Below are 56,440 nucleotides of genomic sequence, written 5' to 3' on the forward strand. Positions count from 1 at the left end.
CGACCGCCTCTTCCGTCGCACGGATCCAGTCGGCCGGATCCTGTTCCGACCAGCCCGGATGCGGGCGCGAGACATCGATGGCGGCCGTGGCCGAGCCGATGACGCGCTGGTTCGCATCGATCAGCATGGCTTTGACGCCGGACGTGCCGAGATCGAGACCGAGATACATGCTGGTAGTCCTCCTCATGCTGCCTGTCAGGGCAGGTTGTCTTTCAAGAAAATGTCGATGCGGATGCGCTCCTGCGCCTCCACCACGGTTGATCCATCGGCCGCCGCCTTCAGCACCCGGATCGTGCTGCGCACTTCATGGCCGGCATCCTGATTGAGCACCGCGTCGATCAGATCAGAGACAAGTGCCGCGCGTGTGACATCGGTCAGCTCATGCAGGATGACAACCGGCCGGGTCTTCGCCGGCAACCGCTCGATGGCGCGGATGAGGCCGCGATTGCCGGCGCCGAAACTGTAGATGCCGGCCAGATCGCCGTGGATCGAAAGCGCCTCGCCCATCAGGTCTTCCGTCCTTGTCGGATCGTCGCGGCCTTCCACGGGCGCGAGGATTGCGCGTTCGGCAAAGCGTTCCGCCATGACGGCGGCAAAGCCATCCAGCCGTTCGCGGTGGTCGCGCACCATCAGCGAACCGGACAGTGGCAGCACGGGGCCCGTGCGCCCCTGCAGGAAGCGGCCGGTGAGCATGCCGGCGGTGCGGCCGGCGGCAATGTTGTCGATCCCCGCGTAATGCGTGCGGGACGCCTCGCCGAGATCCGAGACGAGCGTGACGACGGGGATGCCGGCCGCCACCAGCCGTTGTGCGACGGCGCGCACCGGCGGCGCATCGATTGCGACGAAGGCGACGCCATCCGGCCGTGCGTCCGCCACCGCCTCGAGCGCGGCGACAAGCGCCGGCACGTCAAAGGCCGGTACATCGATAATGCTCAGCGCCATGCGCTCGGCCGCGGCACGCCTTGCGGCCGCCGCCACCTCGCCGCGCAGGCTGATCATGAAGGAATTATCGTTGGCCGGCAGGATGAAGGTGAAGGTGTAGACGCGGCCCTTGGCGAGGTTGGCAGCGGCCACGTCGCGCACGAAACCGAGCGCTGCCACGGCCTCTTCCACACGCTGCCGGGTGACTGCGCGCACGCCGCTTCGACCGTTCAGCACACGGTCCACGGTTGCAAGGCTGACGCCTGCATGGGCAGCAATATCGTGAACCGTCGGCTTCATGTGTCCTCCCGGCAGAACACATAGACGCGAATTTGAGGTACGTAAATCAAAAAATCGCCATCCGTGCGGATAGCATGTGAAAAGGGCCGCCCCTTACGTGACGGCCCCTCTCAGGCGGTGGATCTCGTGTGGAGGCTCAGTGCCCGGCGCCGGGAGGTGGCGCGGCCTTTGGCCTGGAAATCATCATGACCAGCAGGATGAGGCTGGCAAACAGGCCCGTCAGCCCCATGAACACATCCATGAAGGACATGATGGTGGCCTGCTGGGTTACGATGCCGGACAGCTTGGAGAGAGCGGCAGTCGAACCGTCGATGCCAAAGGCATTGTAGTTCGCCCCGACACTTTCCAGCCAGTTGAGGGCAGCCGGATTGCCGTAATTTACATGTTCGGACAGACGCGCATAATGCTCGTCGGACCGCTGGGTCAGCAAGGTGTTGATGATGGCAAGGCCGACGGCGCCGCCAAGGTTTCGGGTGAGGTTATAAAGACCCGATGCATTCTGGATGCGCTGCGGCGGCAGCGTGCCGAGCGCCACGTTGTTGATCGGCACCATGCACAGCATCATCGAGCATCCACGCAGGATCTGCGGCAGGAAAAGCTCGTAGAAATCCCAGTCCGCAGTCAGCCCTGTCATCAGATAGGTGCCTGACGCAAAGCCGAAGAAGCCGATAGCCATCATCAGGCGCGGATCGAGCTTTCCCGAAAGCATGCCGGCGACGGGCGCCGTGAAAAACATGGCAAGGCCCGAGACGAACATGGTCTCGCCGATCATCAGCGCGTCGTAGCCACGAATACGCGCCAGATACAGCGGGTAGAGATAGGTCAGTCCGTAAAGGCCGACGCCCATGACGAAGGAAAACAGCGAGCCGAAGGCAAAATTGCGGTTGGTGAAGGCCTTCAGATCCACCACCGGGAAATCCACCTTGAAGGCGCGCCAGAAGAAGACGACCGCGCCGATGACCATGGCGACCGTTCCAAGAACGATATGCTCGTCGCTGAACCAGTCCTTGCTGTTGCCCTCTTCCAACACGTATTCGAGCGAGCCGAGAAACACCGCCATGGAGATAAGGCCCCACCAGTCGAAGCGCTTCATCAGTTCATGATTGGGCTTGTCGAAATCGATGAAGGTCCAGGCCATCAGCGTGACGATGATGCCGGGCACGATGTTGACGAGGAACAGCCAGTGCCAGGAAAAGGCATTGCTGAGATAGCCGCCGACCGTCGGCCCGATCGTCGGCGCAAGCGTCGCGATGAGGCCGATGATGGGCGAGACGACGGCGCGCTTAGAGGGTGGGAAGATGGTGAAGGCCGCCGCAAACACCGAGGGGATCATGCCGCCGCCGATAAAACCCTGTATGGCGCGGTAGATGATCATCTGGTCGATATTGGTGGCGGTGGCGCAGAGCGCGCTCGACAGCGTGAAGCCCGCCGCACAGACGGTAAACAGCACCCGCGTCGAGAGGATGCGGGCAAGCGTGCCCGACAGCGGGATCATGATGACCTCCGCGATGAGGTAGGAGGTCTGCACCCAGGCCACTTCGTCGGAACCGGCCGACAGGCCGGCCTGGATTTCCGACAGCGAAGCGGAGACGATCTGGATATCCAGGATGGACATGAACATGCCGACCACCATGGCGAAGAAGGCAATGATCTTCCTCTTGTCCATGGGCGGATCGACGGGCCGGGCACCGGCCGGGGCACCCGCAGTCGCTGTTGTGGCGGCCATGTTGGTTCTCCTTTGCCGGAGCCTCAGCCGTTAGTTGGCCGCCGCGTGGGCGGAGGGAGCGGTGCGGGTATCCACATCGGCAACGACGCTGAGGCCAGCGCGCAGGCGACGTTCGTTCAACACATCCTGCGGCACGGCGATGCGAACCGGCACGCGCTGGACGACCTTGGTGAAGTTGCCCGTGGCATTTTCCGGCGGCAGCAGCGAGAAGACGGCGCCGGAGGCCGGCGCAATCGACTGGACCGTGCCTTCAATCGTGTCTTCATCGAAAGCATCGACGTGAACGCGGACCTTCGACCCGACCGCGATATGGCCGATCTGCGTTTCCTTGAAATTCGCATCGATATAGAGGGCATCGAGCGGAACCAGCGAGGCGAGCCGCTTGCCACTGGAGACGAGGTCACCCGTCTGCACCGACAGATTGCCGATGGTGCCGGCATAAGGCGCCTTCAGCACGGTGAAATCGAGGTCGCGCTTGGCCTGCTCGACTGCAAGCTCCTGCAGGCGCACCGTGTTGACGGCTTCGGTGCGCTGGGCCCGCAGGAGATCGACATTGGCGGCCGCCGAGGTGACGGCTGCCTGGCCTGCGGCCATATTGGCCTGCGCCTGCTCGAGCGCAATCTGCGCATTGTCGAGATCGGCTGCGGTGCCGACGGATTTGGAGGCCAGTTCCGTCTGGCGCTTCTGGGTAATCTCGGCACCGCGCAGCGCCGCCTGCAGCGCGCTCAATTGTGCCTGCGACTGCTTGAGGCTCGCCTCGCCGACTGTAATCTGCGCATCCATGCGCGCGACCGCCAGATTGGCGCTTTCGACATTGGCCTGCGCCTGCTCGAGCGCAATGCGGTAATCGCCCTGATCGAGCGTGACGAGCGGATCGCCGGCCTTCACCGTCTGGTTTTCGACGACGTTGACCTTTTCGACATAGCCGGACACCTTTGGCGAAATCACTGCGATATCGCCGGACACATAAGCGTCGTCGGTGGAAACCAGAAAACGGCCGTCCGTCCACCAGTTGTAACCGTACCAGCCGCCGGCGCCGATGAGCGCCACCGCGAGGATCGGCAGGACAAAGCTCTTCTTTTTCTTCCCAGGCGCGCCCTCACCGGTCTTTGCAGCACCCTGGTCGGCACCGGCCGGCTTCTTTTCACCAATCGGTGCTTCGGTGCGCGCATCCGCCTGTCCAGCGGCATCTGCGCCCTTTGAAACAACACGAAGAGGACCGGATTGAGGAGATGCAGTCATCGGGAGCACCATGGAGGAAGGAGAACGAACGGATCGAACCGATCGGTTCAATTGTGGTTGACATAGAGTGATCCTTAGCACATATCAAGTGCAATCGAACCATCTGGTTCGAAAAGTTTTAAAACCGGGATCACGAATGCCTGAAGACAGCTGCGTTCCCTGCGACGCCCAAACCCCGACCGGCCGATTTGCCGCTGGCGAGGACCCCGTCAAGCGCGAACAGATCCTTGACGGCGCCAAGCGCATCTTCATGTCGACCGGTTTCGACGCGGCCAGCATGAACGACATTACGCGCGAGGCAGGCGTATCGAAAAGCACGATCTATGTCTACTTCGCCAACAAGGACGAATTGTTCGCCGCTCTCATGGAGCGCGAAAAGGCACGCCTTGCCCAATCCCTGCAGGATATCCTGACGGGCGTCGATGACGTGGAGGATGGCCTGTTTCGCTTCGGCGTCGGCTTTGCCACGCACGTCACCAGCAACGACACCATCTCGGCCATGCGCACGATGATCGGGGTTGCTCCGCGCATGCCGAACCTCTCGCAACGGTTTTTCCGCGACGAGACGCTGAACGTACGCACGGTTCTGGAGAATTTCATCGAGCGGCAGGTGGAGCGTGGCGCGCTTGCAACCGATGACATTTCGCTTGCCGCCCGCCAGTTCATAGAACTGTGCACGGGATCGTTCCTGAAGCTGCGTCTGTTCGGCAGCATGCGCACCCCTCCCCCTGAGGACGAGATCGAGCATATCGTGAGTGCCGGCGTGACGCTGTTCATGGCCGGCTACGGGGCAAAAAAATCTGCTTTCGCGACGGAATAAAAAAGCGGCTCGCCCGTATACCCCTTGCGCGCGTTCGGGTGTGCGCGGGCGCCAGAAGCCCGCATCCCTCCTAAGGCGCTGACAGTGTATTAATTTCGCACTGCAGAGACCGGCTCTTCCGCAATGGCCCAATGACGGTGGCTTGATTCATCAGGCATCCCGGCTACATTTCGAAAAGCCAGCACTCCTGCGGCGCCAAGGGGCTTTCACCTATGCAGAACCTGATGTTACTGGTCCAGGATCCCGCCGCCTGGGTCGCGCTCGTCACCCTGGTGGTGATGGAGATCGTGCTCGGTATCGACAACCTGATCTTCATCTCCATCCTCACCAACAAGCTGCCGCCGGAAAACCGCGAAAAGGCCCGCAAGATCGGCATCGGCCTTGCCCTCGTCATGCGGCTTGGCCTTCTGGGCACCGTCGCCTGGATCGTGCAGCTGACGACGCCGGTCTTCGAAGTCTTCGGCCAGGGCTTTTCCTGGAAGGACATCATCCTGATCGCCGGCGGCCTCTTCCTCGTCTGGAAAGCCACCAAGGAGATCCACCACAGCGTCGATCCGGTCGATCACAAGGAAGACATGGTGTCCGGCAAGGTCGCCACCAGCTTTGCCTCCGCCATCGGCCAGATCCTGCTGCTCGACCTCGTCTTCTCCATCGACAGCATCATCACGGCCGTCGGCATGACGCCGCATGTGCCGATCATGGTGATTGCGGTGATCGCGGCCGTGACCGTGATGCTGGTGGCAGCAACACCGCTTGCCAATTTCATCGAGCGAAACCCGACCATCGTCATGCTGGCGCTCGCCTTCCTGCTGATGATCGGCACCACGCTTATTGCCGAAGGCATGGGCTTTCATGTGCCCAAGGGCTATGTCTATGCCGCCATGGCGTTTTCGGCACTGGTCGAGGTCTTGAACATGTTCTCGCGCAATGCCCGCAAGCGCAGGCAGGGCGGATCCGGCACCGATACCGTTCACTGACGCGCCTCCGGCTGCGCAGAATGACCGCCGCGAGGTCTTGGAACTTTCGGGGTTCCGCCGCATTTGAGGTGGCACCCCAAACCCCTTTCGCGGCGGCCTCTTCCGGTCCCGCCACTCCTGGAGCGGCATGACCACCCAACAGATCCTCGCCTTTCTCGTCATCGCCGCCATGATGGGGGCCTTCATCTGGGATCGCTTTCGCTATGACGTCGTCGCCTGCTGCTCGCTGGTGGCGGCGGTGCTTCTGGGCGTCGTGCCCGCCCATGATGCCTTTTCCGGCTTTTCCGACGATATCGTCATCATTGTCGGCAGTGCGCTGGTCGTCAGTGCCGGCGTCGCCCGCTCGGGCGTCGTGGAAATGGCAATCAAGAAGTTCTTCCCCAACCTGACATCCGTGCGCGCGCAGATCGCGCTTCTGATGATCGTCGTGGCATTGCTGTCGGCCTTCATCAAGAACATCGGCGCGCTGGCGATCATGATCCCGGTCGCCTTCCAGTTTTCGCGCCGCGCCGGCGTTTCTCCCTCGCGGTATCTGATGCCCATGGCCTTTTCCGCGCTTCTCGGCGGCCTGATGACGCAGATCGGCACGTCACCCAATATCGTGGTCTCGCGGCTTCGCGGCGAAATGACCGGCGCGCCCTTTACGATGTTCGACTTCACGCCCGTTGGCGGCCTGCTGGCGCTCGTCGGCATCACCTTCCTGCTGTTCTTCTACTGGCTGGTGCCGGAGCGCACCAAGCAGACAGCCTCGATCGAGGATGCGGTGGAAATTTCCAATTACGCGTCGGAGGCGGTGGTCACGGAACAGTCGACGGTTCTGGGCAAGCCGCTCGGCGACCTGTTGAAGCTTGGCGACAACGAGGTGGTGGCAATCGCCGTCTTGCGCGGCGCAGCCCGCATGTCGCCCTTGCCGGACCTCATCCTGCGGGAGAACGATTCCGTTCTACTGGAGGGGCGCTCGTCGGCTCTGGAACGGGCCACGTCCAGCGCCCGGCTCAAACTGTCCGGCAAGGTGCTGCGCGAAAGCGGCCAGCCGCTGCAGGATCTCGTCTCCATCGAATGCGTGATTTCGCGCCAGTCGGCGCTTGCCGGCGTCTCGGCGGCCAATCTGGCGCTCTCCTATACGCGCGGCGTCAATCTGCTGGCCGTCAGCCGGCGCGGCGAGCGTCTGCGGGAGCGCCTGCGCGACCTCGTGCTGCGCGAAGGGGACGTGATCGTGCTGCAGGGCGGGCGCAAAACGCTGCCGACCGTGCTGCAGGATCTTTCGCTGCTGCCGCTGGCGCAGCAGGAGATCATGCTGGGCACGCAAAGGCGGGCGCTGATCCCGATCGCCATCCTGGCGCTTGCCATGATCACCACGGCGTTGGGCTATGCGCCGGTGGCCGTTGCCTTCTTTGCCGCAGCGCTTGGCATGGCGGTGTTCCGCGCCGTGCCGCTCACCGACATCTACAAATCGGTCGACGGCCCGATCCTCGTGATGCTCGGCGCGCTGATCCCGGTGTCGGATTCCCTTCGCACCTCCGGCGGAAGCGAACTGATTGCGCACTGGCTCGGCACCGCCGCCCACAGCCTGCCGCCCTGGGGCGCGCTGACGCTGATTCTCGTCACGGCCATGGCTGTGACGCCCTTCCTCAACAATGCCGCGACCGTGCTGGTGATGGGACCGATTGCCGTGAGCTTTGCCACCACGCTCAACTTCCGCCCGGAAGCGTTTCTGATGGCAGTTGCGATCGGGGCCGGCTCGGATTTCCTCACCCCCGTCGGGCACCAGTGCAACACGCTGGTGATGGGACCGGGGGGCTACCGGTTTTCCGATTACCCGCGCCTTGGCCTGCCGCTGTCGCTTTTGATCGTGCTGGTCTCGGTGCCGGCGCTGATGTGGGTATGGCCGGTGACCTGACGGATTGCCGCATAAATCTTGACGCTTCCCGCAGAATATGCGCTAAGGCCTGCCAATCCCGAAATCCAGATTGCGCCCCTCGTGGCGCTTTTCCAGTTCGAGCAGGCACCCATGACCACTTCCGGCGTCCGCGTCCGTATCGCACCTTCCCCGACCGGCGAGCCGCATGTCGGCACAGTCTATATCGCGCTTTTCAACTATCTTTTCGCCAAGAAGATGGGCGGCGAGTTCATTCTGCGCATCGAGGACACCGATGCCTCGCGCTCGACGCCGGAATATGAGCAGAAAGTGCTGGACGCGCTGCGCTGGGCAGGCCTTGACTGGAAGGAAGGCCCCGATGTCGGCGGCCCCTACGGTCCCTATCGCCAGTCCGACCGCAAGGACATGTACTGGCCCTACGCGCAGGAACTTCTCGACAAGGGCCATGCCTTCCGCTGTTTCTGCACGCCGGAGCGCCTGGACAAGATGCGCGAAGAGCAGCGTGCCGCCGGCAAGGCACCCGGCTATGACGGCCTTTGCCTGCGCTATTCCGCCGAAGAAGTCACCGCCAAGATGGACGCCGGCGAAACCTCCGTCGTGCGCATGAAGATCCCGACGGAAGGGGCTTGCGAGTTCAACGACGGCGTCTATGGCGACGTGTCGATCCCGTGGAATTCCGTCGACATGCAGGTGCTGATCAAGGCCGACGGCATGCCGACCTATCACATGGCTAACGTCATCGACGACCATCTGATGAAGATCACCCATGTGGCGCGCGGCGAAGAGTGGCTGGCGTCCGTGCCGAAGCACATCCTGCTGTACCGCTATTTCGGCTGGCAGGAGCCGAAGTTCATGCACCTGTCGCTGATGCGCAATGCCGACAAGTCAAAACTGTCGAAGCGCAAGAACCCGACCTCGATCTCCTATTACTCGGCGCTGGGCTACCTGCCGGAAGCGCTGATGAACTTCCTTGGCCTGTTCTTCGTGCAGATCGCCGAAGGCGAAGAACTGCTGACCATGGAGGAACTGGCGGACAAATTCGATCCGGAAGCGCTCTCCAAGGCCGGCGCCATCTTCGACATCCAGAAGCTCGACTGGCTGAACGGTCGTTGGCTGCGCGAAAAGCTGTCGCCGGAGGAATTCATTGCCCGCAGCTTCGAATGGGCCTCTGAAAACCAGCGGCTGACGGAAGGCCTGAAGCTTGCCCAGAGCCGCATTTCCAAGCTCGGCGAATTGCCGAACCTGGCCGGCTTCCTGCTCGCCAGCGACGTCGGCCTGACGCCCGCCTCGTTTGCGGGCCTCAAGACCTCGCCCGCCGAGACGCTGGAGATCATCAACACCGTTCAGGCCGATTTCGAAAAAATGCCGGAATGGACGGTGGAAAGCATCGACCAGGAACTGCGCGCCGTGGCCGACAAGCTCGGCAAGAAGCTGCGCGTCGTCACCCCGCCGCTGTTTGTTGCCATGTCCGGTTCGCAGCGCTCGCTGCCACTGTTTGACTCAATGGCGCTGCTCGGCCGCTCCGTGGTGCGCCAGCGGCTCAAAATTGCCGCAACCGTGGTGGCATCCCTGGTGGGTGCAGAGAAGTAAGGGCGAAGAGGCGGGTCTCCATCCGAGACCACGTTGGCGTCTTCCTCCGTCATCCTCGGGCTTGACCCGAGGATCCAGGACCAGATGCGAAAACGTCAGATCCTGGAAGACCCCTCAAGCCGATGAATGGATCCTCGGGTCAAGCCCGAGGATGACGAAATACAGGGCCGCTCGGAGCACCATCACCAGGCAGCCGCGCCGGCAAACAGACAACACGGCCCCAAAAGGCGATAACCGATGACCGAACAGAAGACCGAAACCGCCCTCTCCTCCGACGCCACGCAAGTGCGCCGCCAGAAACTGGCGCTGCTGCGCGAAAAGATCGGCGACGTCTATCCGGCGCATTTCCACCGGACGCTGACCAATGCGGAGCTTTCGGAAAAATACGAAAGCCTCGAAGCGGACGTGGAAACGCAGGACGTCGTGACCGTTGCGGGCCGCGTCTATTCCTCGCGCAATTCCGGCATGTTCATGGACATTCGCGATGCCTCGGGCAAGGTGCAGATCTTCTCCCACAAGGACACGACGCCGGAAGCCGCCCGCGAGATGCTGGCGATGATCGACATCGGCGACATCATCGGCGTGACAGGCATCGTGCGCCGCACCAAGCGCGGCGAGCTGACGATCAACGCGCATGAAATCACCATGCTGACGAAGTCGCTGCTGCCGATGCCGGAAAAGTGGCATGGCGTCTCCGACATCGAACTGCGCTACCGCAAGCGCCACCTCGATATCCTCAGCAATGACGAGAGCAAACTGCGCTTCCAGCAGCGCTCGAAGATCGTTTCCGGCTTCCGGCACTTCCTGGAAGGCGAAGGTTTCCTCGAAGTGGAAACCCCGATGCTGCAGACGGTCTATGGCGGTGCGACCGCCGATCCGTTCAAGACCTTCCACAACACGCTGAAGATGGACATGTACCTGCGCATCGCGCCGGAACTGTTCTTGAAGCGCACACTGGTGTCGGGTCTCTCCGACAAGGTGTTCGAGATCAACCGCAACTTCCGCAACGAAGGCGTTTCCACCCGGCACAATCCTGAGTTCACCATGATGGAGTGCTACTGGGCCTATGCCGACTACGAGGACATGATGGGCCTGGTCGAACGCCTGTTCGAAACACTGGCGCTGTCGATCCACGGCACGACGGATGTCGCCTTTGCCGACAAGACGCTCTCCTTCAAGGGCCCGTTCAAGCGCGTGCCCATGCCGGATGCCGTCAAGGAAGCAACGGGCATCGACTTCCTCTCGATCAAGACGGATGAAGAAGCCCGCGCCGCCGCCAAGGCCGCCGGCTTTGCGGTCGAAAAGGACTGGACCTGGGGCGAGTGCCTCGCCTTCATCTTCGAGGAAAAGGTCGAGGGCACGCTGATCCAGCCGTCTCACGTCACGCATTTCCCGAAGGACATTTCTCCCTTCGCAAAGGAAGTACCGGGCGAGCCGCGTCTGGTCGAACGCTTCGAGACCTATTGCAATGCCTGGGAAGTCGGCAACGCCTTTTCCGAACTCAACGATCCAGAAGAACAGCGCCGCCGCATGGAAGAGCAGCTGGAACAGGCGCATGCCCGTGGCGAGAAGGACAAGCAGCTCGACGACGAGTTCCTTGATGCCATCGACCAGGGCATGCCGCCGGCCGGTGGCCTTGGCATCGGCGTCGACCGCCTGATCATGCTGCTCACCAATTCGCCCTCAATCCGCGACATCATTCTCTTCCCGGCCCGCCGCAACAAGGCGGACTGATCAGAACCGCACGCACTGATGATCACGGCTCGCCATTGGCGGGCCGTTTTGCTGTCCAGCATTTGGACAAGAAATAACAGAGACGGGATCATTGGGCGACGGTGGGCGCTTTCGGTGCGGGCGCGGCATCGTTGGTCACCGATGCCGGTTCAGCCGCGTGCGATCCGTCCGCGTGTGGCGCGGCCACCTTCATCGGGTCGATGCCATCCTGCGCCGGCGCGGACGCAACGGATGGTGCCGCAGCCTCTTCCCCCTGTAGCGGTGTTCCTGCCGGCGCATGAGCGGCCGGCTCGACAACCGGCTTTGGTGCGTCACTGCCAAAGATCATGGCCTTGGCGCGCGCAAAGAGGCCAGGTGCTTCTGCGGCGGCGGTCTGCTCGGGCGCGGAAGGCGCGGCTTTTGCCGCATCGGCTGCGTGCGCCGCCCCTGGTTCCGCAGGCCCGCTGCCTGCACCATGGGACTGCGTATCGGCGGCGGCGGTCTGCGGTGCGGGACTGCCAAACACCATGCTTTTCAGCGAACTGATCAGGCCGCCGCCTTCGGGCTTTTCAGCCGGTGCACCGCCTTCCCCGCCATGACCGCCTCCGGCTGCGGGTTTGTCGCCGTCTCCGGCAACCGGCGTGCCACCATGGCCTTCGGCAGGCTTTTCTGCACCACCGCCATGGCCGGCATCACCACCACCATGGGCATCGGCGGCGGCGTCGTGGCCGCCTCCCTTGGCTTTCTTCTTGCCCTTCGGCGCACCGTGACCATCGTCCTTGTGCTGCGTTTCGATGACAGGTGACACGCAATCGGCCTTGTCGGTCAGGCTGGCTGCAATCTTTTCGATATCACCCAGCGTCGGCTCGATGCGCGTTCCGAAATACTCGCCCTTGGCCGAGGCCGGGCCTTCGAAATAGAAGGCCGAGTAGACGGGTTCTGGAACATCCGCGTCCTTGGATGGCGTCGGAATATAAACCACCTGTGCCCCGATGGCACGACCGCGCATGCCCGCCCTCAGCGTCGGCCCCGATTTGTCCAGCACGCTGATCTGGACGAGATCCGCCTTTTCCGCCGCCTGCACGGACTTTGCCACGCGAAGCGCGGTCTTCAATCGCGCCGGTCCGTCGCCCCGGTCGGTGAAGACATATTTGCGCACCCAGTAGTGACCATCGCGTTTGATCTTCACCAGTTGCAGCGTGGTGCATTGCAGCCCGTTCACTTCCAGGTAGGAGGGGCCGAGAAGTCTGTCGGAACCGATGTAGAGCGCCAAGGCTCCGCTGCCGCCGCCGAGAAGAACGACGCCGCCGAGAACCAGGCAAAGGGTGCGTGACAGTCGTATCTTCACGCCTTTCACGCCTGGACCTCCGGCATGCTCAAATCCCCTCAACGCAAAACACAGGCCCTGAAGGCCGAGTGGACATCCTCTCTCATTACTCTTGAAGAAGCTTTAAGCCCCCATGCCAATCTCAACGGCCGCGATGCTTCATTCCGCGACAGGGCGCGGCGTTAAGGCGAAAGTCACGAAGTTGCGAATGATTTGCAATAGCATTGACATCGGTAAAAGCGAGGCTAAGTTAGATTGCAAATGAGTTGCATTAGAGGATGACATCCGTGCTACTGCGCATGCTCGCTGCCGGTTTTATAACCGTTTTTAGCCTTGCCCCGGCTGTTTCAAGCGCGGCGGAAAAGCCGAAGGTGGTCACCACCTTCACGATTATCGCCGACATGGCCAAGAACGTGGCGGGCGACACCGCCGACGTCGAAAGCATTACCAAACCCGGCGCCGAGATTCACAATTACCAGCCCACCCCCCGCGACATCCTGCGTGCGCGCAATGCAACCCTTGTGCTGCGCAACGGGCTGAACCTCGAACAGTGGTTTGAAAAATTCCTGGTCAACATGGGCGATGTGCCAAGCGTCACGGTATCGGAGGGCGTGGTGCCGATGGCGATTGCCGGCGGCGCCTATCAAGGCAAGCCCAACCCGCATGCCTGGATGTCTCCGGATAACGCCCTGATCTATGTGGAAAACATCCGCAAGGCGCTCGCTAAAGTCGATCCCGCCCATGCCGATCTCTATGCCGCCAATGCAAAGGCCTATTCCGACAAGATCCGCGCGGCCGTCCAGCCGATCCGCGACACGCTGAACAGTCTGCCTGAAAACAAGCGTTTTCTCGTGACGAGCGAAGGCGCCTTTTCCTACCTCGCCCGGGATTTCGGCCTGAAGGAACTGTATCTCTGGCCGGTCAATGCCGACAGCCAGGGAACGCCGCAGCAGGTGAAAGCGGTGATCGATGCCATGCGGGCCGACAGGATCGGCGTGATCTTTTCCGAAAGCACCGTCTCGCCCGATCCGGCAAAGCAGGTGGCGCGGGAAACAGGGGCGACCTATGGCGGGGTGCTCTATGTCGATAGTCTCAGCGATCCGGATGGCCCCGTTCCGACCTACCTGGATCTTCTGAAAGTCACCACCGGCACGATTGCGAAAGGTCTTGCGCAATGATGATGGGAAAGGTGAAGCCGCCGGCCTTCGGCATAAAGGTCGATAACGTCACCGTCTCCTACCGCAATGGGCATACGGCGCTGCGCCAGGCCAGTTTCACGGTTCCCAAAGGCACCATCACGGCCCTTGTCGGCGTCAACGGCGCCGGCAAATCCACCCTCTTCAAGGCCATCATGGGCTTTGTGCCGCTCTCTGCCGGCACTGTCGACATCCTGGGCATGAGTGCGGCCCAGGCGCTGCGCAAAAACCTTGTCGCCTACGTGCCGCAAGCCGAAGAGGTGGACTGGAATTTTCCGGTTCTCGTCGAGGACGTGGTGATGATGGGCCGCTACGGCCACATGAATTTCCTGCGCATCCCCTCGCGCCGCGACCACGAGATGGTGAGTGAGGCGCTGGAACGGGTCAACATGACGGAGTTTCGCAAGCGCCAGATCGGCGAACTCTCCGGCGGCCAGCGCAAGCGGGTGTTTCTCGCCCGCGCCCTTGCCCAGGAAGGCCAGGTCATCCTGCTCGACGAACCGTTCACCGGCGTCGATGTCGGCACCGAGGAACAGATCATCGCGCTATTGAAATCCCTGCGCGACGAAGGCCGCGTCATGCTGGTCTCTACCCACAATCTCGGCAGCGTGCCGGATTTCTGCGACCGCACCGTCTTCGTCAAGGGCACCGTGATCGCCTATGGCAAGACGCAGGACACGTTCAACGAGGAGAACCTCGAAAAGGCCTTCGGCGGCGTGCTGCGCCACTTCGTCCTCGGCGGCCGCGACCTGCATGACGACGAGGACGCCCGCCATGTCCGCGTCATCACCGACGATGAACGCCCCTATGTGACCTATGGCAATGGCACCCGCAGGACGGCGACCCGGGCACCGCAGGAGGCTACGGATGCTCCAGACGCTTCTTGAGCCCTTCACCTATGGCTATATGCTGAATGCCATCTGGGTGAGCGCGCTGGTAGGTGGCGTCTGCGGCTTTCTCTCGGCTTATCTAATGCTGAAAGGCTGGTCGCTGATCGGGGATGCGCTGTCCCATGCCATCGTGCCGGGCGTTGCCGGCGCCTATATGCTGGGCCTGCCCTTCGCGCTCGGGGCCTTCCTCTCCGGCGGACTTGCAGCGATTGCCATGCTGTTTCTCAACCAGCGCACCAAGCTGAAAGAAGATGCCATTATCGGGCTGATCTTCACCGCCTTCTTCGGGCTTGGCCTGTTCATGGTGTCGCTGTCGCCGACATCGGTCAACATCCAGACCATCGTGCTGGGCAATATCCTCGCCATCACGCCGGAAGATACGGTTCAGTTGGTGCTGATCGGCGGCATCAGCCTCGTCATCCTGCTGTTGAAATGGAAGGACCTGATGGTGGCCTTCTTCGATGAAAATCATGCGCGCACCATCGGCCTTCGCCCCGATTTCCTGAAAGCACTGTTCTTCACGCTGCTGGCCGCCTCCACGGTTGCCGCCCTGCAAACGGTCGGCGCTTTCCTGGTCGTTGCCATGGTGGTAACGCCGGGTGCCACCGCCTATCTGATCACCGACCGGTTCCAGCGCCTGATCGTGATGGCGGCCGGCATCGGTGCTGCCACCAGCTTTGTCGGCGCCTATGCGAGCTATTTCCTCAACGGCGCCACCGGCGGCATCATCGTGGTGCTGCAGACGCTGATCTTTCTGGCCGCCTTCGTCTTTGCGCCCAAGCACGGCCTGATCGCGGCGCGCCGCCGCCGCGCCCATGCCCTGGAGGAGCCGGCATGAGCGAGACCCTGCAACTGGCCATCCTGCCGTTCCAGCTGCCCTTCATGCAGAATGCCTTTATCGTCACCATGATGATTGCCGTGCCGATGGCCATGCTGTCCTGTCTGCTGGTGCTGAAGGGCTGGTCGCTGATGGGCGATGCGGTTTCCCACGCGGTGCTGCCGGGCGTGGTGGTCGCCTATATGCTGTCGCTGCCGCTGTCGCTCGGGGCTTTCGCCGCCGGCCTCGTCTGTGCGCTGTCGACCGGCTACCTCAAGGACAACAGCCGCATCAAGGAGGATACGGTGCTCGGCATCGTGTTTTCAGGCATGTTCGGGCTGGGCCTCGTGATGTTCGTTGCCGTCAAGAGCGACGTGCATCTCGACCATATCCTGTTCGGCGACATGCTGGGCATCGCACCCGCCGACCTACTGGAGACCGGTCTCATTGCCCTTGGCTGCACGATTTTTCTCGGCGTGTTGCGCAAGGACCTTCTGGTGCATGCTTTCGATCCGCAGCATGCGCAGGCCATCGGCCTGCCGGTAAAACTGCTGCATTACGGCCTGCTGACGGTACTGTCCCTGACGGTGGTCGGGGCGCTGACGGCCGTCGGCATCATTCTGTCGGTTGCCATTCTGGTGGCACCCGGTGCGATCGCCTTCCTGCTGACGCGGCGCTTCCACACGATGATGCTGGTGGCTGTTGCCATCGCCCTGACTGCGTCCTTCCTCGGCATTTATCTGAGCTTCTTCATCGACAGCGCCCCGGCACCGACCATCGTGCTGCTGATGAGCGCTGTCTTTATCGCCGCCTTTATCCGCACCTCGATCCGCGCCCGACGGAGTGTGGCGACCTCCTGACCCCAATGCAAAACGGCCCGCCATCAAGGCGAGCCGCTTGTCATCGGTCAAAGCGATACTGCGATCAGGCCGCAGCCAGTTCCTTCTTCACCATGGCGCGAAGGCTGATCAGATCCTTGTTGAAGGAGCGGATGCCTTCCGACAGCTTTTCAGTTGCCATCGCATCCTCGTTCAGCATCCAGCGGAACTTCTTCTCGTCGATCGGGAAGAAGGCGTCCTCGGTGATGTTGTCGGGGGACAGCTTGCGCTCCAGCGTGCCTTCGGCCTTGTCCAGTTCATCGAGCAGTGCCGGGCTGATCGTCAGGCGGTCGCAACCGGCCAGCGCTTCGATTTCGCCGGCATTGCGGAAGGAGGCACCCATGACGATGGTCTCGATGCCGTTCGCCTTGTAGTAATTGTAGATCTGGCGCACCGAGATGACGCCTGGATCGGTTTCGGAGGTGTAATCCTCGCCGGTCGACTTCTTGTACCAGTCGAGGATACGCCCGACGAAGGGCGAGATGAGGAAGGCCTTGGCATCCGCGCAGGCAATCGCCTGGGCCTTGGAGAAGAGCAGCGTCAGGTTGCAGTCAATGCCTTCCGTCTGCAGCACTTCGGCAGCCTTGATACCTTCCCAGGTGGAGGCGAGCTTGATCAGGATGCGATCGCGCTCGATGCCGCGCTCCTTGTAGGCGGCAATGATGCCATGTGCCTTCTTGATCGACGCTTCGGTATCGAAGGAGAGATCCGCATCGACTTCGGTCGAGACGCGGCCCGGCACCAGCTTGGAGAGCGCGGCACCCACGGAAATGGCCAGGCGATCGGCAACGGCCGAAATCACCGCTTCCTCATTGCCGCCCTGCTTCTTGCCCCAAGAGACGGCTTCCTTGACATCGTCGGCAAACATCGACGTGCCAAGCGCCTTGAGCACGATGGTCGGGTTGGTGGTGCAATCCACCGGCTTCAGACGCGCCACAGCCTCGATATCGCCGGTATCAGCGACAACCGTGGTCATGGAACGGAGTTGTTCGAGCTTGGACGCCATCCGGAATATCCTTGACTTGTTGCATTGGAATTGAGGGAAAAACTGCACCCCTCTCTATCCTTAGTATCTGCGGTCCACAGCGCAAAAGTCAAGACATTTGCCCAGTCGATTTGACATTTGTTTCATCACAATCGATAGTCCTGTCTCCTCAGGACGCAAAAGGATCCGCATACCCGTGGCGAAACTCAGACGCGACACGCATATCGCCTATTCGGAAGCCGCGTCGCTTCGGTTGCGCGCCGCCTGGCTCTATTACAACCAGGGACTGACCCAGAAGGACGTGGCGGAAAAGCTCGGCGTCAGCCGCTCCACCGTCATCCGCCTGCTGGACGAGGCGCTCAAACGTTCGGAAGTGCAGATCTGGATCAGCGAAGGCATCGATGATTGCGTCGATCTCGCCGTGAAGCTGGAAAAGGCCTATGGGCTGGATGAGGCCGTGGTGGTGCCCTCCCCCGACAGCGACGATGCGGGCGCCATTGCCAAGGCTGTCGGCTTGGCGCTCGGGCAGTTCCTTACCGAAGTGATGACCGACAACATGACCATCGGCGTCGGCTGGGGCCGCACCATGACGGCATCGCTTTCCGGCTTTCGCCCGCCAAGGCGCGAAAACTGCAAGGTCGTCTCCCTGCTCGGCGGCATCGTTGCCGTCCACCAGACAAACCCGATCGATTACACCTGGCGGCTGGCAAGCCAGCTTGGCGCAGAATGTTACATGTTTCTGGCGCCGCTTCTCGTCGATTCCGTTGCCACCAAGCGGGCGCTGATCGAGGAATGCGGGTTGAAGACGCTCTACGATCTGGCGGAAAACCTCGATCTCGCCATCGTCTCCTGCGGCGATATCGGCCCGCACTCCACGTCCCTGTCGGAGGGCTTCATCAGTCACGACACCCTGCAGGAACTGGTGGATGCCGGCTGCGTCTGCGACACCATGTTCAACTTCCTCGATGCCGAGGGCCACACCATCGAACACCCGATCCACGAGCGGGTGATGTCGGTCGATCTCGACACGCTGAAGAAGGCCCGTCACATCGTGCTCTCCTCGGGCGGTGCCCACCGTGCAAAAGCCATCCGCGCCACCATCCGCCGCATCGGCTGCAACACGCTGATTACCGACGAGGCGGCGGCACGGGAGCTATTGGGGTTGGCTGGGGAGTGAACGACAACGGCGTTCAGATATCGTCTGGCCAATCCCGTGCCGCGTGCTGCACGAACAGCACTTCGACCTGATCCTCCCGCACACGGTAGGCGACGATATAGGGCAGGTTCGGCAGGACCAGTTCGCGCGTCCCCTCGATCTCTCCGCGGCGACCGATGAACGGATTGGCCGACAGGAGCCGAACGGTTCTGCGGTGGATATCCTTGACGACCCGGGCTGCAGCCGACGGATTATGCTGGGCGATGTAGTCGCCGATGGCGGTGAGTTCCCCAATGGATCGGCGAGTCCAGAGGACCTGCATGCGATCAGACCTGATCGTATCTGGCCAAGAGCGCGTCGATGTCAGCCGGCGAGGCAAATTCGCCCTTGTCCGCATCCGCAATTCCGGCCTGAACACCCGCAATCCATTTTTCCTGCCACGCAAGGGAGCGGCCGTGGGAAAGTGCATCCTCGACAATCCGGCTGCGCGTCAGGCTCGTCCGTTCGGCCAGCTGGTCGATGCGGCGCGAGATGTCATCGGGAAGGTCGATCGAGGTTTTCATGCGGTCAGTCTCTCACACCCGGCTGTGCGGCACAAAGAAAATTTGCCCCTCACGCCTTGCCCGCTTCCCAGCCGAGAATGGCGCGCTTGCGGGTGAGCCCCCAGTGATAGCCGGTGAGCGCTCCGCTTTTGCCGAGCGCCCGGTGGCAGGGCACGACGAAGGAGATGGGATTGCGGCCGATGGCAGCGCCCACCGCACGGCTCGCCGTCGGCTGGCCGATGTCGCGGGCGACGTCGGAATAGGTGACGGCCTTGCCGAAGGGAATTTTCAAAAGGCTCTGCCAAACGCGCACCTGAAAGTCCGAGCCGATCAGGACGACCCGCAAGGGTTCTTCCGCGCACCAGCGGGAAGGATCAAAGGCACGGGCGATGTAGGGCGCGGTTGCGGCCTTGTCCTCGACATAAACGGCATTCGGCCAGCGTTTGGCCATGTCCTCGAAGCAGGCAGCCTTGCCCCCTTCGTTATCGGCAAAGGCTAGACCCGCAAGTCCGCGCTCGGTTGCCATCACCAGCGCCAAACCGAAGGGCGACGGGTGGAAGCCGTAGGAAATCGTCAGACCTCCGCCCTTGGCCTTCCATTCGCCGGGGCTCATCGCCTCGTGGGTGACAAAAAGATCATGCAGACGGCCCGGACCGGACAGGCCCACTTCATAGGAGGCTTCCAGAAGCGGCAATTGCTCGTGCCCCAAAAGCCGCTTGGCGTGATCGAGTGTCACCGCCTGCAGAAAAGTTTTCGGCGACAGGCCCGCCCAACGGGTGAAAACCTTCTGAAGCTGGGTCGGCGAGCGGTCGAGGTCAGCGGCGATCCTCTCGAGCGACGGCTGGTCGCGGTAATCGAGCGTGATACGTTCGATGACCTGCTTGACCACGGCATAATCCTCACCCTCTGGTGTGATGTCGGTGGCGGGTACGGGCGAAAAGGCGTTCATCGGAAAAGTCCTCATGTCGAGGATGAATTCACCACGGGCGGGCGGAAGACGCCACCCGATTCTTGCGTCACTCTGCCCTCAGATCCGCTGCTTGACCGTGGCAAGCGCCCCGCGGAACGCTTTGGCAAAACTTTCCCGATCATCCGGGTTGAGAAAGGAGCCCACATCGGTCAGGCGCCCCTCGCCGGTCACGTGCATGGAGGTGATGCCGTATTCCTGATGCCGGCGCACACGAAAGCGGGCCCAGAACGGGTTGAAGCGATGTTCCACCATGCGCCCTGCCGGCGAGAATTTTCGGATGGAGACATTGGTGCGCGACACCGTGACTTCCTCGCGGGCGCGGCCGGCGCGGTAGTTCAGCCAGAAGGCGCCGTAGAGGAGGAAGAAATCCAGCCCGAAGAACAGACCGATCGGCCAGGCGCCGGTTGCCATGAAGAACAGGCCATGCAGCAGGCAGACGGCACCGCTCACGGCAAGCAAGATGCGAAAGCCCTTGCGCCCGAGCGAGCGATAGGGTGTCAGCTCGGCTGCAAAAACCGGGTTATCCTCCAGCCTGTCCACGTTGCCTTCCATCCCGTGCCTTGTCATAGAAGCTAGATGGCAATCTCGAAGTCACAATCCCATATGCAAACTTCACAAAAGTCAAATGGCGCGGCGAGAAGCCGCAGGCATGCCCGCACCGCCTACAGCAAGGCGGAGATCGAGGAGATCTTCCGCCGTTTCAGCATCCAACGGCCGGAGCCAAAAGGCGAACTGGAGCATGTGAACCCGTTCACGCTGGTGGTGGCGGTGGCGCTGTCGGCGCAGGCCACCGATATCGGCGTCAACCGCGCCACAAGAAAGCTCTTCGAGATCGCCGATACGCCGGAAAAAATGCTGGCGCTCGGCGAAGAGGGCGTGATCCAGCATATCAAGACGATCGGGCTCTACCGCAACAAGGCCAAGAACGTCATCGCGCTGTCGCGCCTGTTGATCGAGGAATTCGGCAGCGAGGTTCCGAGAACCCGGGAAGAGCTGATGCGGCTGCCGGGCGTCGGGCGCAAGACGGCCAATGTGGTGATGTCGATGGCCTTCGGCATTCCGACGCTTGCCGTCGATACCCATGTGTTTCGCCTTGCCAACCGACTGAAGCTGGCGCCGGGCAGCACGCCGGATGCGGTGGAGGAAAACCTGCTCCGGATCATTCCGAAGCAATACCTGTTTCACGCCCATCACTGGCTGATCCTGCACGGGCGCTACACCTGCAAGGCCCGCAAGCCGGAATGCGAGGCGTGCGTGATTGCCGATCTCTGTCGCTATCCGGCCAAGACCTGCGACGTGCCGGTGCCGCTTGCCGAACTACCCGCGCAGATGCTGGGCGCGGATGCCCTCCGCAACAGCGAATGACGGATCACGCGCGCTCAAGGCCTTGTGCAGATGCACCATCATGCCGGCGGCAAACAGCGGCGTCAGCAGGTTGACGATCGGGATCGCCAGAAAGCCTGCGATCAGGAGGCCTGCCAGGAACACCGTGCCCTGATGCTTGCGGCGAAACGCCTTGGCCTCAACCGGCGGGCGAAAGCGCATGGCGGCAAATTCGAAGAATTCGCGGCCCAGCAGGTAACCGTTCACCAGAAAGAAGGCGACGAGATTGATGCCCGGCAGGAAGAGCAGAAACAGCGCGATGATGTTGCCGAGGATGACCACCCCGAGAAACTGCACCGATTCGACCATGGCCCGCCCGAGCGGCAGTTCCGTGCCGGGCGGATCGTTCGGATAGTCGCGCTTTTCCACCACTTCCGCCACATCATCGAGAAACAGGCCGGCAATCAGCGCGGTCACCGGTGCGATCAACAGCGCAAGGCCAAGCGCCAGCCCGATGCCGGCGAGGATCGCAAAGATGAAGGTGAGCCAGCCCGCCCAGTCCGGCACGCTCGGCAGAAGATCGGCAAAGTAGGGCCAGACATAGCCGATGAAGATGCCACGCAGCGCAAACCAAAGGCCGATCAGCACCAGGATCGTCAGCCCCAGAACTTTCCAGAAGGCCGAGCGCGTTTCCGGCGCAAAAAGGTTCAAGAGGGACAGTCGCGCGGATTGAAAGATCATGCGTGGCGGGCTCCGTTGAGGACCTGAATGTAGGTGCACGCTGGGCCGCGAACAATAAGCAGCCGGTCAGCTGATGGCTTCGAGTTCGGCGCGGTGGCGATGCATGGCAAGGAACCGGCGGTAATCACGGTCGTAATCGGCGCGCACCGCGGCATTGGGCTCACGGATTTCGCCGCCGCGGTCCATGGCAAGTCCGGCATCGGCAAGCGAAGGGTAAAGCCCTGCTGCAACCGCCGCGGCCATCGCAGAGCCTGCGAGAACTGCATCCGGGGCAGCCGGCACGCGCACGGGATGCCCGGTGATATCGGCATAAAGTTCGATCAGCAGCGGGTTCTGCACATGCCCTCCGGCCACATGCAGCATGTCGAAGCCGTGACCGAACGTCTCCATGGTTTCCAGGATATGGCGGATGCCGAGCACCAGCGCCACGCAGGTACGCCAGTAGATGCGGCAAAGTCCGTCGAAGGAGGCATCGAGCGTCAACCCGCTCACGACGCCGGTCGCGCGCGGATCGGCAAGCGGAGACCGGTTGCCATGAAAATCCGGCAGGATGTCGATCCCCTCGCCGAGACGATGGCCCTCGGTGGCCCGCAGGACGGCAATGCGGTCGATGATGCGTTGGTGAAGGCCTGGCGTCGGTTCGCCGCCCGCCGCATGCATGCGCACCATATGATCGAGAAGCGCGCCGGTGGCCGACTGGCTTCCCTCGACCAGCCAGTGACCGGCAAGCAGTGCCTCGTAATAGGGTCCCCAGAGACTATGCCCCGGCAGCGGCTGGCGCGACAGCGCAACCAGACAGCTCGACGTTCCCCCAATCAGCGCCAGATTGCGCTCCATGTCGGGATGCCCCGCAACAGCGCCCAGAGCCCCAAGTGCACCGGCATAGGCATCGATCTGGCCGGCGGCCACGACGCACTCGACATCCAGCCCGAGGCCATCGGCAGCTTCTGGCCGGAGACGGCCGACGGCATCGCCGACGGCAAGCGTGTCCTTCGGCAGAGAGGCTCTCTCGATCAGATCTTCAAGGCCCGCAGCTTTGAGGAAATCGGCATGCCAGCCCGGTTCTTCATGCGAGAGGTAGTTCCACTTGGCCGTGAGCGTGGAGCGCGAGCGCGCATTGGAGCCGGTTGCGCGCCAAGTGAGAAAATCGGCAAGATCAAAGACATAGCCGGCCCGCTGCCAGCTGTCGGGCAGATGCGTCTTCAACCACATCAACTTGGGGATCTGCATTTCCGGCGAGAGCGAGCCGCCAGAAAACCGGAGCACCGGATGGGCCGTGGCGCTCAACCGTTCCGCCTCCAGCACGGCACGGTGATCGAGCCAGACAATCGTATCGAAGCGATCTTCACCCTGGTGGGAGACGGCAAGCGGGGCGCCCTCACGGTCGCGCAGCACAAGCGAACAGGTGGCGTCGAAACCAAGCGCTGCAATATCGCTGGCGGCAAGGCCCGCTTCACCGATCGCCTGGCGCACCGCATGGCACACAGCCCGCCAGATGTCTTCCGAATCATGCTCGGCAAAGGCATCGCCATCGCGGCGCATCACGATCGGATGCCGTGCCTTGGCAAGAAGCCTGCCGTCCCGGGTAAAAACGCCGGCCCGCGCGCTGGTCGTCCCCACATCGACCGCCACCAGGTGCGCACGCATCAGGTCATATTCCCCATCATCCCTGAAAGCCATCTTCTCAAGACATGGCGCTTATGGTGCGCCCGTCGCTGCTATCGGCTGCAACCGTCGATATGGTGATCGACAAGGTGGATCAAATCGGACATGGCGTCAAACTCGGCATCGGGTGCCAGAGCCGTGATGTCTGCCCGGTACTCCTCCCGGTCTGCATGCGAGCCGCCGGTAAAGGCGAACACCGCCATTCCCGCCCGTTTTGCCGCCAGAATCCCGGCGGGACTATCTTCAATCACGATGCAATCCCGCGGCGCCACTCCCATCTGCTCTGCCGCGTAGAGGAAAAGATCCGGCGCCGGCTTGCCGTTCTTCACCATGGTGGCGCTGAATATATGCGGCTCGAAGAAATCGACAAGACCGGTGAGGCCGAGCGACAGTCGGATACGTTCCGGCTGGCTGGACGAGGCCACGCAGAACCGCCAATTAAGCGCCTGGAGCGCTGCGGCAATGCCCGCAATGGGTTGCAGTTCCTGTTCGAAGCGGGCGTAAAGATCCGCCCGCATCCGGTCGAGAAATGCTTCGTTGGCTTCGACACCGAAGGTCTCGTCGAGGACGGACACCATGGTTGCAAGGCTTCTGCCGAGAAAGTGGCGATAGGCCTCCGCCTCGGTCATGACGACGCCATGCGCCTTTACCGCATCCACCAGAACGCGGATGGACAGCGGCTCGCTGTCCACCAGCACGCCATCGCAGTCGAAGATTATCAGCGGCGCCGAGTTCGTCATGACATCACTCTAGCCGACGAGTCGGCCCTCGAGATAGAGCTGAAGTGTGGCGGCCGTGCCTTTGGACCACAATGTCTGAAGCGCATGGGCAAACCGGTCACGGAAATGCTGCGAGCCGGAGACGGCGCCGAAGATTTCATCGAAAGCCAGAAAGGCCATTGGATCGGTTTTGGCCGCAAGTGCTGCCGCCTGCAGCTTTTCGGCGCTTGCATCGTTGAAGACGATCGTCTTGCCGCTGTCGGATGTGCCGGCAAAGTAACGGCACCAGAGAGCCGACACCAGCGACAGGCCGATGATATCTTCGCCGCGCTGCAAGCGGTCGGCGGTGGAGGGCAGGATGAATTTCGGCTGACGATTGGAGCCATCCTGTGCAAGCCGCGGAATGGTGTCGCCGATCTTCGGGTTGAGGAAACGCCGCTCGATCAGATCGTAATAGGCCTCAAGGCTGGTATCGGGCACCGGCGGCACGATGGGGATGATTTCTTCCTTTTCCAGCTTTTCCAGAAATGCCCGGATGAGCGGATGTTCCATTGCCTCATGCACGAAATGGATATCGAGAAGCGCTGCCGGATAGGCGATTGCCGCATGGCCACCGTTGAGGATACGGATCTTCATCAGCTCGTAGGGTGCCACATCCTCGACGAACTGCACGCCGACCTTTTCAAGGGCGGGGCGACCGGCGGGGAAATGATCTTCCATCACCCACTGCTTGAACTCCTCGCAGAAGACCGGCCAGCCGTCTTCGATCTCGAACGTGTTGCGCAGGAAGTCGATCTCGCGGGCGCCGGTGGCCGGTGTGATGCGGTCCACCATGGAATTGGGAAAGGCGACATTGTCGTGGATCCAGGCGGCAAAATCCGGATCGGAGAGTTTTGCAAGGCCGCAGACGGTGTTTTCCGTCACATGGCCGTTGCCGGGAATGTTGTCGCAGGACATCACGGTGAAGGGCGCGATCCCTTTTTCGCGGCGCGCCTTCAGCCCGGCGATGATGAGGCCGAAGACCGTCTTCGGGGCAGCGGGATTTTCAGCATCGGCGCGGATGGCCGGATGCGCCGGGTTGAAATCGCCATTGGCGTCGATGAAGTAGCCGCCTTCGGTAATGGTCATCGAGACGATGCGGATCTTCGGATCGGTGAGAGCTGCAATGATGGCGGCCTGATCGCCGACCGGCAGGATATCGATCATCGGCCCGGTCACGCGGGCGGCGGTGCGGTTGTTGTCCTGCTCGACCACCGTCGTCAGGAAATCCTGCGCCTGAAGTTTTTCGCGCATCGCCTGGTCGGAGGGCAGGACACCGGCACCGACGATGGCCCAGTCATGATCGAACCCCTCGTTGAAAAGGTCATCCAGATAGACCGCCTGATGGGCGCGATGGAAATTGCCGACGCCGAAATGCAGGATGCCGGCGGAAAGAGCCGCACGATCATAGGCCGGGATAGCCGCCGTGGCCGCTGCATCGGAGAGGGTGGAGAGGGAGATTTTGACAGTCATGGTGCGGTCCTCGAAGGGTCCCAGGGAGTAAGATTGCAGCGTGATCGCCCGCGTGCGGGCCATCAGCTCATCCAGTTGCCGCCATCGACATTGTAGGTCTGGGCAACGATATAATCGGCGTCGGCAGAGGCGAGGAACACGGCCATGCCGGTCAGGTCCTCGGCGCGGCCCATGCGCCCGAAGGGCACAGCCGCACCCACCTGTCGCTTCTTCTCGCCAAGCGGCAGGTTCTCATGGCGGGCAAACAGCGCGTCGACGCCGTCCCAGTGCTCGCCATCGACCACGCCCGGCGCAATCGCATTGACGTTGATGCCGTGGCGGATGAGATCGAGGCCGGCCGACTGCGTGAGCGAAATCATGGCGGCCTTGGTGGCGCAGTAGACGGCGACCAGCGCCTCGCCGCGCCGCCCGGCCTGGCTTGCCATGTTGATGATCTTGCCGCCTTTGCCCTTGGCGATCATCGATTTCGCCACGGCCTGCAGCATGAAAAGCGAGCCTGCAACATTGATCGAAAACAGCCGGTCATAGCTTTCGCGGGTGATTTCGACGATGGGCGCCAGATCAAAAAGAGCGGCATTGTTGATGAGGATATCGACGCCGCCGGTCTTTTCCTCGACAGCGCGCACGGCCGCCTCGATGGAGGCCTGCTGCGTCACGTCAAGTTCCACGGCATAGGCCTGAGGGCCGATTTCGGCAGCTGTTGCCGCGGCACGCTCAAGGTTGATATCGGCGATTGCGACGGTTGCCCCCTCGCGGACATAGGCTTCCGCAAAGGCGCGGCCGATTCCGCGGGCAGAACCGGTGATGATGGCGGACTTGCCGCTCAGTCTGCCGCTCATAGCGCAAGCCCCTTCTCATCGAAGCGATAGAGCCGGTTTTCATCCGGCGTGAGGTAGACGCGGTCGCCGTGGCGGCAGGCAAAATCACCATTGGCGCGGGCGGTGACCGTGCCGATGCCATCGACCTCGATATGCATGAACGTGTCCGAGCCGAGATGCTCGGCAATGGTGACCGTGCCCGTCCAGCTGCCGCTGTCATGGGAGAGAGCCATGTGTTCGGGACGGATGCCGACGGTCTTTGCGCCCTTCGCCTGAGCATACGCCCCTTCGATCAGGTTCATCTTCGGCGAACCGATGAAGCCTGCCACGAAGAGATTGGCCGGTTTGCGGTAAAGATCGAGCGGCGATCCGACCTGTTCCACCCGTCCCTTGTTGAGGACGACGATCTTGTCGGCCATGGTCATGGCTTCCACCTGGTCGTGGGTGACGTAGATCATCGTGGTCTGCAATTGCTGGTGCAACTCGCTGATTTCCAGACGCATGTTGACGCGCAGCGCCGCATCGAGGTTCGACAGCGGCTCGTCGAACAGAAACGCCTTCGGCTGGCGCACGATGGCGCGGCCGATGGCCACGCGCTGGCGCTGGCCTCCCGACAGCTGGCGCGGCTTGCGCTCCAGATAATCGGTAAGGTTCAGCACCTTCGCCGCATCGGCCACCTTGCGGTCGATCTCGGCCTTGTCCATGCCCGCCATCTTCAGCGGAAAGGCGATGTTGGAGCGCACGCTCATATGCGGATAAAGCGCATAGGACTGGAACACCATGGCAAGGCCGCGTCGTGCCGGTGGCGCATCCGTTGCCGGCTTGCCGTCGATGACGATCTCGCCGCCGGAGACATCCTCGAGACCCGCGATCAGGCGCAGCAGCGTGGACTTGCCGCAACCGGACGGGCCGACGAAGACGACGAATTCGCCATCCTCGATATCGAGGTCGATCGACGGGATGACCTTTGCTTCACCGAAGACCTTGGAGACATTGCGGAGGGTAATACTGCCCATCGTCGTTATTCCTTGTTGACCGCTCAGCCTACTTGACCGCACCGAAGGTGAGGCCGCGAACGAGTTGTTTCTGGCTGAACCAGCCCATGATGAGAATTGGCGCGATTGCCATGGTCGAAGCGGCGGAAAGCTTGGCGTAGAACAGGCCTTCCGGGCTCGAATAGGAGGCAATGAAGGCGGTGAGCGGCGCGGCTTTTGAGGCGCTGAGGTTCAGCGTCCAGAAGGCTTCGTTCCAGGAGAGAATGATGTTGAGGAGAAGCGTCGAGGCAATGCCCGGGACCGCCATCGGCGTCAGCACATAGACGATTTCCTTGGGCAGCGAGGCACCGTCCATGCGGGCCGCTTCCAGGATCTCGCCGGGGATTTCCTTGAAATAGGTGTAGAGCATCCACACGATGATCGGCAGGTTGATCAGCGTCAGCACGATGACGAGACCGGTGCGGGTATCGAGCAGGCCGCCATCGCGGAAGATGAGGTAGATCGGGATGAGCGCGCCAACCGGCGGCATCATCTTCGTCGACAGCATCCACATCAGCACATCCTTGGTGCGCTTGGTCGGCGAAAAGGCCATGGCCCAGGCGGCGGGGATTGCGATAAGGAGGCCGAGGAAGGTGGAGCCGAGCGACACCACCACCGAGTTCATGAAGTGCAGGAAATAATCCGAACGCTCCTGAACCTGCGCGTAATTTTCCGTCGTCCAGTGGAAGAAGAGGAACGATGGCGGCGAGGCCACCGCTTCCGCTTCCGTCTTGAAGCTGGTGATGAAGGTCCAGAGGATCGGGAAGAAGATCAGGATGCCGAGCGTCCAGGCAATGGCGCTCATGATCAGTTTGCGGCGTGTCGATACCTTGCGTGCCATGGATCAGGCCTCCAGATTCTTGCCGATAAGGCGCACGAGGAAGATGGCGACGATATTGGCGAGGATGACGGCGACGATGCCGCCTGCCGATGCCCCACCGATATCGAACTGCAGGAGTGCCTGCGCATAGACGAGATAGGTGAGATTGGTGCTGGCCGTGCCCGGTCCGCCATTGGTGGTGACGAGGATTTCGGCAAAGACCGAGAGCAGGAAGATCGTCTCGATGAGAATGACGACGGTGATGGCGCGCGCCATGTGCGGCAGCACGATATAGAGGAAGCGGGACACGACCCCTGCCCCATCCATCTCGGCGGCATCCTTCTGCTCTTCATCGAGAGACTGGAGAGCGGTCAGCATGATCAGCGTGGCAAACGGCAGCCACTGCCAGGCCACGATGATGATGATCGACAAAAGCGGGATGGAGGCCAGAAAATCAAGCGGCGCAAAGCCGAAGCTGCGGGAAATCCAGGCAAACAGGCCGTTCACCGGGTTCATGAACATGTTCTTCCAGACCAGCGCCGACACGGTCGGCATGACGAAGAAGGGCGCGATCACCAGGATGCGCACAATGCCCTGCCCGAAAATCGGCTGATCGAGCAGAAGCGCGAACGCGATGCCGCCGATGATGGTGATGGTCAGCACGCCGCCGACCAGCAGAAGCGTGTTGGTGAGCGCTGCGAAGAACGCGGGATCGGTGAGGAAATACTGGTAGTTGAGGAAGCCCGTATATTCCTCCATGCCCGGCATCAGAAGATTGTAGCGCAGGAAGGAGAAATAGATCGTCATGCCGAGCGGCACGGCCATCCAGGCGAAAAGCAGGATGACCGACGGGGCCATCATCAGCCGTGCTGCGGAATGGGTGTGGGTCGTTGCCATGGGAGCCCCGGCTTACTGTCTGGAGTGTGAAACTGGAAAAGAGCCCTCTCTGGCTGCCGCCATCTCCCCCACAAGGGGGGAGACACGTGCCGCAACCCGTGCCGGACAAGACCGGCGCATCACGGCGTTCCCTTGGGAACAGTGACGCAGGCCGAAAGGCGTCAGCCCGGTTTCTCCCCCCTTGTGGGGGAGATGCCCGGCAGGGCAGAGAGGGCTTAAGGCCTCTTACTTCTTCGGGTAACCGGCCTTGGCCATTTCACGGCTGGTCAACTGCTGGGCACCCTGAAGCGCCTGATCGACCGTCATCTGGCCGGCAAGCGCTGCCGAGAACTGCTGGCCGACAGCCGTGCCGATGCCTTGGAATTCCGGGATCGCCACGAACTGGCCACCCGTATAGGGCACCGGCTTGACCGTGGGCTTTGCCGTGTTGGCAGCCGTCATGGCCTTCTGGGTCATGGCGGCAAACGGTGCGGCCTTCTGGTATTCGGCATTGGTGTAGAGCGAGGTGCGCGTGCCCGGAGGAACGTTGGCCCAGCCCTCCTTCGAGGCGACCAGCTCGGTATAGGCCTTGTCGGTTGCCCAGGAGATGAACTTCTGTGCCGCTTCTGCCTTCTTGGTGCCGGCCGGGATACCGAGGTTCCAGGCCCAGAGCCAGTTGCCGTGGTTGGTCAGGTCACCGGAGGTCGGGAAGAGCGCATAGCCCACCTTGTCGGCGACCTTGGATTCCTTCGGATTGGAGACGAAGGAGGCGGCAACCGTCGCATCGATCCACATGCCGCATTTGCCGGTCTGGAAGAGCGCGAGGTTTTCGTTGAAGCCGTTGGACGACGCACCCGGAGGGCCGGCATCCTTCATCAGGTTGACGTAGAAGGAGAGCGCCTGCTTCCATTCCGGCTGGTCGAACTGGGCCTTCCAGCTCTCATCGAACCAGCGGCCGCCGAAGGAGTTGGCGAGCGCCGTGATGAAGGCCATGTTTTCGCCCCAGCCGGCCTTGCCGCGCAGGCAGATGCCGTAGGTTTCAGACCCCTTGTCGGTGATCTTGCGGGCGGCATCGGCGATGAAATCCCACTTGGGGTTTTCCGGCATCGTAAGGCCTGCCTTTTCGAACAGGTCCTTGCGGTACATGATCATGGCGCTTTCGCCATAGAAAGGTGCCGCATAGAGCTTGCCGTCCACCGAAACTGCATCCTTGATCGCCGGCAGAAGGTCTGCCTGATCATAATTGGCGCCGAGCTTGTCGAGCGGCAGCAGCCAGCCCTGCTTGGCCCAGATCGGAACCTCGTAGGTGCCGATGGTCATGATGTCGTACTGGCCGCTCTTCGTTGCAATGTCGGTGGTGACGCGCTGGCGTAGAACGTTTTCTTCCAGCGTCACCCATTCCAGATCGATGCCGGGGTTCTTTGCCTTGAAGTCATCCGTCAGCTTCTGCATGCGGATCATATCGCCGTTGTTGACGGTGGCGATGGTCAGGGTTTCAGCCGAGGCAAGGCCGGAGAATGCCAGCGCGGAGACAGCGCCGAGCAGAATCGTCTTCAATGTCATGTCTTCCTCCCAGAAGAATACAGCGAGCATTCGCTTTGCTCGTGGGCAATTACTCATTTTAGCCTGCGACATGTCAAGCAGGATTCATCGCTGCAATGCAGCGGGAACCGCTCATGCCATTGATTTTAAATTGAATAAATTTTGCTCACAGGCTGAGCATATGCCCAGCTGTTGCCTCGTCCGTGATCAAGCCATTGATCAGCCGGCCCTGCAAGGCGGCGGCAAGCGCCTTTTCCTTGCGTTTTCCAAGCGCCACCCCGATCACCGTTCCGCTCTCGCGCGGCGGGATGGAAACGCTGGCGACGCGATCGTTGATCGGATCCTCCAGCAGGCGTCCGGCATGATCGAACATCCAGCCACAGATCTCGCCGGTGGCGCCCGCGGCCATCAGGCTCGTCATTTCGTCCGGCGCCAGAAAGCCGTCGACACAGAGCGGCGCATCGACGCCCAGTTCCCCGATGCCGACAAAGGTGACATCGGCCATGGCGCCAAGCTTCAAGGTGGATTGCACGATGGGCTGGAGATGCAAAAGGTCCCGCTCATCGGCCGAAGAGCACAGGACCGGCAGCGGCATCGGAAAATGTCGCGCCTTGATGGCATCGGCCATGGAAAAGATGACGTTGTAATAGGCCGCCGAGCCGTCCGGGCCGATATTGCCGGTGAGCGACACGATGCGGTGCTGCGGGCACTCCATCGGCGGCAGCTGATCGACCGCGGCCTTCAGCGTGCGCCCCGTGCCGATGGCAAGCACGATCGGTTCGGGCTTCTTCAGCCATCGCTCGATTTCGGCAGCGGCCGCTTCGGCAATGCCGACGGTGGTCGAGGTCCCGGCCGGGTCGGAGGGCACGACTTCGACATGGATGAGATCGAATTTCGCCTTCAGCGCGGCCGACAGCTCAAGGCAGGCGGCAATCGGATGATCGACCCGCACCTTGATCAGCCGTTCGGCAACGGCCAGCGAAACGAGGCGCTGCGCCGACTGGCGCGAAATGCCCATGGCCGCTGCAATTTCGTCCTGCGTGCGACCGGCGACGTAATAGAGCCATCCGGCGCGTGCTGCGTCGTCCAGCCTACCCTGCGTATCCGAGCGCCTCGCCATCCGGTAACCCTTGCAAACACTTGAGGCTCGTTGCTGGCATGATTGGGCCGATCCTGTCAAATGGACCGTCCGCCCGCGCCTCCCCTGTGGCAAGGAGGCGGGCCGCTCTTCCCCAGGAGCGGCGGGCGCCTTTTGCGGGCCGCCGGCCTATTCCACCTGGACCAGATGTCCCTCCGAAACCTGTCGATAACTGCGCACCGGCGGCACATAGCCGGCCGGGCGAACCGGGCTCTTGATCTCGTCGGTCGACAGGTTGCGCTTGATCGCGCGGCGCGCCGGATCAGGCACCGGCACGGCCGCCATCAGCTTTTTCGTATACGGATGCTGTGGATTGTCGAAAACGGCAGCCCGCGGGCCGATCTCGACGATCTCTCCGAGATACATCACCGCCACCCGATGGCTGACGCGCTCGACCACGGCCATGTCGTGGGAAATGAACAGATAGGCAAGGTTGAGGCTCTGCTGCAGATCAAGCAGCAGATTGCACACCTGCGCCTTGATCGACACATCGAGCGCAGACACCGCCTCGTCGGCCACGATCACCTTCGGATCGAGCATCAGCGAACGGGCAATGGCGATGCGCTGGCGCTGGCCGCCGGAAAATTCGTGCGGATAGCGCCGCATCATGTCCGGCGACAGGCCGACTTTCGTCAGAAGATCTGCCGCCTTGTCGCGGGCATCGGATTTGGAGCCAAGATTGTGCTCGATGAACGGCTCCATGACCGCAGAGCCCACGCTCATGCGCGGATTGAGGCTGGCGAAGGGATCCTGAAAAACCATCTGCACGGACCGGCGCATGGTGCGCAGCGTCGTGCGGTCGAGGTTCATCACATTGTAGCCGTCGAGCGTCACCTGCCCGCTGGTCGGTTCCACAAGGCGGGTGACGGAGCGGCCGGTGGTGGATTTGCCGCAACCGGATTCGCCGACAAGCGACAGGGTTTCACCCGCGAACAGGTCGAAGGACACGTTTTCCACCGCATGCACTGCGCCCGTCTGGCGCCCGAAAATGCCCGACCGGATGGCAAAGCGCGTCGTCAGATCCTTCACCTCGAGGATCGGCGTCTTACCCTTGTCGACGGTATCGATCACCTCCACGAGCGGCTGCGCTTCGCCGGACTGGATGTCGATAATGGGGAATTTCGCCGGCAGCGCGCGATCCTGCATGGAACCGAGGCGCGGCACGGCTGCCAGAAGCGCGCGGGTGTACGGGTGCTGGCCGCGATGGAAAATGTCGTCGGTGGCGCCGGTTTCGACCGTATCGCCGCGGAACATCACGATGGTGCGATCGGCAATCTCCGCCACCACACCCATGTCATGGGTGATGAAGAGAACCGCCATGCCCTCCTCTTCCTGAAGATCCTTGATGAGATCGAGGATCTGGCCCTGGATGGTCACGTCCAGCGCCGTCGTCGGCTCGTCGGCAATGAGAAGTTTCGGGCGCGAGGCGAGCGCCATGGCAATCATCACGCGCTGGCGCATGCCGCCTGAAAACTGGTGCGGATATTCGTCGAAACGCCCCTTGGCATTGGGGATGCGCACCTTGTCGAGCAGCCGCAGCACTTCCGCCTTGGCGTCGTTGAAGGACATGTTCTGGTGGACGGTCAAGGCCTCGGCGATCTGCTTGCCGATCGGGAAGATCGGGTTGAGCGAGGTCATCGGCTCTTGAAAAATCATGGAGATGTCGTTGCCGCGAACCTTGCGCATCTCCTCTTCCGGCAGGGAGAGAAGTTCACGCCCGCCAAGCGTGACCTTGCCCTCGATCTTGCTCGACGACTTCGGCAGAAGCCGCATCAGCGAGAGCGAGGTTACGCTCTTGCCCGAGCCTGATTCGCCAACGATTGCCACGGTCTCGCGCGGGGCAATGGAAAAGTTCATGTTGCGCACCACCGAGCGCCAGTGGCCATTGACCCTGAACGAGGTGGTGAGGTTTTCGACCTTCAGCACCGGGCTTGCGGCTGCGTCCGCCGGTTTTACATGGGTGTCAGACACAGGCATCTCCTTCAACTTTGCGGGCATACAGGGCGGGACAGATCAGGCCGCCAGCGCCGTTTCGGCAAGCGTGACCCAGTAGCTGATGCCATAGGGGATCGCCTCGTCGTTAAAGTCATAGGCCGGGTGATGCAGGTTGGCCGTGGCACCGACGCCAAGGAAGACGAAGGCACCGGGCCGGGCTTCCAGCATGTAGGAAAAGTCTTCCGCGCCCATTTTCGGCGGCGCATTGGTTTCGACGCGCTGTTCGCCAGAAATATTGGCCGCGACTGAGGCTGCAAAATCCGTCTGGTCCGGATGATTGACGGTGACCGGATAGCCGCGATGATAGGTGACTTCGGCCACCGCGCCATGCGCAAGCGCCGTGCCTTCAGCCACCTCCACAAGGCGCTTTGCAGCAAAATCACGCACTTCAGGGTCGAGCGTGCGCACCGTTCCGGTGAGCTTCACCTCCATCGGGATGACGTTATACGCATCGCCGCCATGGGTGGTGGTGACGGAGACGACAACCGATTTCAGGGGATCAACGGCGCGCGAAGCGATCGACTGCAGGGCGATGATGATATGGGCCGATGTCAAAACCGGATCGATCGAAACATGCGGTTGGGCGGCGTGGGCGCCCTTACCCTTCACGACGATCTCGAACGTATCGGCCGCGGCCATTACGCCGCCCTTGCGCATGGAAAAATCGCCGACCGGCAGGCCGGGCATGTTGTGCATGCCATAGACTTCCTTGATGGCGAATTTTTCCATCATGCCGTCTTCCACCATGGCCAGACCACCAGCGCCACCTTCTTCAGCGGGCTGGAAGATCACGGCGACCGAGCCGGCAAAACGGCGGGTTTCGCACAGATACTGTGCGGCCCCGAGCAGCATGGCCGTGTGCCCGTCATGGCCGCAGGAATGCGCCTTGCCTGGGGTTTTCGACGCCCAGGCGACACCGGTGTCTTCGACGATGGGAAGCGCGTCCATGTCAGCGCGCATGCCGATCACCGGCCCCTCTCCGAGCGTCCCCTTGATGATGCCAACGACGCCGGTGCGACCGATGCCGGTTTCCACCACGTCGCAGCCGAAGGCCTTCAGCTTTTCAGCGACAAACGACGCGGTCTGGATGACATCATACAAAAGCTCCGGGTTTTCATGGAGATGGCGTCTCCATCCGGCTACCTCTTCCTGCATTTCGGCAGCGCGATTGAGAACTGGCATTGATGCACCCTCGTCTGTCTTTTCAGCTGTTTCCCGTATCTGGCGCCGATATTGCGACGTCCTTCAGTGTTTTTGCAAGCTTCAATTTTCGTTCTTGAACGTAATTTAGGCTTGTGTTTAGATAGCTTAAAATTTGTTCACATCCTGCCAAACGAGCCGAACAAGGCCATGGCGGATGCGCGTCATACCAGGAGGCGATCAACGAAATTCGCCATCACGCTGAGAGGAAACAGCGCGGTGGCGATGCGGTCTGGCAGACCAGGGCCGAGGCGCGGCCGACAATCACTCAAAAACATCTTCAAGGGGAAAAGAATGAAGAGCTTGAAAATCCTGCTTGCCGGTACGGTGGCGGCACTGGCGCTTGGCGGCGCAGCGCAGGCACAGCGAGGAACCGATGGCGACCTGAAAATCCTGTTCTGGCAGGCGGTCTCCACCCTCAATCCGTATCTCTCCGGTGGCACCAAAGAAGTCTACAGCTCTTCCATGGTCATCGAGCCGCTGGCTCGCTACGACGAGACGGGGACGCTCGTTCCGTGGCTGGTGAGCGAAATCCCGACCGTTGCCAATGGCGGCGTCGCCTCCGACATGAAGAGCATCACCTGGAAGATCAAGCCGGGCGTCAAGTGGTCGGACGGCAGCGCGTTTACCGCCGATGACGTGGTCTTTACCTGGCAGTATTGCACCGCCCCGGATGGCGGTTGCGCCCAGAAGGCGCAGTATGAAGGCATCACCAAGGTCGAAGCGGTCGATCCGCAGACGGTGAAAGTCTCCTTCGCAGAGCCTAAATATTATCCCTATGGCGCCTTTGTCGGCGCGCAATCGCCGGTCATCCAGAAGGCGCAGTTCAAGGATTGCGTCGGCGCCAAGGCCCCGGGCTGCACCGCGGCCAATTTCGGCCCGATCGGCACCGGCCCGTTCGTTGTGAAGGAATTCAAGCCGAACGACGTGATCACCTTCGTCGCCAATCCGAATTTCCGCGATGCGGCAAAGCCGGCCTTTGCCTCCGTCACGCTGAAGGGCGGCGGAGATGCGGCATCGGCCGCCCGTGCGGTTCTCGAGACCGGCGAATTCGACTATGGCTGGAACATGCAGGTCGAGCCGGAAGTGCTCGAAACCATGATGAAGGCCGGCAAGGGCAAGCTGGTAACCGCGTTCGGCACGCAGGTCGAGCGCATCAACCTCAACTGGACCAATCCTGACCCGGCGCTCGGCGACAAACGCTCCACCGTCGAAGGCGGCAAGCATCCGTCGCTGTCGGATCCGGCCGTGCGCAAGGCGCTGTCGATGGCCATCGACCGCGACATCATCAACGAAGCGGGCTATGGCGCGGCCGGCAAGCCGACCTGTAACATCGTCCCGGCTCCGGATATCTACATCTCCACAGCCAATGACTGGTGCCTGAAGCAGGATATCGCCGGCGCCAACAAGCTGCTCGACGATGCAGGCTGGAAGAAGGGCGGCGACGGCATCCGCGCCAAGAACGGCGTGAAGCTGTCCTATCTCTACCAGACCTCGACCAACTCCGTGCGCCAGGGCACCCAGGCGCTCGTGAAAGACTGGTGGCAGCAGATTGGCGTGGCAAGCGAGCTGCGCAACATCTCGGCTTCCGTGTTCTTCGGCGGCGATCCGGCAAGCCCCGATACGTTCCAGAAGTTCTATGCGGACGTCGAGATGTACACCAACAACTTCGACGGCACCGATCCGGAAAAATACCTGACCGAATGGCTCTGCAACAAGATCCCGGCCCCCGCCAATGGCTGGCAGGGCCAGAACATGCCGCGCTACTGCAACCCGGACTATGACAAGATCGTCGCCGAACTGTCGAAGACCTCCGACCTCAAGCAGCGCGCGGAACTGGCCAAGAAGGCCAATGACATGCTGACGGCCGAAGGCGCCCACATCCCCCTCATTCACCGTGGCCAGATTTCCTCCACGGCCGTCACGCTGCAGGGCGTGCGGATGAATGCCTGGGATTCCGAACTGTGGAACGTCGCAGACTGGTCCCGCAAGAAGTAACGCACTGAGCGCCGGTTCCGCTTCCTGCGGAGCCGGCATTTGCTTCTCCGCGACCGCCTGGAGACCACAGAATGTTTACCTATACGATCCGGCGACTGATGTTTGCCGTACCGACGCTGCTTGTCATCAGTTTCGTTATCTTTGCGCTCCTGGATCTGGCGCCCAACGATCCACTCGGCGATCTGCCGCTCACCATTCCGCCGGAAGTGCGCGAACAGATCCGCGCCGCCATGGGCCTCGACCAGCCCTTCCTGTTTCGCTACCTGAAATGGTTGCAACAGTTCTTCGTCAACGAACCCCTGAACATTCTTGAGCAGATGACCGGCTGGCAATTCGGCGATGGCAACCGCATGCGCGTGCTGTCCTGGGCCACCCGCAGTCCGGTCGTTGATCTCATCGTCCAGCGCATGCCGCAGACGCTCTGGGTCGTCGGCATGGCCTATGTCTTTGGCATTCTGCTGGCTATCCCCGTCGGCGTCATCTCCGCCTATAGGCAGTATTCGATCTTCGACCAGATCGGCACCTTCGTCACCATGGTCGGTTATTCGGTGCCGACCTTCTTCACCGGCGTGCTGCTGATCGTCATCTTTTCTTCCTGGCTGCAATGGTTCCCGTCGATCTACGACACCAATCTCGTCGTCCGGGACTGGTCGAGTTTCATCGCCCAGATCCGGCAGATGTTCCTGCCGGTTCTCGTGCTGGCACTCTACAACGCGTCGCAGATCACCCGCTTCGTACGCGCCTCCATGCTGGACAATCTCAGCCAGGATTATGTACGGACCGCCCGCTCCAAGGGCGTCAAGGAAAAGACGGTGCTTCTGGTGCATGTGCTGCGCAACAGCCTCATCCCGGTCGTCACCGTGATCGCGCTCGGCGTGCCGACGATCTTTTCCGGCGCCATCATCACCGAGCAGATCTTTCGCGTGAACGGCCTTGGCCAGTTGCTGATCACCGCCGTGCAGGGCGCCGATATTCCGCTCGTGCAGACGCTGACCTTCATCTTTGCCGTCCTCATCGTTTTGTTCAACCTGATTGCCGATGTGCTTTACGGCATCCTTGACCCGAGGATCCGCTATGACTGACACAGCCGCTGCCGTGCTGGCCGATACCCGCGCGGCCAACGAAACGCCGATGGCGCTGTTTCGCCGCAAGTTCGGTGCCCACAAGGGCGGCGTCGCCGGCCTTATCGTGTTCATCGCCATCCTGCTTATCGTCTATGTCGGGCCCTTGATCCATACCATCGACCCGAACAAGATCGACATCCGCGCCAAGAACCAGGGGCCGTCGCTGCTGCACCCGTTCGGCACCGACAATCTCGGCCACGACATGCTGGCGCAGGTGATGGCCGGCGGACAGATCTCGCTTGCGGTCGGAATGACCGCCATGCTGCTCTCGCTGCTGCTCGGCACACTCATCGGCGTTCTCTCCGGTTATTTCCGGCGGCTGGACGGGCCGCTGATGCGGCTGACCGATCTCTTTCTCGCCCTGCCGCTGCTGCCGCTGCTTTTGGTGATCATCCTGTTGTTTCGCGACACGCTGCGCACCGCCTTCGGCCCGGAAACCGGCATCTTCATCCTGATCGTCTTCGTCATCGGCATTACCAGCTGGATGCATACCGCCCGCATCGTTCGCGGCGATGTGCTGGCGGTCAAAAGCCAGGAATTCATCCTGGCGGCCAAGAGCAGCGGCATGCGGGAATACCGCATCGTGCTGCGGCATATTCTGCCCAATGTGCTCTCCTCCATCATGGTCTCGGCAACGCTCGGCATTGCGGCGGCGATCATCACCGAATCCGCTCTCTCCTTCCTCGGGCTCGGCTTTCCGTCGGATTTTCCGACCTGGGGGCGCCTGCTGTTTGACGGCACGAATTTTCTGCAGATTACCCCGTCCCGCGTCATGTGGCCGGGGCTTGCGATTTCGCTCACGGTGCTCAGCATCAACTATGTCGGCGACGCCATCCGCGATGCGCTGGACCCGCGCACCGTCTCACGCTGAGGCGGTCGCGGCTTTCATCCTCAAGCGCCCCCCGCCGGGGCGCTTCTGCCATCCGGCCGGCTTTTTTGCGAGATAATAAAAAAGAGATTTTTTTGCAGGGGAGCGGAACCAACAGGCGGGATGCCCGTTCTTAGTACATCTGGAAGCGCCCCCGTCCCCCCGCCCTTCAAGCTTCCAGATGCCTCTTCATCCCCCTCGAAGAGACCAACGGTCTCGATTTCCCCGGAAATCGAGACCGTTTTTTTATGCCCGGCAGCATCCGTGATGCGACTGCTTTCTTGCAGATGCCGTGCGACCGCTGCGGGCTTGCAATCTCATCTCATGAAGGAAAATTTGGTTTCGCCTCAAGGCAGGCCGCACACAGGGTGCGGCGCTCCTATTCGGAGGCGTGCTCGAGCGGGAACACCAGGCTGTAGCTGATGCGCTCCGGCGTAATGACGTAATGCGCCTTGCCGTTGACGGAGGCCGGTACGACCCGTTCCAGCACGGTGCTGCCGAAATGCGCCTTCAGGCTGTCTTCCTCACGCGCATCCAGACGGCCGGCGACGAGCGCCAGCCCCTCCTCCCAGCGCACTTCCAGACAATCCTGGCCATTGGCCTGGACACGGTTGCAGCTGATGGCGATGGCGCGACCGCTTTTGACCAGCGATCCGTGGCTGACGGCGTTGACGATCAGCTCATGCAGAGCAAGTCCCAGATGCAGCGACGCATTGGGTGACAGAAGCACGTCGTCACCGCTCACCTTCACCTGCTGCTGGTGCTCCGGCAGATATTTGTCCGTCTGCTGGCGCACAAGCTCGAAGAAATAGGCGCCGCGCCAGCTGGAATCGGTGATGAGATCCTGCGACTGCGACAGCGAATAGAGCCGGCCGCGAAACTTGTTCAGGAACATGTCGAGCGAGACGGAATAACGGGCCGTCTGCAGCGCGATGCTCTGGATGATGGCGAGAAGGTTTTTCGAGCGATGGCTGACCTCGCGCAACAATGCGCGCAGCAAACGCTCGCGATGGCGCTCTTCCGACCGATCGACGATGGTGGTGACCAGGTGCACGCCGCCCGCCGCCAAGGCGACCGCCTGGACGCGAAACTCGTAGATCTCGTCGGAATTGACGGAAATCTCCAGATGCTTCTTCTGGCCCGGTTCGGTAATGCCATCCTTCAGCATCTTCAGCTTTTCGGCGATATCACCACCAAAAAGGCTGCTGTCACTGGGGGATTCGGCCAAACCGGCAGACCATACGGACGGGAGATTGGTAACGAACAGGTAATTGCGATCGAGATCCTGGATGATCACGCTCGCTCCGAGATCGACAAGGGCTGGCATGAAAAACTCACGCAACTTGTCGTCACTCTCACCAGCCTGTTGCCATGTCAGCTGATGTGACAACAATTTTACTCCGCCCTTTCCGATTGACCGTGGAACTTGCAGCCCGGCCAATGCAACACCTTATAGGACCTACGCCCCTCAGGAACAACCCGAACGGCAATGAATAAAAGACAGTGAAGGCAGGAGTGGACGCAAGATCAGGGTCACAGGATGTGACCCGCATACTATAATCAACGTCTAGACCTGCCTTCTTATTTGGTAAGACGCCCCGCGACTGAAATGGCAGAGCAGCTTCCGGTGAATTTCGCAGCGACTGAACGCATCGCCGCAGGGAATGTTCCGGAAAACTGTCATGCCATCATCAGGAGCGGCGCGTTTTGTCGAAAATCAAGCGGCGGCCTTGACGGTGTCGTTAAAGAACAGCGCCTGGCTGATCAGGGCCTTCACCATGTCCGGGTTGAAAGGCTTGGTGACCAGGAAAGCCGGCTCAGGCCGCTCGCCGGTCAAAAGCCGCTCCGGGAAGGCGGTGATGAAGATGACCGGGACGCTTGACGACTTCAGGATCTCGTTGACGGCATCGATGCCCGAGCTGCCATCGGCAAGCTGGATATCGGCAAGCACCATCTTCGGCTGCGACGTCTGGAACAGCGCCACGGCTTCCTTGTGCGTGCGGGCAATGCCGGTGACGCGGTGACCAAGATCCTGCACCATCTGCTCGATATCGAGCGCAATCAGCGGCTCGTCTTCGATGATCATGATCTCGGTCGCGACCTGCCGTGAAATTTCGCGCGAGGCCTCATCGAGAAGGCGGGTGGCTTCCTCGACACTGACGCCCAGAATTTCGGCCGTTTCCTCGATGGTGAACCCTTCCACCGAAATCAGCAGAAACGCGTGGCGCGCCTGCGACGGCAGGTTGGCAAGATTGGCGACGGCTCTCTGTTCCCAGGCAAAGGGAGACTCGATCGGGCGGATCTCGATTGAGGTGGAACCAAAAATGGCGACAAACAGTTTGTAAAGCGAAACGCGGTCCTTGGACGTTTCCGGAAAAATGGAAACATCTGCAATCAATGCCTCCAAGACCGCAGCGACATATGCGTCCCCCGAGGTCTGCGATCCTGTGACCGCGCGGGCATAGCGGCGCAGGTAAGGAAGGTGGGACGCAATGCGTGAGGTAAGTGACATTCAGAATCTCCCCTGATGCCCAATGGGCAATTAACGTGGTATCAACGGATGCGGCAAAAAAAAGTTCCGAGGCATGGGAACTTTTTTTCAGCCCACGCATTTAACGGAACGATATCGCAACAGGCGCCTGTGATGAGTGACGACGAGACCAGAAACAAAGATAAGATGACAACAGCACAATCGAACAACTTCCGGCCGGGCGCAATGCAGCCGAACGCGTCGATTTCCCGAAAGCTACGGGAATTCTACGACGCTGTGCAAGAGGAAGGTATTCCGGATCGATTTCTGGAGCTTCTTGAGCGTCTCGATGAGGCGGAGAAAAACGCCAAGGCGGTAAAAACGAAATGACCAGCAAGGACGAGGACGTCGATCGCGCCTTCAAGCGCGACCTCTTGGCATCTTTGCCCAATCTGCGCGCCTTTGCCGTCTCACTGACCGGGCGCCATGACAAGGCCGATGACCTGGTTCAGGATACGATCATGAAGGCTTGGGCAAACCAGGGCAGCTTCACCGCCGGCACCAATATGCGCGCCTGGCTGTTTACGATCCTGCGCAACGAATTCTACAGCCAGATGCGCAAGCGTGGCCGTGAAGTGCAAGATACCGATGGCCTGTTCAGCGAGCGGTTTTCCGTTCACCCGGAACAATATGGCCGCCTGGACCTGCAGGATTTCCGCAAGGCCCTCGATACTTTGCCCGACGACCAGCGCGAAGCCATCATTCTGGTCGGCGCCGCAGGCTTTGCCTATGAGGAAGCCGCCTCTATCTGCGGATGCGCCGTCGGCACCATCAAGAGCCGCGTTTCGCGCGCCCGCTCGCGATTGCAGGAAATCCTGGGCGTTTCCGGGGAAAGCGATTTCGGCCCGGATCCGGGCGATGCTGCAATTACCTCACGCGCCTTCGGCAGTTGACGCGATAAAACCGATCGTCTGCTGTGCGGCCCGCTGCACCATAGCGACAAGTTCCTCATCATCAAATGGACGCGCAATCACCGGAATGCCGGGAAATCCCGGCACGCCGCGCTGGACCATGCGATCGACCGATGAAAAAACCACGCCGGCGCCTTCCGACAGGCGCAGGCGGATTGCATCCTCGACAGGTGGCGTCAGAAGCGAGGCGTTGAGGAAGAGCACGTCGAATGGTCGGCTTTCCAAGGCGTGCGCGATCTCGCGAGGCACAGCGATTTCGGCTGTATAGCCCAGTTTTTCGGTCAAGACCTGTTCAGCCTCGAGAGCCACGAGATATTCGACGTCGATAATGAGGACATGCACACGGTGGTTCCCGATTGATGACGTGAGCCAAGGCGTAGATCACTCCCAATTATGAGGGTCATTTAAAAAAGACACATGCCGTGTCGCATTCTTGAGCTAGGATGAGCAACTTGTCGCGTCTTCGGTCCCTTCATGGCTCAAATGAAACCATTCAGTCCTCCCCGCATCCCCTGCAACCTCTGTCCCTTGCGTCGCCGTGAGAATTTCCGCGATTTCACGCCGGAAGAACTCGGCTTTGTCTCAACCTTCAAGATCGGGGAGCTGGCCGTCGATCCGGGCGCCACGATCATCGTGGAAGGCGAGATGCATCCGCAGCTCTATACGGTGCTGGCCGGATGGGGCTTTCGCTACAAGATCCTTGAGGATGGTCGCCGGCAGATCCTCAATTACATCCTGCCTGGAGACCTTGTCGGCCTGCAGGGCAATCTGATGCGGGAAATGCTGCATTCGGTGGAGGCGCTGACGCGCATGACGCTGTGCATCTTCGAACGCGACAGGCTGACATCGCTGTTTCGAAAGCACCCCTCGCTCGGCTACGACCTCACCTGGATCGCCTCCCGCGAAGAATCCATGCTGGACGAACACCTGCTCAGCATCGGCCGGCGCACGGCGCTGGAGCGGGCGGCCTATCTTCTCGCCTTCCTCGATCACCGCGCCCATGTGACGGGCATTTTCAACGAGGACGGAGCAAAGATCCTGCCGCTGACGCAGCAGCATGTGGCCGATACGCTCGGCTTGTCGCTGGTTCATACCAACAAGACGCTGCGCCGGCTGTCGGATGCCAATGTCCTGCGATGGCTCGATCGAGGCTCGGAAGTGCTGGAGCGGGAAAGGCTGTTCGACATTGCCGGCTGGCGCCCGACGGACGAAGGCCAACGTCCCTTCATCTGAGGACGCCGGCCATCATCATCTTGGTCTTGATCAGCGTCAGGCGCCCGGCTCAGCCTCGTTATCCGAGCCTGCTCCCATGAAGCGCGTGACAAGAAGCGCAAGGCCGCTCACCACCGCCGCGGCAGCAAGCGGCCGGGATTTGAGGAGGATAGGCAAGGCCGAGACAGCCGCCGTGATCATCAGCGCGCGGTTGCCGGCTGCCTGTTCCCGCCGCCGCCGCTCGTCCGCCCTGTTCTTCAAAAGGACAATGCTGAAGACGAGAAGCGCCACGGCAAGCGCCAGAAGCGCCACGATGCCAAGGGCCGCCGCAATGCTCATCATGGTGGCGAGATAGACGGCAAAGGCCGCAACGCCTGCCCCATAGGCCGTCAGCACGAAGAGCGCTGCAATGGCGTAAAGAACTGTGTTGCGTCGAAGCCGGTGCACGGTGGACCGCATGTCCATCGACACCAGCGAGGCGATCAGAGGGGCAAGACCGCCCATGATCAGCGGCGCGACAGGAGCGCGAACAGGAAGCCGACGCCGGCAGCGATGGCGACCGACTGCAGCGGCTTGGAGCGGATCTGGCGCTCCAGGTCCTGCTCCATCGACAGGGCCTGCGCCTTGGCTGCATCCATCATCTGGGCCGAGGCATCCATGGCATCATGCGAGGCGCGCTTGGCCTTGCTCTTCAGGTCATCGGCTTTCGAAGAGCCGGCAGCGGCAACCGTGCGGGCAAGGGCTGCAATGTCTTCGCGCAACTGCTGCAACTGCAGTTCGATATCGGCCTGCGAGCCGGTGCGCGGAAATTCATTCGGCGAATTCATGGACATTGGGATCTCCTTGAGAAATGGCAATTGCCTGGCAGGACTGCGGTGCGCGCGACAGACTGAAAAAATTCGGCGACAGAAAAACATGCCCCCGTCCGTATGCGTCCGGCGCCCGGTGGTTCGCCCGTCAACGACGAAGCTGCTGTTTTGTTCCACAGGACAAAGATTGCATAGCAGGCGCTTGCGCGCATTCTTTTTATGGACTGTGCGAACCGAGCCATCCTTGCGCAAAATCAAGCACGCAAGGATCAGTCGTCAGGTGTCGCAAGGGGTATCGATCGGCGATCGTCAGGCCACAGGCGGCTCGGGCCAGCGCGGCATCCCGCCCGACAGGGTTTCAAAGAGCTTTGACAGCTTCAGCACAAACTGGTCGGCATAGCGCGGGCCGACGATCTGCAGCCCGATCGGCATGCCAGAACGGGAGAAGCCGCAATTGATCGAGGAGGCCGGCTGCTCCGACATGTTCCACGGAACGGTGAAGGCAATATGCTCGAAGGGTGCTGCCGGGTCGTTGGTCGGCGAGGCCCATTCGGCCGGATAGGACACAATGGGATTGGTGGGCGAAATGACCGCATCCACCGTCGTGAACAGTTTGCCGCAGGTCTTGCGCATCTCGATGGTCTGGTTGAAGCCGCGCACGGCATCGACGCCCGAGACATCGGCGCCGCCCTTCGCCCAGTCGTAGATATAGGGCAGGATCGTATCGCGGCGCGCCTGCGGCATCGCCTCGATATCGCCCCAGAAACGCGCGCGCCAGAAATTGTCGAGCCCGTCCAGCATGGCGCGGGTGATGACCGGACCGACCGGCACGATTTCGGCCCCCGCCTGTTCCAGAAGCCGGGCAGCCGCGACCACGGCATCCTGAACCTCCTGTTCGGCGGCAAGCCCGGTTCCGGCGTCGAGCATCAGGCCGATCTTCAGGCCCCGCACATCCACATCGAAATCCAGCCAGTCGAGATCATTGGGCGGCAGCGAGGTTCCGTCGCGCCAGTCGGGCCGCGACAGCGTTGCCATGGAAAAGGCGGCGTCTTCAACCGTGCGCGTCATCGGCCCGGCGCAGCGCCCGACATAATAGGGATCGACCGGAATGCGCCCCTGGCTGGGCTTGAAGCCGAAAATGCCGGTCCAGCCGGCCGGAAGCCGCACGGAGCCGCCGATATCGGTGCCGATATGCAAGGGGCCGAAACCGGCAGCCGCAGCCGCCGATGCGCCGGCGCTCGAGCCGCCGGGGTTCTGCGAGAGATCCCAGGGGTTGCGGCTGAGCTTGTGGAAGCTGGAGAGCCCCGACGACAGCATGCCGTAATCGGGGCATGTGGTTTTCGCAAAGATCACCGCGCCATCTTCCCGGCAGCGGGCGGCAATCGGCGCATCGGCAGGCGCCGGCACCAGTTCGACGGCTTTCGTACCAAGCGGCACCGGATCGCCCTTCGTCGCAATCAACTCCTTCAACGTCAGCGGAATGCCATCGAGAGGTCCGAGCGTCTCGCCCTTCATCCAACGCTCGCCGGAGATTTTGGCCTGCGCACGGGCGCTTTCGGGGTCGTAGAGGTAAAGGGCTGCGATATGCGGCTCGAAGGCGGCAATCCGCTCCTCAACCGCCCGCCAGTATTCGAGCGGCGACAGCTTTTTTTCGGCAAAGAGGGTCCGGACCTGCCGGATGGTCAGTGTCAGCAATTCATTCATGGCGATGTCTTCGATCTGAAATCAGGATTGGTCACGAGGGTCTAAAAGGTCGCGCAGGCCATCGCCCAGCATGTTGAGGCCGAGCACCGCGAGCGCGATGGCCATGCCCGGCATCAGCGCCATCCATGGCGCCTGGCTGAGGTAAGTCTGTGCATCAGACAGCATGCGTCCCCAGGTGGGTGTCGGCGGGGGCATGCCGAGCCCGAGGAAGCTGAGGCCGGCTTCGGTGAGGATGGCAAGGCCAAGCTGGATCGTTACCTGCACGATGATCTGGTTGGAAATATTGGGCAGGATATGGGTGAGCGTGATCCGCGCGCGGTTGCGGCCCATGCCGATGGCCGCCATCACGTAATCGCGCGTCCAGATCTGGTTTGCGGCCCCGAGCGTCACACGGGCAAACACCGGCACCATGAAGACGGCAATGGCGATGATGGCGGTAAACCGCCCCGGCCCCATGAAAGCGCCGAGCATCATCGCCGACAGGATGGGCGGCACGGCAAAGATGATATCGCAGCCGCGCATGACCAGAGTTTCGGTAAAACCGCGCACGGCCGCGACAAACACGCCGACCAGAGTGCCGAGCGTGGCGCCGATAGCAACGGCCAGCAGCGAGGTGGACAGCGAATTCCAAGCCCCCACCATCAGCATGGAGGCAATGTCGCGGCCGAAATGATCGGTGCCGAGCAGGCCATAATCGAGCGGCGGCTTCAGCTTGTGGATGATCTGCATCTTCGTTGGCGGCAGCGGCGTCCAGACCAGCGAGAGAAGTGCCACGACGAAGAGGAAGGTGGTGATGACGAGACCCGAGAGCAGGATCGGGCGGCGCAACAGATACCGCATCAGCGCACTCCCGCCCGAAGCCTTGGATCAATCGCGAGATAAGCGAGATCCACAAGGAAATTCATGATGATGACGAGGCCGGAAAAGAACAGGATGACGTTCTGCATGACGATGATATCGCGCTGCGTCAGCGCCTGATAGGCAAGCCGCCCCAGGCCCGGCAGGTTGAAGACGTTTTCCACCAGCACCGCGCCGGCAATCAGGAAGGTGAATTGCAGCCCGAGAATGGTGACGACAGGCACCAGCGCATTGGGCACCGCATGCACCCAGAGCGCCGTCTTTTCCGACAGCCCCTTGGAGCGGGCGGTGCGGACGAAATCCTCGTTCATCACCTCCAGAACGGCGGTGCGGGTGACGCGTGTCAGAACGCCAGCCTGCGGCAACGCTAGTGCTATGGCCGGCAGCACCAGCGCCTTAAGCGCTGCCCAAAGACCATTGTCCCACCCCGGAAATCCGCCGGCGGGCATCCAGCCGAGGGTGACCGAAAACAGCATGACGAGGAGCAGGCCGACCCAGAAGCCGGGCACGGCAATGAAGACCTGCGAGATGACGCTTGCGCCGTAATCGACAAGGCTGTTGCGCCGTCCGGCCGAGATGACACCGAGCGGAATGGCAATCGCCATGGAAAGCGCGACGGCGAGCAGCGACAGCGGCACGGTGACCGCCAGCCGCTCGGCGATGAGGCCGGCCACCGGCACACTATAGGTATAGGAGGTTCCGAGATCACCCTTGAAGGCCGACAGGACCCAGGTGACATATCGAACCGGCAGCGGCTGATCGAGCCCCAGCTGGCGCTGCAGCGCCGCCAGCGTTTCCGGCGTGGCCGACGTTCCAAGCATCACGGATGCCGGATCGCCGGGCAGAAGATCCATCACGACAAAAATCAGCACGGAGACGATGAGGAGCGTCAGCAGAAGGCCCAGAAAGCGCCGCGCGATCAGCAGCAGGATCATTGCATCTCTCCGCAGCGGCGGTTTTGTCGCACAGGCCGAGGCCCTGCGCGCATGACAATTCCGATCCCTTGCCCGTCAGGGCAAAGGCGGCGGACATCTGAACTTACCATAGTCGTCTCATAGATGAGAAAAAGGGGTCCCGGCGGGTTGGCAGGCGCCGGGACCGGCGTGCATTACTGCGTCCAGGAGACGTTGGTCAGCACGTTGGAGGGGATCGGCTCGTGTTCCCAGAGACCGGTGAGGTTCTTGTTCCACACGCCGAGTTTCGGCATCACGAAAAGATAGAGCGCCGGCACGTCGTCCGCGAGGATCTTTTGCGCGTCGCCATAGAGCTTTTCCTGGGCTGCCGGATCGGTGGTTTCCTCCACCTTCTTCAGCACGTCGTTGAAGGCGGGGTTCTTGTAGTTGAAGTAATAGGGATCGCGCGCATAGATATCGATGTCCATCGGCTCGGCATGGGCAACGATGGTCATGTCGTAATTGGAGCCCTTGAAGACATCCGCCACCCATTTCGCCGGGAATTCGGTGGTTTCGATGTTGAGCGTCACGCCGATTTCGGCAAACATCGCCTGCAGCATCTGCGAGGAGCGCTGCGCATAGGCCATCTGCGGGGCCTTGATGGTAAAGGTGAGCCCGCTGCCATAGCCGGCCTGCGCCAGCAGCACCTTTGCCTTTTCCGGATCGTAGGGGTGGGTGCCGGTCAGGTCCACATAACCGCGGTCGTTTGGCGTATAATGGCTGCCGATCGGCGTGCCGAAACCGGACCAGGCGCCTTCCACCAGCGTCTTGCGATCCACCGCCATCATCAGCGCCTGGCGCACACGCTTGTCGTCGAACGGCTTCTTTGCGCTGTTCATGCCGGCAACGACCTTCAACTCGGTATTGCCGATGACGGTTGCAAGCTTGCTGTCGCCCTTCAGATCCTCAATCAATTCGGGCGCGGCAAATTCCGGGATGGCGTCGATATCGCCGGACTTCAGGGCCGCGGCCTGCGCCTGCGCATCCGCCACAAAGCGGAAGACGACCTTTTCAAGCTTCACCTTGACCGACTTGTCCCAGTAGTTGGGATTGGCGGCAAGCTCCACACGGTCGCCCTTCGTCCAGTTGACGAATTTGAACGGGCCGGTGCCGATGGGGTTGGTCTTGGCGTCTGCGGCATTTTTGGGCGCCACCATGACGGAGGCGGGCCAGCCCAGCCAGTAGAGAAGGCTGCTGTTGCGTGCCTTGAGCTTCAGGACCAGCGTCGAGGCATCCGGTGTCTCAACCGTATCGATTGCCTGGAAGAAACGCTTCTGTCCATTGGTGCTCTCCGGCCCGCGGGCACGGTCCAGCGTGAATTTCGCAGCGGCAGAATCAAACACTTCGCCATCGTGGAAGGTGACGCCGGTCTTCAGCTTGAACGTATAGGTCAGACCATCGTCGGATATCGTCCAGCTTTCGGCCAGCTGCGGCTTGATCTCGCCCTTTTCGTTGATGGTGACAAGACCCTCATAGACATTCTGCCAGGTGACCTGGCCGACCGCGACCGGGGCTGCAACCGTCGGATCGAGCCCCGGCGGCTCCACCGACATGCCAAGCGTCAGCGTCGTCTTCGCCGCCGCCTCGGCCGTGCCGTGCAGCCCTGCCCCGAGGCCGACCGCCAGCGCAGCCAAAAGCACGGCGCGGCGCGAGAGTGTCGTCGATGCACGAAGGAATGTGCTTCCCATTCTCCAACTTCCCCTTATTCTCGTTCTGCCACCGGTTCATCAGGCCCTGCGGGAACGCTGTTATGGCAAGAGAGTGGCACTTCGCAGGCGCACACACAATTAGCATTTTTGTGTGCCCTGTGTAGCGGAAAACGCTACACCGATGTCTTCTTCCGTTCAGACTGTTTCGGCCGGTCCGCGCCTCGCATGAAGGCTTCGATGAAGTCGACGAGCTTGGAGGCGGCGAAGGACAGCTGGCGGTCTGGCGCAACGCACAGATCGATCGAGGTGCGCACGCCCTTGCCAGCCGAGACGGGGATGGCCGCAAGCTGGCCGGAGCGTACTTCGCGGTGGACGGCAAGGGCTGGCAGAAGCGTCACGGCCGCCTCGCGCAGAACCAGTTCCTTCAGCATTTCCAAGGAACCGGTGACAAAGACCGGATCCAGCTCCACGCCGATCTTCAGGAACTGCTCTTCGAAGGCAAGGCGCGCGCCAAAGCTCTTGTCGGGAAGCGCCAGCGGCAGGGCGGCGATCTCGCGCAGCGAAATCTCCGGCTGCAATGCTGCCGGATGGTTGGCCGAGGTGATCAGGTCATAGGTGATTTCCGACCGCAGCCTGACCTTCACCCCCGACAGTTTGGGGGCAAAGAGGGTCACGACGAGATCCGCCTCGGCAGAGGCCAGCGCATCCAGCGCCTGGCGTGCGCTGGTGATGGCCACTTCGAAGCGCAGTTTTGGAAAGCGCAGGCTGAATTCCGCCAGCACCGGCGCAATCAGATTGGCAACGGTCGCGCCATTGGCAAAAATCGTCACCTTGCCGCGCTGCAGGCCCTTGAGGTCATCGATCAGCTGGTGGACGTGTTCGAGTTCCCTCAAAGTTCGTCCAGCCCGCGCCGCCAGTAGTTCGCCGGCGGCGGTCAGCTTGATGCCGCGATTGGAGCGCTCGACCAGTGTCGTGCCGAAGTAATGCTCGAGGTTCTCGATCTGGCGGCTGACGGCGGTAGCCGCAACATTGAGATTTTCGGCGGCCGCGCGCATCGAATTGGTGCGCACGAGCTCGTCGAAATACATGAGGGCACGAAGCTGCATCGGGATTCCTCGGTGCCACCGTCAGGCCGGAGTCAATCCCGGCGAAACCCTTCGCTCGCCACCAGAAGCGCACGGGTATAGTCTTCCGAAAAAGCGCGATTTTCCAGCGCATCGACCGACACTGTTTCGACCACCTTGCCCTTGCGCATCACCGTCAAACGCTCGCACATGTGGCTGATGACGCCGAGATCGTGGCTCACCATGACGAAGGTCAGCCCGCGATCTTTTCGCGCCTGTTCGAGCAGGTTGAGGATTTCCGCCTGGATCGAGGCATCGAGCGCAGAGGTCGGTTCGTCGAGCAGCAGGATTTTCGGCTCCAGGATGAGCGCCCGGGCAATCGCGATGCGCTGGCGCTGGCCGCCGGACAACTGGTGCGAATAACGGAAGCGAAAACCGCTGCCGAGACCCACTTCGTCAAGCGCGCGGGCAATGCGGACATCGACATCGGTAAAGCCGTGGATGGCGAGCGGTTCGAGCAGCAGCCGGTCCACGGTCTGGCGCGGATGCAGCGAACCGTATGGATCCTGAAACACCATCTGCACGGTGCGGTAAAAATCCTTGCTCCGCGTCTGGCCCCGGTAACTTGTCCCGGCCACCGTGAGGCTACCGCTTTCAAAGCTGTTGAGGCCTGCCACGGCACGCAGAAGCGTCGATTTCCCCGAACCGGATTCGCCGACGATGCCGAAGGATTCGCCCTCGCGCACATCGATGCTGACGTCATCGAGCGCCAGGAAATCGTCGAAAGCCACCACCATGTTGCGAACGGAAAGAGCAGACGCGCTCATAGAGCCCACTCCGGCTTTCGCTCCAGAACGGGCAGCGGATGGCGATGCGTTCCAATCGTCGGCAGGCAATTCAACAGACCTTGCGTATAGGGGTGTTTCGCCTCGGCGAGATTGGCCGAGGGCAGTTCCTCCACCACGCGCCCGCCATACATGACGATGACGCGGTCGCAGAAGGATGACACCAGCCGCAGATCGTGGCTGATGAAGATGAGGCCCATGCCGCGTTCGGAAACGAGCTTGTCGAGGATGGCGAGCACTTCGAGCTGCACCGTGACATCGAGGGCAGACGTCGGCTCGTCGGCAATCAGCAGCTCCGGCCCGCAGACCAGCATCATGGCGATCATCACGCGCTGGCCCATGCCGCCGGATACTTCATGCGGATAAAGATCGAAGACGCGTTCCGGATCGCGGATCTGCACCGCCTCCAGCATGGCAAGCGCGCGCGCCCTGCCCTCCTTCATCGAGACGTTCTCGTGGGTGCGCAAGGTCTCGATAATCTGGCGACCGATGGTCATCACAGGGTTCAGCGAATATTTCGGGTCCTGCAGGATCATGGCGACACGCTTGCCGCGCAGCGCCCGGCGCTGGCTGGCCGAGGCGGACAGGAGATCTATGCCATCGAAGGCAAGCGTCTTGGCGCTGATCTTTGCGTGGCCGGGCGTCAGCCCCATGATGGCGCGGCCGGTCTGCGACTTGCCGGAGCCGGATTCACCGACGATGCCGAGCCGCTCCTTGCCGAGCGTGAAAGACACGCCGCGCACGGCATCCACCTGTCCCGTGCGGGTGGGGAAGGAAACGCGCAGATCGTCGACGGTCAGAAGCTTGCTCATTGGCCGGCCTCCTTCGGATCGAGCGCATCGCGCAGGCCATCGCCCAGAAGGTTGAAGCCAAGGCTGACGATGAGGATGGCAAAACCCGGCATGGCGGCCACCCACCATTGATCGAGAATGAAGCGGCGACCAGACGCAATCATCGCGCCCCATTCCGGAAGCGGCGGCTGCGCGCCGAGGCCGAGGAAACCAAGGCCCGCCGCCGTCAGGATGATGCCGGCCATGTCGAGCGTGACGCGCACGATGAGCGAGGACGTGCAGAGCGGCATGACGTGACGCAGCACGATGCGAAACGGCGAGGCGCCCATCAGCTGCACGGCCGCGATGAATTCGGAATTGCGGAAGGTCAGCGTTTCCGCCCGGGCAATACGCGCATACGGCGGCCAGGAGGTCACGGCAATTGCCAGAATGGCGTTTTCGATGCCGGGACCAAGCGCTGCAACCAGTGCCAGCGCCAGCACGAGCTTCGGAAATGCCAGAAAGATGTCGGTGATGCGCATCAGGACGGCATCGACCCAGCCACCGGCATAACCGGCCACCGTGCCGACGATAAGGCCGATGGGGGCTGCGATGATGGCCACCAGCACGACGACAAGCAGCGTCAGCCGCGAGCCGTGGATGAGGCGCGAGAGGATATCGCGGCCCTGATCGTCTGTGCCGAGGATATAGCCATCCGTGCCCGGCGGCAGAAGACGGGCATTGCGCAGGTCACCCACGACAGGGTTATGCGGCGAAATGAGATCGGCAAGCCCGGCAATGACGATCAGCGCCAGGATGATGAACAGGCCGACGAGCGCCAGGCGATTCTCCGAGAACCGGCGCCAGATGACATAGGCACGGCCGAGCTTGGCCTGCCGCCGCGAGGTCGGGCGATCCGAGAGCAGCCATTCGCGGCTATAGGGTTTCAAGGTGGTCTGCGGCATGCTCATCGTCTGCGCGTCCTCGGATCCAGCGTCCGGTAGAGAAGATCGGACAGAAGATTGATGGTGATGAACACGGCGCCGATGACGATCGTGCCCCCGAGCACGGCATTGATATCGGCGTTCTGCAGCGAATTGGTGATGTAAAGCCCGATGCCCGGCCAGGCGAAGATCGTCTCGGTAAGAACCGAGCCTTCGAGAAGGCCAGCATAGGAAAGCGCAATGACGGTGAGCAGCGGAACGGCGGCATTGCGCAGCGCGTGGAACCAGATGATGCGGGTTTCCGACAGCCCCTTGGCGCGCGCGGCAACCACATATTCCTGCGCCAGCTCGTTCAGCATGAAGGAGCGCGTCATGCGGCTGATATAGGCCAGCGAAAAATAGCCGAGCAGCGAGGCGGGCAGGATGATGTGGCGAAACAGATCCCACAGCACATCCCATTGGCCCTGGATGATCGCATCGACCATGAAAAGCCCGGTGATCGGCGTGAAGGTATACTCATAGACGACATCAATGCGCCCGGGATAGGCGACCCAGTTCAGCCTTGCGTAAAAGAACAGCAGAGCCAGAAGCGCCAGCCAGAAGACGGGCACGGAATAGCCGATGAGGCCAATGACCCGCACGATCTGGTCGACAAGGCTGCCACGGCGCACGGCGGCCAGAACGCCGAGCGGAATGCCGAAGACGGCGCCGATCAGCGTGCCGAGCGTCGCAAGCTCCAGCGTTGCGGGAAAGACCCGGCGAATATCCTCCATCACCGGATTGGAGGAGAGCACCGAGACACCGAAATCGCCGGACAGGACCTGCTTCAGATAGAGCAGGAACTGGTGCCAGAGCGGCAGATTGAGGCCAAGCTGCTCGCGCACCCGTTCCACCACATGGGCGGGCGCGCGATCGCCAACGATGGCAAGCGCCGGATCGATCGGGATGACACGCCCGATGAAAAAGGTCACGGCAAGCAGGCCGAGAAATGTCGTCACGACCGTGACGGCAAAACGCAGCAGGCCTATGGCCGGGCTTGCGGTGCGGCGCCTTGGCCGCACCGCACCCGTTGTTTCAGGAAGCGTCAAGGGATCAGACCTTTCCGCGGATCACTTCGAGATCGTGGAGACGAAGTTGGTATCGAAGCTCGGACCCAGCTTGAAATCCTTCAGCTTGGCCGAATAACCGGCCACTTCCACCTGCTGGAAGATGACGACGAAGGGGCTCGTCTGCAGAACTTCCTTCTGCAGATCCTGATAGATCGCCGCGCGCTTGGCAGAATCCTTTTCCAGAAGCGCCGACTGCGACTTCTTCGTCAGTTCCGGAACATCCCAGGCATTGCGCCAGGCGAGCGTCTTGGTCTTGCCCTGATCGGAATTGTCATAGTTGCTGGTGAAGGTTTCGGCATTCGAGTTCGGGTCGAAATAGTCCGAGCCCCACTGGCCGATATAGATGTCATGGGTGCGGGCGCGGTATTTTGTGAGCGTCTGCTTGCCATCGCCCGGGATGATTTCAAGCTTGATGCCGGCCTGCCCGAGCGTCTGCTGCACGGCTTCGGCAATGCCCGTCACCGGCTGCGTGTTGCGCACGTCCATGGTGACGGTGAAGCCGTCCTTCAGGCCGGCCTTCGCCAGCAGTTCCTTGGCCTTTGCCACATCCAGCTTGTAGGGGTTTTCGCTCGAAGCGCCGAGCTGGCCTTCCGGCAGGAAGGACTGGTGGATCTTGCCAATGCCCTTGATCAGGGTTTCGCCGATGGCATCGTAATCGATCAGGTACTTGAACGCCTCGCGCACTTCAGGCTTTGCAAGGTTGGCATTCTTCTGGTTGAGGCTGAAGTAATAGAGCGTGCCCTTCGGAGCGGAGATGGTGGCCAGATCCTTCTTGCCCGAGATGGCGGCCAGATCGTTCGGCTCAAGATTGCGGGCGATATCGATATCGCCGTTTTCCAGCGCCAGACGCTGGCCGGAGCTTTCCTTCATGTGGCGATAGATGACGCGCTTTATCTTGGCCTTTTCGCCGAAGAAGTTCGGGTTGGCTTCCAGCACGACGGCTTCGTTGGCGCGCCAGGTGACGATCTTGTAGGCGCCGGAACCGGCATAGCCGGTCTTCAGGAACTCGTTGCCGAAATCATTGTCGTATTTGTATTCGGCGGTCGGCGTCATCGGCTTGGCCTTGGCGACCACAACCTTCTTATCAACGACCGATGCCACGGTAGCGGTCAGAACGTTGAGCACGAAGCTCGGTGCATAGGGCTTGTCGACGGTGAGCGCGAAGGTCGCGTCATCGACGGCTTTCGCCTTGTCGGTGATGTTGTCACCGGTCAGCCCGAACTGCGTCAGAAGGAAAGCCGGCGACTTGTCGAGCTTGACGGCGCGCTCGAAGGAATAGGCGACATCGGCTGCGGTGATCGGGTTGCCGGAGGCGAATTTGAGGCCCGGCTTCATCTTGAACGTATAGGTCAGGCCGTCGTCGGATACCGTCCAGCTGTCGGCAAGTTCCCCGACGACCTTAGAGGTGTCCTTCGGATCGAGCATGACCAGCTTGCTGTAGGTATTGGCGGTGACTTCCGCCGCGGAAAGCTCGAACGCCTCGCCCGGATCAAGCGTGATGATATCGTCGATGGCAAAGCCTTCAACGAGCGTATCGGCCGGCGTTGCGGCAAAGGCCTGCGGTGCGGCAAGCGTTGCCAGCGACAGCGCGACGCTCGTCGTCAGGATACGGAAATTGCGATGAAACACGGTCATGTTAGTCCCCTGATTTTGTTGTAGTGTCAGTCTTGTCTAAACATTCATCACGCTTCGTGCCAGGCGTTCGCAAGAACCCTCAACCAGTTTTCCCGACACAGCTTATGAAGATCTTCTGAAGCGTAGCCCGCAGCTTTCAGGGCCG

55 protein-coding genes (2 of these 55 running past the window's edge) are annotated in these 56,440 nt (G+C 61.5%); 17 read left to right on the forward strand and 38 right to left on the reverse strand.

Annotated elements, in window-relative coordinates; translation table 11 throughout:
- The 4 genes from xylB to ACEXP3_RS07715 all read right to left on the reverse strand — a co-directional run.
- Positions 1–169, reverse strand: partial view of a xylulokinase gene (gene xylB, locus ACEXP3_RS07700; protein WP_377296717.1) — the 5' end (the start) only. It extends 1,280 nt beyond the left edge of the window; 169 of the gene's 1,449 nt are visible here — the first part of the coding sequence; it begins with the start codon at positions 167–169; its stop codon lies off the left edge, out of view.
- 26 nt (positions 170–195) lie between these two features.
- On the reverse strand, positions 196–1,221 hold the full coding sequence (locus ACEXP3_RS07705; protein WP_377296718.1) for a LacI family DNA-binding transcriptional regulator: 1,026 nt from the start codon (positions 1,219–1,221) through the stop codon (positions 196–198).
- A gap of 136 nt (positions 1,222–1,357) precedes the next feature.
- Positions 1,358–2,947 (reverse strand): DHA2 family efflux MFS transporter permease subunit, encoded by a 1,590-nt coding sequence (locus tag ACEXP3_RS07710; RefSeq protein ID WP_377296719.1) that lies wholly within the window; start codon positions 2,945–2,947, stop codon positions 1,358–1,360.
- A gap of 30 nt (positions 2,948–2,977) precedes the next feature.
- Positions 2,978–4,189 (reverse strand): HlyD family secretion protein, encoded by a 1,212-nt coding sequence (locus ACEXP3_RS07715; protein ID WP_377296720.1) that lies wholly within the window; start codon positions 4,187–4,189, stop codon positions 2,978–2,980.
- A gap of 136 nt (positions 4,190–4,325) precedes the next feature.
- On the opposite strand from ACEXP3_RS07715, the gene ACEXP3_RS07720 reads away from it, so the two are divergent.
- From ACEXP3_RS07720 to lysS, 5 genes are all read left to right on the forward strand, one after another.
- Positions 4,326–5,009 (forward strand): TetR/AcrR family transcriptional regulator, encoded by a 684-nt coding sequence (locus ACEXP3_RS07720; RefSeq protein ID WP_377296721.1) that lies wholly within the window; start codon positions 4,326–4,328, stop codon positions 5,007–5,009.
- Positions 5,010–5,221: 212 nt separating this feature from the next.
- On the forward strand, positions 5,222–5,986 hold the full coding sequence (locus tag ACEXP3_RS07725) for a TerC family protein (protein ID WP_377296722.1): 765 nt from the start codon (positions 5,222–5,224) through the stop codon (positions 5,984–5,986).
- 127 nt (positions 5,987–6,113) lie between these two features.
- Positions 6,114–7,886: an SLC13 family permease gene (locus ACEXP3_RS07730; RefSeq protein ID WP_377296723.1), complete on the forward strand. Its 1,773-nt coding sequence runs from the start codon at positions 6,114–6,116 to the stop codon at positions 7,884–7,886.
- Between the two features lie 111 nt (positions 7,887–7,997).
- Positions 7,998–9,455 (forward strand): glutamate--tRNA ligase, encoded by a 1,458-nt coding sequence (gene gltX / locus ACEXP3_RS07735; RefSeq protein ID WP_377296903.1) that lies wholly within the window; start codon positions 7,998–8,000, stop codon positions 9,453–9,455.
- A 237-nt stretch (positions 9,456–9,692) separates the two neighbouring features.
- Complete coding sequence (gene lysS, locus ACEXP3_RS07740; RefSeq protein WP_377296724.1) at positions 9,693–11,189, forward strand: lysine--tRNA ligase; 1,497 nt, start codon at positions 9,693–9,695, stop codon at positions 11,187–11,189.
- 88 nt (positions 11,190–11,277) lie between these two features.
- Here the strand turns inward: lysS and ACEXP3_RS07745 are convergent, their stop codons facing one another.
- Entirely contained in the window at positions 11,278–12,525 is a 1,248-nt protein-coding gene (locus tag ACEXP3_RS07745; RefSeq protein WP_377296725.1) for a hypothetical protein, read from the reverse strand.
- A gap of 269 nt (positions 12,526–12,794) precedes the next feature.
- Between ACEXP3_RS07745 and ACEXP3_RS07750 the strand changes: the two genes are divergently transcribed.
- The 4 genes from ACEXP3_RS07750 to ACEXP3_RS07765 are packed head-to-tail and all read left to right on the forward strand — an operon-like array spanning position 12,795 to position 16,258.
- Positions 12,795–13,673, forward strand: coding sequence for a metal ABC transporter substrate-binding protein (locus ACEXP3_RS07750; protein WP_377296904.1), 879 nt, complete (start codon positions 12,795–12,797; stop codon positions 13,671–13,673).
- Positions 13,670–14,578: a manganese/iron ABC transporter ATP-binding protein gene (locus ACEXP3_RS07755; protein WP_377296726.1), complete on the forward strand. Its 909-nt coding sequence runs from the start codon at positions 13,670–13,672 to the stop codon at positions 14,576–14,578. Before ACEXP3_RS07750 ends, ACEXP3_RS07755 begins: the two co-directional genes overlap by 4 nt.
- Positions 14,559–15,419, forward strand: a complete 861-nt coding sequence (locus ACEXP3_RS07760) for a metal ABC transporter permease (RefSeq protein ID WP_377296727.1) — start codon at positions 14,559–14,561, stop codon at positions 15,417–15,419. The genes ACEXP3_RS07755 and ACEXP3_RS07760 overlap by 20 nt, the downstream gene beginning before the upstream one ends.
- Positions 15,416–16,258 (forward strand): metal ABC transporter permease, encoded by an 843-nt coding sequence (locus tag ACEXP3_RS07765; RefSeq protein ID WP_377296728.1) that lies wholly within the window; start codon positions 15,416–15,418, stop codon positions 16,256–16,258. The genes ACEXP3_RS07760 and ACEXP3_RS07765 overlap by 4 nt, the downstream gene beginning before the upstream one ends.
- Positions 16,259–16,322: 64 nt before the next feature.
- On the opposite strand, the gene tal is transcribed toward ACEXP3_RS07765, so the two are convergent.
- The gene (tal, locus tag ACEXP3_RS07770) at positions 16,323–17,282 is read right to left on the reverse strand and encodes a transaldolase (RefSeq protein WP_210105484.1); all 960 of its coding nucleotides are present in this window, start codon (positions 17,280–17,282) and stop codon (positions 16,323–16,325) included.
- 175 nt (positions 17,283–17,457) lie between these two features.
- On the opposite strand from tal, the gene ACEXP3_RS07775 reads away from it, so the two are divergent.
- Positions 17,458–18,438, forward strand: coding sequence for a sugar-binding transcriptional regulator (locus ACEXP3_RS07775; RefSeq protein ID WP_377296729.1), 981 nt, complete (start codon positions 17,458–17,460; stop codon positions 18,436–18,438).
- A gap of 13 nt (positions 18,439–18,451) precedes the next feature.
- On the opposite strand, the gene ACEXP3_RS07780 is transcribed toward ACEXP3_RS07775, so the two are convergent.
- The 4 genes from ACEXP3_RS07780 to ACEXP3_RS07795 all read right to left on the reverse strand — a co-directional run bounded on the left by ACEXP3_RS07780 (position 18,452) and on the right by ACEXP3_RS07795 (position 20,481).
- The gene (locus ACEXP3_RS07780) at positions 18,452–18,739 is read right to left on the reverse strand and encodes a type II toxin-antitoxin system RelE/ParE family toxin (protein WP_377296730.1); all 288 of its coding nucleotides are present in this window, start codon (positions 18,737–18,739) and stop codon (positions 18,452–18,454) included.
- A 4-nt stretch (positions 18,740–18,743) separates the two neighbouring features.
- Positions 18,744–18,980 (reverse strand): CopG family ribbon-helix-helix protein, encoded by a 237-nt coding sequence (locus tag ACEXP3_RS07785; protein ID WP_377296731.1) that lies wholly within the window; start codon positions 18,978–18,980, stop codon positions 18,744–18,746.
- A gap of 49 nt (positions 18,981–19,029) precedes the next feature.
- Entirely contained in the window at positions 19,030–19,908 is an 879-nt protein-coding gene (locus ACEXP3_RS07790; protein WP_377296732.1) for a methylated-DNA--[protein]-cysteine S-methyltransferase, read from the reverse strand.
- Positions 19,909–19,986: 78 nt separating this feature from the next.
- Complete coding sequence (locus tag ACEXP3_RS07795) at positions 19,987–20,481, reverse strand: DUF2244 domain-containing protein (protein ID WP_377296733.1); 495 nt, start codon at positions 20,479–20,481, stop codon at positions 19,987–19,989.
- 24 nt (positions 20,482–20,505) lie between these two features.
- Between ACEXP3_RS07795 and nth the strand changes: the two genes are divergently transcribed.
- Entirely contained in the window at positions 20,506–21,294 is a 789-nt protein-coding gene (gene nth, locus ACEXP3_RS07800) for an endonuclease III (protein WP_377296734.1), read from the forward strand.
- Here the strand turns inward: nth and ACEXP3_RS07805 are convergent.
- From ACEXP3_RS07805 to ACEXP3_RS07860, 12 genes are all read right to left on the reverse strand, one after another.
- Entirely contained in the window at positions 21,247–21,993 is a 747-nt protein-coding gene (locus tag ACEXP3_RS07805) for a sulfate transporter family protein (protein WP_377296735.1), read from the reverse strand. The genes nth and ACEXP3_RS07805 overlap by 48 nt on opposite strands.
- A gap of 66 nt (positions 21,994–22,059) precedes the next feature.
- Entirely contained in the window at positions 22,060–23,640 is a 1,581-nt protein-coding gene (locus ACEXP3_RS07810) for an FGGY-family carbohydrate kinase (RefSeq protein ID WP_377296736.1), read from the reverse strand.
- 71 nt (positions 23,641–23,711) lie between these two features.
- Positions 23,712–24,398: an HAD family hydrolase gene (locus tag ACEXP3_RS07815; protein ID WP_377296737.1), complete on the reverse strand. Its 687-nt coding sequence runs from the start codon at positions 24,396–24,398 to the stop codon at positions 23,712–23,714.
- 9 nt (positions 24,399–24,407) lie between these two features.
- Positions 24,408–25,889 (reverse strand): mannitol dehydrogenase family protein, encoded by a 1,482-nt coding sequence (locus ACEXP3_RS07820; RefSeq protein WP_377296738.1) that lies wholly within the window; start codon positions 25,887–25,889, stop codon positions 24,408–24,410.
- A gap of 62 nt (positions 25,890–25,951) precedes the next feature.
- Positions 25,952–26,728: an L-iditol 2-dehydrogenase gene (locus ACEXP3_RS07825; RefSeq protein WP_377296739.1), complete on the reverse strand. Its 777-nt coding sequence runs from the start codon at positions 26,726–26,728 to the stop codon at positions 25,952–25,954.
- Positions 26,725–27,723 carry an ABC transporter ATP-binding protein gene (locus ACEXP3_RS07830; RefSeq protein WP_377296740.1) on the reverse strand — a complete coding sequence of 333 codons (999 nt, stop codon included), beginning with the start codon at positions 27,721–27,723 and terminating at the stop codon, positions 26,725–26,727. Before ACEXP3_RS07830 ends, ACEXP3_RS07825 begins: the two co-directional genes overlap by 4 nt.
- A 28-nt stretch (positions 27,724–27,751) precedes the next feature.
- A complete protein-coding gene (locus tag ACEXP3_RS07835; protein ID WP_210105471.1) occupies positions 27,752–28,582 on the reverse strand; it encodes a carbohydrate ABC transporter permease in 831 nt (276 codons plus the stop codon).
- Positions 28,583–28,585: 3 nt separating this feature from the next.
- Positions 28,586–29,458 (reverse strand): carbohydrate ABC transporter permease, encoded by an 873-nt coding sequence (locus tag ACEXP3_RS07840; protein ID WP_377296741.1) that lies wholly within the window; start codon positions 29,456–29,458, stop codon positions 28,586–28,588.
- A gap of 225 nt (positions 29,459–29,683) precedes the next feature.
- Positions 29,684–31,000, reverse strand: a complete 1,317-nt coding sequence (locus ACEXP3_RS07845) for an ABC transporter substrate-binding protein (RefSeq protein WP_210105469.1) — start codon at positions 30,998–31,000, stop codon at positions 29,684–29,686.
- Positions 31,001–31,145: 145 nt separating this feature from the next.
- Positions 31,146–32,099, reverse strand: a complete 954-nt coding sequence (locus ACEXP3_RS07850; protein ID WP_210105468.1) for a sugar-binding transcriptional regulator — start codon at positions 32,097–32,099, stop codon at positions 31,146–31,148.
- 147 nt (positions 32,100–32,246) lie between these two features.
- Positions 32,247–34,088, reverse strand: coding sequence for an ABC transporter ATP-binding protein (locus tag ACEXP3_RS07855; RefSeq protein ID WP_377296742.1), 1,842 nt, complete (start codon positions 34,086–34,088; stop codon positions 32,247–32,249).
- A gap of 42 nt (positions 34,089–34,130) precedes the next feature.
- A complete protein-coding gene (locus ACEXP3_RS07860) occupies positions 34,131–35,294 on the reverse strand; it encodes a M20 aminoacylase family protein (protein ID WP_210105466.1) in 1,164 nt (387 codons plus the stop codon).
- Between the two features lie 312 nt (positions 35,295–35,606).
- Between ACEXP3_RS07860 and ACEXP3_RS07865 the strand changes: the two genes are divergently transcribed.
- The 3 genes from ACEXP3_RS07865 (at position 35,607) to ACEXP3_RS07875 (ending at position 39,305) form a co-directional block, all read left to right on the forward strand.
- Positions 35,607–37,310 carry a peptide ABC transporter substrate-binding protein gene (locus ACEXP3_RS07865; protein ID WP_210105465.1) on the forward strand — a complete coding sequence of 568 codons (1,704 nt, stop codon included), beginning with the start codon at positions 35,607–35,609 and terminating at the stop codon, positions 37,308–37,310.
- Positions 37,311–37,381: 71 nt separating this feature from the next.
- Positions 37,382–38,392 (forward strand): ABC transporter permease, encoded by a 1,011-nt coding sequence (locus tag ACEXP3_RS07870; protein WP_377296743.1) that lies wholly within the window; start codon positions 37,382–37,384, stop codon positions 38,390–38,392.
- 49 nt (positions 38,393–38,441) lie between these two features.
- Complete coding sequence (locus ACEXP3_RS07875) at positions 38,442–39,305, forward strand: ABC transporter permease (RefSeq protein ID WP_245366221.1); 864 nt, start codon at positions 38,442–38,444, stop codon at positions 39,303–39,305.
- A gap of 376 nt (positions 39,306–39,681) precedes the next feature.
- On the opposite strand, the gene ACEXP3_RS07880 is transcribed toward ACEXP3_RS07875, so the two are convergent.
- Positions 39,682–40,629, reverse strand: coding sequence for a sensor histidine kinase (locus ACEXP3_RS07880; RefSeq protein ID WP_210105462.1), 948 nt, complete (start codon positions 40,627–40,629; stop codon positions 39,682–39,684).
- 390 nt (positions 40,630–41,019) lie between these two features.
- On the reverse strand, positions 41,020–41,814 hold the full coding sequence (locus tag ACEXP3_RS07885; RefSeq protein ID WP_377296744.1) for a response regulator: 795 nt from the start codon (positions 41,812–41,814) through the stop codon (positions 41,020–41,022).
- Positions 41,815–41,979: 165 nt separating this feature from the next.
- Between ACEXP3_RS07885 and ACEXP3_RS07890 the strand changes: the two genes are divergently transcribed.
- Together ACEXP3_RS07890 and ACEXP3_RS07895 are read left to right on the forward strand one after the other, a co-directional pair.
- The gene (locus ACEXP3_RS07890; RefSeq protein WP_210105660.1) at positions 41,980–42,162 is read left to right on the forward strand and encodes a NepR family anti-sigma factor; all 183 of its coding nucleotides are present in this window, start codon (positions 41,980–41,982) and stop codon (positions 42,160–42,162) included.
- A complete protein-coding gene (locus ACEXP3_RS07895; RefSeq protein WP_210105460.1) occupies positions 42,159–42,725 on the forward strand; it encodes an RNA polymerase sigma factor in 567 nt (188 codons plus the stop codon). Before ACEXP3_RS07890 ends, ACEXP3_RS07895 begins: the two co-directional genes overlap by 4 nt.
- On the opposite strand, the gene ACEXP3_RS07900 is transcribed toward ACEXP3_RS07895, so the two are convergent.
- Entirely contained in the window at positions 42,705–43,085 is a 381-nt protein-coding gene (locus ACEXP3_RS07900; protein WP_210105459.1) for a hypothetical protein, read from the reverse strand. The genes ACEXP3_RS07895 and ACEXP3_RS07900 overlap by 21 nt on opposite strands.
- Positions 43,086–43,217: 132 nt before the next feature.
- Between ACEXP3_RS07900 and ACEXP3_RS07905 the strand changes: the two genes are divergently transcribed.
- Entirely contained in the window at positions 43,218–43,976 is a 759-nt protein-coding gene (locus tag ACEXP3_RS07905) for a Crp/Fnr family transcriptional regulator (RefSeq protein ID WP_210105458.1), read from the forward strand.
- Between the two features lie 36 nt (positions 43,977–44,012).
- Here the strand turns inward: ACEXP3_RS07905 and ACEXP3_RS07910 are convergent, their stop codons facing one another.
- From ACEXP3_RS07910 to ACEXP3_RS07970, 13 genes are all read right to left on the reverse strand, one after another.
- The gene (locus ACEXP3_RS07910) at positions 44,013–44,459 is read right to left on the reverse strand and encodes a hypothetical protein (protein WP_377296745.1); all 447 of its coding nucleotides are present in this window, start codon (positions 44,457–44,459) and stop codon (positions 44,013–44,015) included.
- A 2-nt stretch (positions 44,460–44,461) separates the two neighbouring features.
- Positions 44,462–44,788, reverse strand: a complete 327-nt coding sequence (locus tag ACEXP3_RS07915; RefSeq protein ID WP_210105456.1) for an ElaB/YgaM/YqjD family protein — start codon at positions 44,786–44,788, stop codon at positions 44,462–44,464.
- Between the two features lie 285 nt (positions 44,789–45,073).
- Positions 45,074–46,468 carry an amidase gene (locus tag ACEXP3_RS07920; RefSeq protein ID WP_377296746.1) on the reverse strand — a complete coding sequence of 465 codons (1,395 nt, stop codon included), beginning with the start codon at positions 46,466–46,468 and terminating at the stop codon, positions 45,074–45,076.
- Between the two features lie 21 nt (positions 46,469–46,489).
- Positions 46,490–47,308: an ABC transporter permease gene (locus ACEXP3_RS07925; protein WP_377296747.1), complete on the reverse strand. Its 819-nt coding sequence runs from the start codon at positions 47,306–47,308 to the stop codon at positions 46,490–46,492.
- Positions 47,308–48,261, reverse strand: coding sequence for an ABC transporter permease (locus ACEXP3_RS07930; protein ID WP_377296748.1), 954 nt, complete (start codon positions 48,259–48,261; stop codon positions 47,308–47,310). Before ACEXP3_RS07930 ends, ACEXP3_RS07925 begins: the two co-directional genes overlap by 1 nt.
- 173 nt (positions 48,262–48,434) lie before the next feature.
- Entirely contained in the window at positions 48,435–49,967 is a 1,533-nt protein-coding gene (locus ACEXP3_RS07935) for an ABC transporter substrate-binding protein (protein ID WP_377296749.1), read from the reverse strand.
- 134 nt (positions 49,968–50,101) lie between these two features.
- Positions 50,102–51,034 (reverse strand): LysR substrate-binding domain-containing protein, encoded by a 933-nt coding sequence (locus ACEXP3_RS07940; RefSeq protein WP_377296750.1) that lies wholly within the window; start codon positions 51,032–51,034, stop codon positions 50,102–50,104.
- 32 nt (positions 51,035–51,066) lie between these two features.
- Positions 51,067–51,819 (reverse strand): ABC transporter ATP-binding protein, encoded by a 753-nt coding sequence (locus ACEXP3_RS07945; protein ID WP_377296751.1) that lies wholly within the window; start codon positions 51,817–51,819, stop codon positions 51,067–51,069.
- Positions 51,816–52,649 (reverse strand): ABC transporter ATP-binding protein, encoded by an 834-nt coding sequence (locus ACEXP3_RS07950; protein WP_210105451.1) that lies wholly within the window; start codon positions 52,647–52,649, stop codon positions 51,816–51,818. The genes ACEXP3_RS07945 and ACEXP3_RS07950 overlap by 4 nt, the downstream gene beginning before the upstream one ends.
- Positions 52,646–53,578, reverse strand: coding sequence for an ABC transporter permease (locus ACEXP3_RS07955; RefSeq protein WP_377296752.1), 933 nt, complete (start codon positions 53,576–53,578; stop codon positions 52,646–52,648). Before ACEXP3_RS07955 ends, ACEXP3_RS07950 begins: the two co-directional genes overlap by 4 nt.
- The gene (locus tag ACEXP3_RS07960; RefSeq protein WP_377296753.1) at positions 53,575–54,639 is read right to left on the reverse strand and encodes an ABC transporter permease; all 1,065 of its coding nucleotides are present in this window, start codon (positions 54,637–54,639) and stop codon (positions 53,575–53,577) included. The genes ACEXP3_RS07955 and ACEXP3_RS07960 overlap by 4 nt, the downstream gene beginning before the upstream one ends.
- Positions 54,640–54,660: 21 nt before the next feature.
- A complete protein-coding gene (locus ACEXP3_RS07965; protein ID WP_377296754.1) occupies positions 54,661–56,295 on the reverse strand; it encodes an ABC transporter substrate-binding protein in 1,635 nt (544 codons plus the stop codon).
- A 47-nt stretch (positions 56,296–56,342) separates the two neighbouring features.
- Positions 56,343–56,440: the 3' portion of a dipeptidase gene (locus ACEXP3_RS07970; protein ID WP_377296755.1), read on the reverse strand. Its footprint extends 955 nt past the window's final position; 98 of the gene's 1,053 nt are visible here — the last part of the coding sequence; its start codon lies beyond the right edge, outside the window — the gene reads right to left on this strand; it ends in the stop codon at positions 56,343–56,345.

The organism is Neorhizobium fuzhouense, assembly GCF_042611105.1.
GTDB classification, from domain to species: domain Bacteria; phylum Pseudomonadota; class Alphaproteobacteria; order Rhizobiales; family Rhizobiaceae; genus Neorhizobium; species Neorhizobium galegae_A.

Bases quoted from the DNA above. Each gene is read 5' to 3' on its own strand.
- ACEXP3_RS07705 (WP_377296718.1), bottom strand. From the start codon at position 1,221: ATGAAGCCGACGGTTCACGATATTGCTGCCCATGCAGGCGTCAGCCTT.
- ACEXP3_RS07710 (WP_377296719.1), bottom strand. From the start codon at position 2,947: ATGGCCGCCACAACAGCGACTGCGGGTGCCCCGGCCGGTGCCCGGCCC.
- ACEXP3_RS07715 (WP_377296720.1), bottom strand. From the start codon at position 4,189: ATGACTGCATCTCCTCAATCCGGTCCTCTTCGTGTTGTTTCAAAGGGC.
- ACEXP3_RS07720 (WP_377296721.1), top strand. From the start codon at position 4,326: ATGCCTGAAGACAGCTGCGTTCCCTGCGACGCCCAAACCCCGACCGGC.
- ACEXP3_RS07725 (WP_377296722.1), top strand. From the start codon at position 5,222: ATGCAGAACCTGATGTTACTGGTCCAGGATCCCGCCGCCTGGGTCGCG.
- ACEXP3_RS07730 (WP_377296723.1), top strand. From the start codon at position 6,114: ATGACCACCCAACAGATCCTCGCCTTTCTCGTCATCGCCGCCATGATG.
- gltX (WP_377296903.1), top strand. From the start codon at position 7,998: ATGACCACTTCCGGCGTCCGCGTCCGTATCGCACCTTCCCCGACCGGC.
- lysS (WP_377296724.1), top strand. From the start codon at position 9,693: ATGACCGAACAGAAGACCGAAACCGCCCTCTCCTCCGACGCCACGCAA.
- ACEXP3_RS07750 (WP_377296904.1), top strand. From the start codon at position 12,795: ATGCTCGCTGCCGGTTTTATAACCGTTTTTAGCCTTGCCCCGGCTGTT.
- ACEXP3_RS07755 (WP_377296726.1), top strand. From the start codon at position 13,670: ATGATGATGGGAAAGGTGAAGCCGCCGGCCTTCGGCATAAAGGTCGAT.
- ACEXP3_RS07760 (WP_377296727.1), top strand. From the start codon at position 14,559: ATGCTCCAGACGCTTCTTGAGCCCTTCACCTATGGCTATATGCTGAAT.
- ACEXP3_RS07765 (WP_377296728.1), top strand. From the start codon at position 15,416: ATGAGCGAGACCCTGCAACTGGCCATCCTGCCGTTCCAGCTGCCCTTC.
- tal (WP_210105484.1), bottom strand. From the start codon at position 17,282: ATGGCGTCCAAGCTCGAACAACTCCGTTCCATGACCACGGTTGTCGCT.
- ACEXP3_RS07780 (WP_377296730.1), bottom strand. From the start codon at position 18,739: ATGCAGGTCCTCTGGACTCGCCGATCCATTGGGGAACTCACCGCCATC.
- ACEXP3_RS07785 (WP_377296731.1), bottom strand. From the start codon at position 18,980: ATGAAAACCTCGATCGACCTTCCCGATGACATCTCGCGCCGCATCGAC.
- ACEXP3_RS07790 (WP_377296732.1), bottom strand. From the start codon at position 19,908: ATGAACGCCTTTTCGCCCGTACCCGCCACCGACATCACACCAGAGGGT.
- ACEXP3_RS07795 (WP_377296733.1), bottom strand. From the start codon at position 20,481: ATGGAAGGCAACGTGGACAGGCTGGAGGATAACCCGGTTTTTGCAGCC.
- nth (WP_377296734.1), top strand. From the start codon at position 20,506: ATGGCAATCTCGAAGTCACAATCCCATATGCAAACTTCACAAAAGTCA.
- ACEXP3_RS07805 (WP_377296735.1), bottom strand. From the start codon at position 21,993: ATGATCTTTCAATCCGCGCGACTGTCCCTCTTGAACCTTTTTGCGCCG.
- ACEXP3_RS07810 (WP_377296736.1), bottom strand. From the start codon at position 23,640: ATGCGTGCGCACCTGGTGGCGGTCGATGTGGGGACGACCAGCGCGCGG.
- ACEXP3_RS07815 (WP_377296737.1), bottom strand. From the start codon at position 24,398: ATGACGAACTCGGCGCCGCTGATAATCTTCGACTGCGATGGCGTGCTG.
- ACEXP3_RS07820 (WP_377296738.1), bottom strand. From the start codon at position 25,889: ATGACTGTCAAAATCTCCCTCTCCACCCTCTCCGATGCAGCGGCCACG.
- ACEXP3_RS07825 (WP_377296739.1), bottom strand. From the start codon at position 26,728: ATGAGCGGCAGACTGAGCGGCAAGTCCGCCATCATCACCGGTTCTGCC.
- ACEXP3_RS07830 (WP_377296740.1), bottom strand. From the start codon at position 27,723: ATGGGCAGTATTACCCTCCGCAATGTCTCCAAGGTCTTCGGTGAAGCA.
- ACEXP3_RS07835 (WP_210105471.1), bottom strand. From the start codon at position 28,582: ATGGCACGCAAGGTATCGACACGCCGCAAACTGATCATGAGCGCCATT.
- ACEXP3_RS07840 (WP_377296741.1), bottom strand. From the start codon at position 29,458: ATGGCAACGACCCACACCCATTCCGCAGCACGGCTGATGATGGCCCCG.
- ACEXP3_RS07845 (WP_210105469.1), bottom strand. From the start codon at position 31,000: ATGACATTGAAGACGATTCTGCTCGGCGCTGTCTCCGCGCTGGCATTC.
- ACEXP3_RS07850 (WP_210105468.1), bottom strand. From the start codon at position 32,099: ATGGCGAGGCGCTCGGATACGCAGGGTAGGCTGGACGACGCAGCACGC.
- ACEXP3_RS07860 (WP_210105466.1), bottom strand. From the start codon at position 35,294: ATGCCAGTTCTCAATCGCGCTGCCGAAATGCAGGAAGAGGTAGCCGGA.
- ACEXP3_RS07865 (WP_210105465.1), top strand. From the start codon at position 35,607: ATGAAGAGCTTGAAAATCCTGCTTGCCGGTACGGTGGCGGCACTGGCG.
- ACEXP3_RS07870 (WP_377296743.1), top strand. From the start codon at position 37,382: ATGTTTACCTATACGATCCGGCGACTGATGTTTGCCGTACCGACGCTG.
- ACEXP3_RS07875 (WP_245366221.1), top strand. From the start codon at position 38,442: ATGGCGCTGTTTCGCCGCAAGTTCGGTGCCCACAAGGGCGGCGTCGCC.
- ACEXP3_RS07880 (WP_210105462.1), bottom strand. From the start codon at position 40,629: ATGCCAGCCCTTGTCGATCTCGGAGCGAGCGTGATCATCCAGGATCTC.
- ACEXP3_RS07885 (WP_377296744.1), bottom strand. From the start codon at position 41,814: ATGTCACTTACCTCACGCATTGCGTCCCACCTTCCTTACCTGCGCCGC.
- ACEXP3_RS07890 (WP_210105660.1), top strand. From the start codon at position 41,980: ATGACAACAGCACAATCGAACAACTTCCGGCCGGGCGCAATGCAGCCG.
- ACEXP3_RS07895 (WP_210105460.1), top strand. From the start codon at position 42,159: ATGACCAGCAAGGACGAGGACGTCGATCGCGCCTTCAAGCGCGACCTC.
- ACEXP3_RS07905 (WP_210105458.1), top strand. From the start codon at position 43,218: ATGGCTCAAATGAAACCATTCAGTCCTCCCCGCATCCCCTGCAACCTC.
- ACEXP3_RS07910 (WP_377296745.1), bottom strand. From the start codon at position 44,459: ATGGGCGGTCTTGCCCCTCTGATCGCCTCGCTGGTGTCGATGGACATG.
- ACEXP3_RS07915 (WP_210105456.1), bottom strand. From the start codon at position 44,788: ATGTCCATGAATTCGCCGAATGAATTTCCGCGCACCGGCTCGCAGGCC.
- ACEXP3_RS07920 (WP_377296746.1), bottom strand. From the start codon at position 46,468: ATGAATGAATTGCTGACACTGACCATCCGGCAGGTCCGGACCCTCTTT.
- ACEXP3_RS07925 (WP_377296747.1), bottom strand. From the start codon at position 47,308: ATGCGGTATCTGTTGCGCCGCCCGATCCTGCTCTCGGGTCTCGTCATC.
- ACEXP3_RS07930 (WP_377296748.1), bottom strand. From the start codon at position 48,261: ATGATCCTGCTGCTGATCGCGCGGCGCTTTCTGGGCCTTCTGCTGACG.
- ACEXP3_RS07935 (WP_377296749.1), bottom strand. From the start codon at position 49,967: ATGGGAAGCACATTCCTTCGTGCATCGACGACACTCTCGCGCCGCGCC.
- ACEXP3_RS07940 (WP_377296750.1), bottom strand. From the start codon at position 51,034: ATGCAGCTTCGTGCCCTCATGTATTTCGACGAGCTCGTGCGCACCAAT.
- ACEXP3_RS07945 (WP_377296751.1), bottom strand. From the start codon at position 51,819: ATGAGCGCGTCTGCTCTTTCCGTTCGCAACATGGTGGTGGCTTTCGAC.
- ACEXP3_RS07950 (WP_210105451.1), bottom strand. From the start codon at position 52,649: ATGAGCAAGCTTCTGACCGTCGACGATCTGCGCGTTTCCTTCCCCACC.
- ACEXP3_RS07955 (WP_377296752.1), bottom strand. From the start codon at position 53,578: ATGAGCATGCCGCAGACCACCTTGAAACCCTATAGCCGCGAATGGCTG.
- ACEXP3_RS07965 (WP_377296754.1), bottom strand. From the start codon at position 56,295: ATGACCGTGTTTCATCGCAATTTCCGTATCCTGACGACGAGCGTCGCG.